Annotated in this window: 48 protein-coding genes and 1 pseudogene (1 of these 49 running past the window's edge); 34 read left to right on the top strand and 15 right to left on the bottom strand. The window is 61.7% G+C overall.

The annotated features are described in order from the left end of the window. From JQ628_RS25220 to JQ628_RS25205, 4 genes are all read left to right on the top strand, one after another. On the top strand, positions 1 to 383 hold the final stretch of the coding sequence (locus JQ628_RS25220) for an acyl-CoA dehydrogenase family protein (protein WP_249128369.1). The gene continues 790 nt to the left of window position 1, outside the view; 383 of the gene's 1,173 nt are visible here — the last part of the coding sequence; its start codon lies off the left edge, out of view; its stop codon occupies positions 381 to 383. 113 nt (positions 384 to 496) lie between these two features. Continuing rightward, positions 497 to 1,555: an LLM class flavin-dependent oxidoreductase gene (locus tag JQ628_RS25215; protein ID WP_212226554.1), complete on the top strand. Its 1,059-nt coding sequence runs from the start codon at positions 497 to 499 to the stop codon at positions 1,553 to 1,555. 132 nt (positions 1,556 to 1,687) lie between these two features. Further along, positions 1,688 to 3,157: an ABC transporter substrate-binding protein gene (locus JQ628_RS25210; protein WP_212226553.1), complete on the top strand. Its 1,470-nt coding sequence runs from the start codon at positions 1,688 to 1,690 to the stop codon at positions 3,155 to 3,157. Between the two features lie 36 nt (positions 3,158 to 3,193). Then, a complete protein-coding gene (locus tag JQ628_RS25205; protein ID WP_212226543.1) occupies positions 3,194 to 4,264 on the top strand; it encodes a YeiH family protein in 1,071 nt (356 codons plus the stop codon). On the opposite strand, the gene JQ628_RS25200 is transcribed toward JQ628_RS25205, so the two are convergent. Continuing rightward, a complete protein-coding gene (locus JQ628_RS25200) occupies positions 4,257 to 5,171 on the bottom strand; it encodes a LysR substrate-binding domain-containing protein (protein WP_212226540.1) in 915 nt (304 codons plus the stop codon). The two genes, JQ628_RS25205 and JQ628_RS25200, sit on opposite strands and share 8 nt — an antisense overlap. Before the next feature lie 224 nt (positions 5,172 to 5,395). On the opposite strand from JQ628_RS25200, the gene JQ628_RS25195 reads away from it, so the two are divergent. The 6 genes from JQ628_RS25195 (at position 5,396) to JQ628_RS25170 (ending at position 10,927) form a co-directional block, all read left to right on the top strand. Next, the gene (locus tag JQ628_RS25195; protein ID WP_212226737.1) at positions 5,396 to 6,409 is read left to right on the top strand and encodes a zinc-binding alcohol dehydrogenase family protein; all 1,014 of its coding nucleotides are present in this window, start codon (positions 5,396 to 5,398) and stop codon (positions 6,407 to 6,409) included. Positions 6,410 to 6,464: 55 nt separating this feature from the next. Next, positions 6,465 to 6,977: a cupin domain-containing protein gene (locus tag JQ628_RS25190; protein ID WP_212226535.1), complete on the top strand. Its 513-nt coding sequence runs from the start codon at positions 6,465 to 6,467 to the stop codon at positions 6,975 to 6,977. After that, a complete protein-coding gene (locus tag JQ628_RS25185) occupies positions 6,974 to 7,504 on the top strand; it encodes a GlcG/HbpS family heme-binding protein (protein ID WP_349628122.1) in 531 nt (176 codons plus the stop codon). The genes JQ628_RS25190 and JQ628_RS25185 overlap by 4 nt, the downstream gene beginning before the upstream one ends. Further along, positions 7,422 to 8,741 (top strand): major royal jelly family protein, encoded by a 1,320-nt coding sequence (locus tag JQ628_RS25180; RefSeq protein ID WP_249128367.1) that lies wholly within the window; start codon positions 7,422 to 7,424, stop codon positions 8,739 to 8,741. Before JQ628_RS25185 ends, JQ628_RS25180 begins: the two co-directional genes overlap by 83 nt. A gap of 69 nt (positions 8,742 to 8,810) precedes the next feature. Further along, positions 8,811 to 9,839: a major royal jelly family protein gene (locus tag JQ628_RS25175; protein WP_249128364.1), complete on the top strand. Its 1,029-nt coding sequence runs from the start codon at positions 8,811 to 8,813 to the stop codon at positions 9,837 to 9,839. Positions 9,840 to 9,844: 5 nt separating this feature from the next. Further along, positions 9,845 to 10,927 carry a DMT family transporter gene (locus JQ628_RS25170; RefSeq protein WP_212226533.1) on the top strand — a complete coding sequence of 361 codons (1,083 nt, stop codon included), beginning with the start codon at positions 9,845 to 9,847 and terminating at the stop codon, positions 10,925 to 10,927. Between the two features lie 33 nt (positions 10,928 to 10,960). On the opposite strand, the gene JQ628_RS25165 is transcribed toward JQ628_RS25170, so the two are convergent. Next, positions 10,961 to 11,872: a LysR family transcriptional regulator gene (locus JQ628_RS25165; RefSeq protein ID WP_212226531.1), complete on the bottom strand. Its 912-nt coding sequence runs from the start codon at positions 11,870 to 11,872 to the stop codon at positions 10,961 to 10,963. A 117-nt stretch (positions 11,873 to 11,989) separates the two neighbouring features. Between JQ628_RS25165 and JQ628_RS25160 the strand changes: the two genes are divergently transcribed. Next, positions 11,990 to 13,630, top strand: coding sequence for an FAD-dependent oxidoreductase (locus JQ628_RS25160; protein WP_212226529.1), 1,641 nt, complete (start codon positions 11,990 to 11,992; stop codon positions 13,628 to 13,630). A 67-nt stretch (positions 13,631 to 13,697) separates the two neighbouring features. After that, positions 13,698 to 14,678: a Bug family tripartite tricarboxylate transporter substrate binding protein gene (locus tag JQ628_RS25155; protein ID WP_212226527.1), complete on the top strand. Its 981-nt coding sequence runs from the start codon at positions 13,698 to 13,700 to the stop codon at positions 14,676 to 14,678. A gap of 69 nt (positions 14,679 to 14,747) precedes the next feature. Here the strand turns inward: JQ628_RS25155 and JQ628_RS25150 are convergent, their stop codons facing one another. The 3 genes from JQ628_RS25150 to JQ628_RS25140 form a co-directional block, all read right to left on the bottom strand. Continuing rightward, a complete protein-coding gene (locus JQ628_RS25150) occupies positions 14,748 to 15,677 on the bottom strand; it encodes a PDR/VanB family oxidoreductase (RefSeq protein WP_212226526.1) in 930 nt (309 codons plus the stop codon). Beyond that, positions 15,667 to 16,899, bottom strand: coding sequence for an aromatic ring-hydroxylating dioxygenase subunit alpha (locus tag JQ628_RS25145; protein ID WP_212226525.1), 1,233 nt, complete (start codon positions 16,897 to 16,899; stop codon positions 15,667 to 15,669). Before JQ628_RS25145 ends, JQ628_RS25150 begins: the two co-directional genes overlap by 11 nt. A 63-nt stretch (positions 16,900 to 16,962) precedes the next feature. Beyond that, positions 16,963 to 18,018, bottom strand: coding sequence for an ABC transporter substrate-binding protein (locus tag JQ628_RS25140; RefSeq protein WP_212226524.1), 1,056 nt, complete (start codon positions 18,016 to 18,018; stop codon positions 16,963 to 16,965). A 174-nt stretch (positions 18,019 to 18,192) separates the two neighbouring features. Here JQ628_RS25140 and JQ628_RS25135 point away from each other — a divergent pair, with 174 nt between their 5' ends. Next, positions 18,193 to 18,744 (top strand): MarR family winged helix-turn-helix transcriptional regulator, encoded by a 552-nt coding sequence (locus tag JQ628_RS25135; RefSeq protein WP_212226523.1) that lies wholly within the window; start codon positions 18,193 to 18,195, stop codon positions 18,742 to 18,744. A gap of 72 nt (positions 18,745 to 18,816) precedes the next feature. Here JQ628_RS25135 and JQ628_RS25130 read toward each other — a convergent pair whose 3' ends face one another. Then, positions 18,817 to 19,302 carry a MarR family winged helix-turn-helix transcriptional regulator gene (locus JQ628_RS25130; protein WP_212226522.1) on the bottom strand — a complete coding sequence of 162 codons (486 nt, stop codon included), beginning with the start codon at positions 19,300 to 19,302 and terminating at the stop codon, positions 18,817 to 18,819. Between the two features lie 167 nt (positions 19,303 to 19,469). Here JQ628_RS25130 and JQ628_RS25125 point away from each other — a divergent pair, with 167 nt between their 5' ends. The 9 genes from JQ628_RS25125 (at position 19,470) to JQ628_RS25085 (ending at position 29,570) form a co-directional block, all read left to right on the top strand. After that, complete coding sequence (locus JQ628_RS25125) at positions 19,470 to 20,798, top strand: Rieske 2Fe-2S domain-containing protein (protein WP_212226521.1); 1,329 nt, start codon at positions 19,470 to 19,472, stop codon at positions 20,796 to 20,798. A gap of 5 nt (positions 20,799 to 20,803) precedes the next feature. After that, positions 20,804 to 21,856: an ABC transporter substrate-binding protein gene (locus JQ628_RS25120; RefSeq protein ID WP_212226519.1), complete on the top strand. Its 1,053-nt coding sequence runs from the start codon at positions 20,804 to 20,806 to the stop codon at positions 21,854 to 21,856. A gap of 69 nt (positions 21,857 to 21,925) precedes the next feature. Next, entirely contained in the window at positions 21,926 to 23,047 is a 1,122-nt protein-coding gene (locus JQ628_RS25115) for an amidohydrolase family protein (protein WP_212226517.1), read from the top strand. Beyond that, the gene (locus JQ628_RS25110; protein WP_212226508.1) at positions 23,044 to 24,150 is read left to right on the top strand and encodes an amidohydrolase family protein; all 1,107 of its coding nucleotides are present in this window, start codon (positions 23,044 to 23,046) and stop codon (positions 24,148 to 24,150) included. The genes JQ628_RS25115 and JQ628_RS25110 overlap by 4 nt, the downstream gene beginning before the upstream one ends. Beyond that, positions 24,147 to 24,560 carry a Rieske (2Fe-2S) protein gene (locus tag JQ628_RS25105; protein WP_212226506.1) on the top strand — a complete coding sequence of 138 codons (414 nt, stop codon included), beginning with the start codon at positions 24,147 to 24,149 and terminating at the stop codon, positions 24,558 to 24,560. Before JQ628_RS25110 ends, JQ628_RS25105 begins: the two co-directional genes overlap by 4 nt. A 39-nt stretch (positions 24,561 to 24,599) precedes the next feature. Further along, positions 24,600 to 25,610, top strand: coding sequence for an ABC transporter substrate-binding protein (locus JQ628_RS25100; RefSeq protein WP_212226504.1), 1,011 nt, complete (start codon positions 24,600 to 24,602; stop codon positions 25,608 to 25,610). A 7-nt stretch (positions 25,611 to 25,617) separates the two neighbouring features. Further along, positions 25,618 to 27,390, top strand: coding sequence for an ABC transporter permease (locus JQ628_RS25095; protein WP_249128363.1), 1,773 nt, complete (start codon positions 25,618 to 25,620; stop codon positions 27,388 to 27,390). A gap of 12 nt (positions 27,391 to 27,402) precedes the next feature. Further along, the gene (locus tag JQ628_RS25090; RefSeq protein ID WP_212226502.1) at positions 27,403 to 28,518 is read left to right on the top strand and encodes an ABC transporter ATP-binding protein; all 1,116 of its coding nucleotides are present in this window, start codon (positions 27,403 to 27,405) and stop codon (positions 28,516 to 28,518) included. Positions 28,519 to 28,601: 83 nt separating this feature from the next. Continuing rightward, positions 28,602 to 29,570, top strand: coding sequence for an IS481 family transposase (locus tag JQ628_RS25085; RefSeq protein ID WP_212226729.1), 969 nt, complete (start codon positions 28,602 to 28,604; stop codon positions 29,568 to 29,570). 240 nt (positions 29,571 to 29,810) lie between these two features. Here the strand turns inward: JQ628_RS25085 and JQ628_RS25080 are convergent, their stop codons facing one another. Beyond that, positions 29,811 to 30,542, bottom strand: coding sequence for a GntR family transcriptional regulator (locus tag JQ628_RS25080; RefSeq protein ID WP_212226500.1), 732 nt, complete (start codon positions 30,540 to 30,542; stop codon positions 29,811 to 29,813). A gap of 258 nt (positions 30,543 to 30,800) precedes the next feature. Here JQ628_RS25080 and JQ628_RS25075 point away from each other — a divergent pair, with 258 nt between their 5' ends. From JQ628_RS25075 to JQ628_RS25065, 3 genes are all read left to right on the top strand, one after another. Further along, positions 30,801 to 31,454 (top strand): cysteine hydrolase family protein, encoded by a 654-nt coding sequence (locus JQ628_RS25075; protein ID WP_212226498.1) that lies wholly within the window; start codon positions 30,801 to 30,803, stop codon positions 31,452 to 31,454. Between the two features lie 90 nt (positions 31,455 to 31,544). After that, entirely contained in the window at positions 31,545 to 32,534 is a 990-nt protein-coding gene (locus tag JQ628_RS25070; protein ID WP_212226497.1) for an amidohydrolase family protein, read from the top strand. Between the two features lie 18 nt (positions 32,535 to 32,552). Next, on the top strand, positions 32,553 to 33,443 hold the full coding sequence (locus JQ628_RS25065) for a polysaccharide deacetylase family protein (protein WP_212226495.1): 891 nt from the start codon (positions 32,553 to 32,555) through the stop codon (positions 33,441 to 33,443). Between the two features lie 63 nt (positions 33,444 to 33,506). Here the strand turns inward: JQ628_RS25065 and JQ628_RS25060 are convergent, their stop codons facing one another. Further along, the gene (locus tag JQ628_RS25060) at positions 33,507 to 34,121 is read right to left on the bottom strand and encodes a cupin domain-containing protein (RefSeq protein WP_249128361.1); all 615 of its coding nucleotides are present in this window, start codon (positions 34,119 to 34,121) and stop codon (positions 33,507 to 33,509) included. Positions 34,122 to 34,374: 253 nt separating this feature from the next. Between JQ628_RS25060 and JQ628_RS25055 the strand changes: the two genes are divergently transcribed. From JQ628_RS25055 to JQ628_RS25025, 7 genes are all read left to right on the top strand, one after another. After that, a complete protein-coding gene (locus JQ628_RS25055) occupies positions 34,375 to 35,601 on the top strand; it encodes an alpha/beta hydrolase family protein (protein ID WP_212226493.1) in 1,227 nt (408 codons plus the stop codon). Between the two features lie 31 nt (positions 35,602 to 35,632). Then, positions 35,633 to 36,877 (top strand): hypothetical protein, encoded by a 1,245-nt coding sequence (locus JQ628_RS25050; protein ID WP_212226491.1) that lies wholly within the window; start codon positions 35,633 to 35,635, stop codon positions 36,875 to 36,877. 64 nt (positions 36,878 to 36,941) lie between these two features. Then, positions 36,942 to 37,931, top strand: a complete 990-nt coding sequence (locus tag JQ628_RS25045) for an ABC transporter substrate-binding protein (RefSeq protein ID WP_212226489.1) — start codon at positions 36,942 to 36,944, stop codon at positions 37,929 to 37,931. A gap of 10 nt (positions 37,932 to 37,941) precedes the next feature. After that, positions 37,942 to 38,730 carry an ABC transporter ATP-binding protein gene (locus JQ628_RS25040; protein ID WP_212226487.1) on the top strand — a complete coding sequence of 263 codons (789 nt, stop codon included), beginning with the start codon at positions 37,942 to 37,944 and terminating at the stop codon, positions 38,728 to 38,730. 2 nt (positions 38,731 to 38,732) lie between these two features. Next, positions 38,733 to 39,578, top strand: a complete 846-nt coding sequence (locus JQ628_RS25035) for an ABC transporter permease (protein WP_212226485.1) — start codon at positions 38,733 to 38,735, stop codon at positions 39,576 to 39,578. Positions 39,579 to 39,644: 66 nt separating this feature from the next. After that, positions 39,645 to 40,850 carry an alpha/beta hydrolase family protein gene (locus JQ628_RS25030; protein ID WP_212226483.1) on the top strand — a complete coding sequence of 402 codons (1,206 nt, stop codon included), beginning with the start codon at positions 39,645 to 39,647 and terminating at the stop codon, positions 40,848 to 40,850. Beyond that, positions 40,851 to 40,994, top strand: a complete 144-nt coding sequence (locus JQ628_RS25025) for a hypothetical protein (RefSeq protein WP_212226481.1) — start codon at positions 40,851 to 40,853, stop codon at positions 40,992 to 40,994. Positions 40,995 to 41,089: 95 nt separating this feature from the next. Here the strand turns inward: JQ628_RS25025 and JQ628_RS25020 are convergent, their stop codons facing one another. From JQ628_RS25020 to JQ628_RS24990, 7 genes are read right to left on the bottom strand one after another with little or no spacing between them, the layout of a single operon-like run. Beyond that, positions 41,090 to 42,421, bottom strand: coding sequence for an aminotransferase class III-fold pyridoxal phosphate-dependent enzyme (locus tag JQ628_RS25020; protein WP_212226479.1), 1,332 nt, complete (start codon positions 42,419 to 42,421; stop codon positions 41,090 to 41,092). 44 nt (positions 42,422 to 42,465) lie between these two features. After that, entirely contained in the window at positions 42,466 to 43,530 is a 1,065-nt protein-coding gene (locus tag JQ628_RS25015) for an ABC transporter substrate-binding protein (protein WP_212226477.1), read from the bottom strand. A gap of 44 nt (positions 43,531 to 43,574) precedes the next feature. Then, entirely contained in the window at positions 43,575 to 44,633 is a 1,059-nt protein-coding gene (locus tag JQ628_RS25010; RefSeq protein WP_212226474.1) for a histone deacetylase family protein, read from the bottom strand. Positions 44,634 to 44,640: 7 nt separating this feature from the next. Then, positions 44,641 to 45,504, bottom strand: a complete 864-nt coding sequence (locus JQ628_RS25005) for an ABC transporter permease (RefSeq protein ID WP_212226471.1) — start codon at positions 45,502 to 45,504, stop codon at positions 44,641 to 44,643. Then, positions 45,504 to 46,343 carry an ABC transporter ATP-binding protein gene (locus JQ628_RS25000; protein ID WP_212226469.1) on the bottom strand — a complete coding sequence of 280 codons (840 nt, stop codon included), beginning with the start codon at positions 46,341 to 46,343 and terminating at the stop codon, positions 45,504 to 45,506. Before JQ628_RS25000 ends, JQ628_RS25005 begins: the two co-directional genes overlap by 1 nt. Positions 46,344 to 46,360: 17 nt before the next feature. Continuing rightward, complete coding sequence (locus JQ628_RS24995) at positions 46,361 to 47,944, bottom strand: gamma-glutamyltransferase family protein (RefSeq protein ID WP_212226463.1); 1,584 nt, start codon at positions 47,942 to 47,944, stop codon at positions 46,361 to 46,363. Then, on the bottom strand, positions 47,937 to 48,716 hold the full coding sequence (locus tag JQ628_RS24990) for an IclR family transcriptional regulator (protein WP_212226461.1): 780 nt from the start codon (positions 48,714 to 48,716) through the stop codon (positions 47,937 to 47,939). Before JQ628_RS24990 ends, JQ628_RS24995 begins: the two co-directional genes overlap by 8 nt. Before the next feature lie 1,148 nt (positions 48,717 to 49,864). On the opposite strand from JQ628_RS24990, the gene JQ628_RS24985 reads away from it, so the two are divergent. Beyond that, positions 49,865 to 54,400, top strand: coding sequence for an Ig-like domain-containing protein (locus JQ628_RS24985; RefSeq protein ID WP_212226459.1), 4,536 nt, complete (start codon positions 49,865 to 49,867; stop codon positions 54,398 to 54,400). Between the two features lie 340 nt (positions 54,401 to 54,740). Further along, positions 54,741 to 57,671, top strand: a pseudogene (locus JQ628_RS24980) (hypothetical protein); the annotation flags it as partial.

Genomic DNA, 57,671 nt, shown 5'->3' with positions numbered 1-57,671 from the left:
ACGACTGGTACCTCGATTACGTTCGCAAGCGCGGCCGCGGCCGGGACGGCATCATCCAGATGCGAACCGGCGAAATGAAGATCCAACTCGAGGCGGCACGGGCGATCTTTCATCACGCCATCACGTGCTGGAAAACGAAATCCGTCGTTGAGGCGGAGCTCGCATCCATGGCGGCCAAGTCGACGATCGCGCATGTCGCCTTCGAACTCTCCCACAAGATTATCCACGCAGCCGGATCGACCGCTCTGTTCGACGAGTTCCCGCTCAGCCGTTACCTGCGCGATCTCGAAACCCACGTGCTGCATGCCGGCCATGACCGGACGGCGCAGATCATCGGGCAGTCGGAGCTGGGAGAAAGCTTCGATTCGACCCTGCAACGTTGATGCGCACAGCGGAGGCGGATGACGCCGCCTCCGCAACATCCGCCGCGGGTAGTGGCCTCGGTGCCGCGACGACCGAGCGGATTCACCGAGTGGTCAAAAGAAGGGGGCTTGCGATGCGAAAACTCGAACTGGGCTGGTTCATTCCCACGCAAGGCGATACGACGGCCTACGGAGATCCCGGCGCATCCGTACCGCCATCGATCGACGCTTTCGACCGCGTGTCGCTCAGTGCGGAGCGCGCTGGTTTCGAGTACCTGCTGATTCCAGTCAACGTCCACTGCTGGGAAGCCTGGATCACGGGCGCGATGATGGCGGCCCGAACCAGATCGATAAAGCCGCTTATCGCGGCCCGTCCCGGCTACATCAATCCGGTGTTGCTGGCCAAGATGATCTCGACATTCGATCAGCTCACCGGCGGACGGATCTGCATCAATCTGATCGCCGGCCTGAGCGATGAGCAATACGCCGCCGACGGGCTGCCCTACAGCAAAAACGACCGCTATCTGTTGATGGATGAGGAAGTCAGCATCCTTAAGGCCCTGTGGAAGGCCGACGCGCCGATCGACTATGACGGCAAGTTCTACAAGCTCAAGGGCGTTCAGGTCATTCCGCCGGTCCATCAGAAGCCGCATCCGAAATTCTATCTGGGCGGCGGCTCGAAGGAGGCGTGGGAGATCTCGGCCAAGCACGCCGACGTTCATCTCTTCTGGGGCGATCATCCGGATCGGGTGGCCGAGAACATGAGTCAGATTCGAAAGCTCGCGGAAAAATATGGGCGGGCTGACGAGATCGGTTTCGGCATGCGCCTGCAAATCATCTGCCGCGAGCGTGAGGAAGATGCATGGGAGGCTGCCGACAAACTCATTCGCCACGCGGATGCCGACTTCCGTAAGGATGTCGCCGGGCGTTTCCAGAATTCGGTGGCCAACCGCCGGATGCAGGAGCTTTCCAGCCAGGACCTCATCATTCCCCATCTGTGGACCGGCATCACCAAAGTGCGTCCCGGCGCGGGCATCACAATCGTTGGCGATCCCCGCCAGTGCGCCGACACGCTCCAGAAGTTCATCGACATCGGCTGCCATTCCTTCTGTCTGTCGGGCTATCTCCACGACGAGGAGGCGGAGCGCTTTGGCCGCATGGTGTTGCCGCTGCTGCGGGAGAAGAACGCATAATCATTTTGCCGGCCGAGAATTCAACCAGCGACAATATCGGGAGGAACGACGATGCGGGTGAATAAACGTGGATCGCGCGTCGCGATCGCTGCTCTTGCTTTTTTCGGTGTTCTGCTCGGCGGTGCGCCGTCCATGGCGATTAGCGGGAAACCGGCGGTCGACAAGGATACGATTGTCATCGCTATCGGCCGCGATATCGCGATGCTCGATGCGCAGGTCGACAATACCGGAAATTCCGATCGTTATGCCTGGCAGATGTTCGACAATCTCTACACGTTCGACAAGCAGGGCAAACTGATCCCTCAGGTCGCGAGCGATGTGAAGGTTTCCGCCGACGGTCTCGACTACAGGTTCACCATTCGTCAGGACGTCGTCTTTCACAACGGCGCCAAACTGACCGCCGAAGACGTGAAATTCTCCTTCGAGAGAATCCTGGACCCGGCAACCAAGAGTACGCGCCGGCCTTATTTTGCCGATTTGGTCGACCGGGTCGATGTGATCGATCCCGCGACCGTCAGCGTCAAGCTGAGGGAACGCGACGTTGTCTTCCTGAACAAGGTGGCGGCGTTCGTGGCTCTGGTGCCGAAGGCGTATGTGGAGTCGCTGCCGTCGGTCGAGGCTTTCGCCAGGGCGCCTGTCGGCGCCGGTCCCTACAAGCTTGTCTCGCACAAGATCGGACAGTCCCTCGAACTCGAGCGCCACGACGCGTATTACGGCGCCAAGCCGGCGATCAAGCATCTGGTTTTTCGGTACATCCCTGACGCATCGAGCCGGCTGAACGCGCTGCGCACCGGCGAGGTCGATGTGGCCGATATGATCGCACCGAGCGATGTGAAGCAGATCAAGAGCACGGCCGGCCTCTCGGTGGTCCTCGTCCCGGCGGGGAGCCCGCTGCACGTTCGTCTCTATTCGAACGTGCCGAACACGCCGCTCGCCGACAAGCGAGTGCGCCTTGCATTGAACTACGCGATCGATGTCGACGCCATCATCAGGCATGTGCAGCATGGCATCGGCAAACCTCTGACGTCCTTCATCTCGGCCTACTATCCGGTGGGCGTCGATCCGGATCTGAAGCCGTACCCATACGATCCGAAGCTGGCGCGAAAGCTTCTTGCCGATGCGGGCTATCCGCGCGGTTTCGAAACCGACCTTCTGAGCCCGAACTCCTACCCGAAGGATGTCACCGATGCGGTCGCCGGCTACTGGCAGGCCGTTGGCGTGCGCGCGAAGACCAGGATACTGGAATATCCGGCGTGGAATCGGCTTAACAATACGCACGCGTCCGGGCCGATGACCGTCATGCAGTACTCGAACGCGATCTATGATCCGATCACTGCGATCTTCGGCACCGCAGCCAGGAAGGGTACCTGGTCAGACTACAGTAATCCCGAAGTCGATGCGCTGATCGACCAGACGAACTCGGTTGAGAATCCCGCCGAGCGCGACAAGCTGTTCCGCAAGATCGCGCGGATCATGCGCGATGACGGGCATGCCGTTTTGATTTCGGAGCTGTTCTCCGTTTTTGCGATGGACAGCCAGATCGAATGGGTGCCTCAACAAGGCTACGCGTTCTATGATCTGCGCACGATCCATTGGAAATGATGTCATTCAGCCCAGCGCGGTGACTCAGTTCCGTTCATGAAAAAAGCGCCTCAAGATCGCCAAGCGCGCGTCGGCGATCGTCAAACCCGCCGCGCCGGCCGCGTCTCGGCGCTCATTCCCGGCATCCTCCTTTGTGTCGGCGTGGCTGGTCTGTCGGCCGCTCTCGAAGCGGCGGAACGGTTTCTGTTCGCGCACCCGTACGTCGAGGCGCTGGTCCTCGCCATCCTGCTCGGCATGACCGTGCGGAGCTTCTGGAAGCCGCCCGAGCGCTGGCAAGCCGGCATCGCCTTCAGCGCCAAGCAACTGCTTGAGGTCGCGGTGATGCTGCTCGGAGCCTCTGTCAGTTTTGCCGTGATTGCCGCGTCCGGCGCCGCACTGCTCGCCACGATTGCCGTGGTCGTCGTGGCCGCCCTGGGTTTTAGTTTTGGCATCAGCCGCATGCTCGGCCTGTCGACCAGGTTGTCGATCCTGATTGCCTGCGGCAATTCCATCTGTGGCAATTCAGCTATTGCGACCGTGGCGCCGATCATCGGCGCCGATCACGACGAGATTGCCTCCTCGATCTCGTTCACCGCGATCCTTGGCGTGATCATGGTGCTTGGGCTTCCGCTCCTGATCCCGCTCCTGCAATTGTCGGCGACGCAATATGGCATTCTGGCGGGGCTCACCGTGTATGCCGTGCCGCAAGTCCTGGCCGCCACCGTGCCTGCGGGGCTGGTCAGCACGCAGATCGGTACGCTTGTAAAGCTGGTGCGCGTACTGATGCTGGGGCCAGTCGCGATCGGGCTCTCGCTGTTCGCCGCGCGCCGGCACGGCGGGGCAGAGGGGCAGGCCAGTATCAGCTTTTTCCGCCTCGTGCCGTGGTTCATCTCTGGCTTCCTTGCGCTCGCGGCTCTGCGATCATTCAACGTCGTGCCGGCCATGGTGATCGGCCCGTTGACGAGCATTACGAGCTTTCTAACAGTCATCTCGATGGCCGCCCTCGGGCTCGGTGTGGACGTTCGTGTTCTTGCCAACGTTGGGGGCAGGGTGACTGCCGCGGTGACGCTGTCGCTGTTGCTGTTGCTCACCATCAGCTCCGGGTTGGCTTTCTTTTTCTTCAAATAGGGGCGACTTTACCCGACGTTTTCCGGGCAATCTGATTACGTTCGTCTTCGATTGCCGAGGGCATACGCATGCCCTCTACAAGGAATTCCAGCAAAGGCTGAACGAGGGATTTTTCGGCTGTGTCATCCCCGAGCACGACGATCTCCGTCATCGGTAAAGGTGGCCAGTGTTTCGGCACATCGATGATCTGCATTCCTTCCTGAACGAAGGAGCGACCCAACAGTGTGATACCTAGTCCGCCGGCAACCGCGGACTGAACACCCGTAAGGCTGCTCACGGTGCATGCTGTCACCCATGCCTGCCGCGCTGCATCGAGTGTCGTGAACATGAGCTCCCGATAACTACAAGGCGGCTGGAGAAGAACAAGTGGCAACGGCCGGTCCAGATCGAGCCGGAAGTCGGAGGCGGCAAACCATACCATCGGCTCACGCCATATGACGCGGCCGCGCTCCTTGAATTCTCGCGTCGCGATAACGAGGTCCAGATTCCCTGCTTCAAACTCCCGAAGCAGGCCGTGGGTCAGGCTCGTGTTTATGTCAAGTTGGACACCCGGGTGCAGCCGGAGAAAACGTGCAAGCAGTCTGGAGAGCTGTAGCGGAACGAAATCCTCGCAGATTCCTACCCGCAGCCGGCCTGTCGCCTGCGGGGCCCGAAGCGAACGTATGACGTCGTCATTCAAGTCGAGCAGTCGCCGCGCTCCGATCAGCAATTGGCCTCCTGCGCCCGTCAGCGCCAGCGCTCGGCTGGTCCGGTCAAAGAGGGGATATCCAACGAGGTCCTCGAGCCTCCGGATCTTCTGACTTACCGCAGATTGTGAGCGGCTGACCATGTCGGCTGCCGCGGTGAAGCTCCCGGCATCAGCGACCGCAACAAAGGCGCGCAGCAAATCAAGATCGAGGTCGCGCACATTTCACCATTAGGTTTGCTACTGGACCCATTCAAACTATGCGTTTTTCTTCTCAGCGCCAAGCGGGCATAGATCGCGTCAAGGAAATTGCGGCCCCTGCGGATGGTGGTTGACCGAGGCGTTTCTCAGCTGCGCGGCGATAGGTGTTCGCGTTTGATAGAGATCGAGAGAGATCCCACATTGCCGCGCGATACGGACGTGAGAGACCTCAAGAGGAACCTGCAATGAAGGCAGTTGGCTATCGCGTGGCGGGTCCTGTTTCGGCGGATGACTCTCTTGTCGATCTGGAGCTGCCGGTCCCGCGGCCCGGCGCGCGCGACCTGCGCGTCGCCGTCAAGGCGGTCTCGGTCAATCCCGCGGACGTGCAGATGAGGGCGAGAGTGTCGCCGCGCAACGGCGAGGTGCGGATTCTCGGTTTCGACGCTGCCGGCGTCGTCGACTCCGTCGGCTCGGACGTAACGCTCTTCGAGCCGGGAGATGAGGTGTTCTACGCCGGCGCGATGGATCGGCCGGGTAGCAACAGCGAGCTTCATCTGGTCGACGAACGCGTTGTCGGCCACAAGCCGAAGACATTGAGCTTCGGTGAAGCGGCAGCGCTCCCGCTGACCTCGATCGCGGCATGGGAACTGCTGTTTGAGCGTCTTGCCATTCCCTATGGAGTGAAGAGCCAGGCCGGTGCGCTGCTGATCATCAATGGCGCTGGCGGTGTCGGGTCTATCCTGACCCAACTTGCCAGGCGGCTGACGGGCCTGACGATCATCGCGACCGCGTCGCGCCCGGAAACCGAGGCGTGGTGCCGCACGATGGGCGCCCATTACGTCGTCAATCACCATCATCCCCTCGATCAGGGATTGAAGCAGATCGGCATCGATCAGGTTCAATATGTTGCAGGCCTTACGGCGACCGACAAGCACCTGCCGGCCATCGTGGAAGCCATCGCACCGCGCGGCCGGCTGGCGCTGATCGACGACCCCGGCGTTCTCGATATCGTCAGCCTCAAACGCAAGAGCGTGTCGGTGCACTGGGAGCTGATGTTCACGCCCACTCTGTACCAGACACGCGACATGATCATGCAGCACAATCTGCTCAATGAGGTTGCGGCTCTTGTCGACGCCGGGCTGCTACGCACAACGCTCACGGAAGAGGCCGGGCCAATCAATGCCTGCGATCTTAAGCGTGTGCACGCGCTGCTCGAAAGCCATCGAAGCATTGGTAAAATGGTTCTCTCGGGATTTTGAATTCATGTTCTGGCCGATCTCATCCACCATCGATCATCATTCATGGAAAAACCGTATGCGGTTTTGCCTCGCGGCTGTTGCCTTGCTGCTTTCGAACTCCGTGTCGGCGATGGCCCAGGAACGAGCTGCACCCTCGCTGTCGGCAGCGCCTGTCGTGACCGATGCGCCGGGCAAGGGCATCCAACCCGGCGTCAGCAGCCATTCGTCCCGCCTGCCGGATCTGTATGTGCTCGACCAACAACCGGTCGAGCAGATATCTCCGCTGGTGCAACGGCAGTATCTGGTCGGCGCGCAGTCGACATTCGTGAAATGGACGGTGAAGAAGGGCGGCGTCTTCCCCCTGCACCATCACGCCAGCGAGCAGATCACCTGGATTACCGAAGGGCGGTGCGAGGTTACCTCGCAGGGCAAGAAGTTCATCATGACGGCGGGCACGGTTATGGTCATTCCACCGAACACGCCGCATGAATTCGTTTGCACGGAAGACACGGTCGATATCGATTTCTTCGCTCCCCAGCGCCAGGACTGGATCGATGGAGTTCCTTCGATCGCGGGTAGGTCCCGGTGAGATCGACGCCCGATCAGCCAGGACACGTGGTTCCCTCGTTCGCCGAAATTTATTCAGGAGTTCACATCATGCCCAGCCAGTCTCTCACCCACAGCAATCAACAACTCACCTACGCGGCGGCTGCGATCGCGGTTGAGGCCGCCGTCGCGAAATCCAGAGAGATCGGGGCGCCGGAATGCATCGCCGTGGTGGATGCCGGCGGCAATCTCCTGGCGTTCGCGCGGATCGAAGGAGCCGCCGTTCTTGCCCGCGATCCTGCGATTGCCAAGGCTGCAACCAGTGCATCGATCGGCGCGCCAACCGGAGCGATCCCTTTCGAGTTCGGCGCGAATCTGGGACTCGCGAGTCGCGGCGGAATAGCAAATCTCGGCGGAGGTTTTCCTATCGTCTTTCGCGGCGTAATAGTCGGGGCGATCGGTGTCGGATCCGGGACTACCGAACAGGATGTCGCTGTCGCCGAAGCCGGACGTGACGCCGTATTGGCGGCGCTTGGCGCTGCCGCTTCAGATCGCGTCCGGGCGAGTTGACGTAGCGGACGATCGGATCGTGAATCTTAACAACGCAGCGATGATGGCCTGTCTCACCGTGCTCCTCGGTTTGGCGATGGTTGCGCTTGCGCCAAACGAGGAAGAAATGGCCATGGCCACGAAGGCGTCAGCGGCATCCGGGGCCGCCAAACACCTCGCCAGCGATCGTCCGATCGGGAATATCGAACCCGTTTTCGAGTTCCGCGATGCGATGCCCACCGGCGTGTCGGTTGCTTCCGACGGGCGCATCTTCGTTAACTTCCCTCGTTGGGGCGATGACGTTCCCTTCACCGTCGGTGAGATCCGCAAAGGCAAGGTCGTTCCCTATCCCGACGCGACGATCAACAGGTTCGATCCCGCGCGGCCCGGGGAAACGCTCGGCAGCGTCCAGAGCGTCGTCGTCGACGCGGCCAACCGGCTCTGGATCCTCGACACGGCGGCACCGGGCTTTTCGACGCCGGTGGCGGGTGGTGCCAAACTGGTCGCAGTAGATCTGACGACCGACAAGGTGGTGAAGACGATCGTGCTGCCTTCCTCGACTGTCTTGCCGACAACCTATGTCAACGACGTTCGTTTCGACCTGCGCCGGGGTAAGGCCGGCGTTGCCTTCATCACCGACTCTTCGATCAGCGGACCGGGCGGCATCATTGTTGTCGATCTCGATAGCGGAGAAAGCTGGAGAAAACTGACAGGGCACAAGTCGACTTCCCCGGACCCGGCATTCATCCCAGTCGTGGAAGGGCAGCGACTGGCGGTCCGCGAAAAAGGAAAACCTCCTACGCCCTTCAACGTTGCATCCGACGGCATCGCCATTTCCGCGGATGGCGCGACGCTCTATTACTGCCCGTTGTCCAGCCGGCATCTGTACTCGGTACCGACCGCGCTTCTGCTCGATCGGTCGGCGTCGGAGGCGGCCGTTGCGAACGCCGTCGCCGATCTCGGCGAAAAGGGAGCCTCGGATGGTCTTGAGGCCGATGACAAGGGCCGCATCTACGCCGGAGACTACGAACGCAACAGCGTCCGTCAGCGTGAAACCGACGGCGAATGGAAGACCATCGCGCACGATCCCAGGATATTGTGGCCAGACACCTTGTCGGTTGCGGCGGATAGCTATTTGTACTTTACGGCCAACCAGCTTCATCGGCAGGCCCAATTCCATGAAGGACAGGACCAGCGCGTGAAGCCCTACACGCTTTTCCGCGTCAGGATGGATGCTGGACCGGTCTTGCTGAAGTGATTCGCGAACAACGGGATAGGTCTCATGCGTTGCTTGCTTGCCGTTCTTGTTCTTGCGGGTTCATCTGCGATGGCGGCGCCGGTGGACAGGCTCGTCCCTGAGTTCGCGTCGGAGACGCTGATCATCAACGGAGTGACGACGACGTCCGAGGGCCGGCGCTTCGTGGTCGTCCAACCGCAAGGGCCGGATCAGCCCCAAATCGCCGAGATCTCCGGCGGATCGGCAAAGCCCTTTCCGGATGCAGAGTGGAATGGAAGGCGGCGCAGTCAGAATGGACGCAACGCGTTCGTCGGCGCGAATTCGCTGCGGGTCGGTCCGGATGGCGCGCTGTGGGTTGTCGATCGCGGAGCTGCGGGTATCGGCGCGCCGTTGGTGGAGGGTGGGCCAAAACTTGTCCGCATCGATCTCGGCGCCAATCGGGTGACCCGGGTCTACGATCTGGCATCGGTTGCGCAAGGTGCGAGCTTCGTCGATGACGTTCGATTCAATGGCGGTCTTGCCTACCTGACCGATGCAGGTCGTCCCGCCTTGATCGTCCTCGACTTGACCACCGGGAAGGCCCGTCGCGTGCTGGAGAATCATCCCTCGACGGTAGCAGCGCGGCCTCTGATGGGGGAGGGACGGCAACTCGTCGACGCAAAGGGCCGCCCGGTTGTCGTCCACGCCGACCAACTCGAAGTCTCCGGCGATGGGCGTTGGCTCTACTATCAGCCGTGCTCAGGGCCGATGTCCCGGATCGAGACGCGCTTCCTTGATGATCCGTCGCTCGACGAAGCGACACTGTCCGCTCATGTCGAGCCATTTGCCGATACGCCTTCGACCGGCGGCACGGCCATCGACGCTGCTGGAACAATCTACATCAGCGACACCGATCGTTCGCGAATTCTGCGGGTTTCCGCTGCCGGCGAGATATCGACCCTGATCGCCGATCCTCGCCTTGTGTGGGTGGACGCCATGTGGATCGACGATGACGGCAAGCTGTGGATGCCGGCCGCTCAGCTCAACCGAACTGCCGGCCTCAATCAGGGCAAGGATGCGGTGGATTGGCCCGTCAGGCTTTACTCGATCGCAATCGGGGCAAAGCCCGTCCGGCGATAGCCACGATGCAGGCGAGACCTGCCGAACTACTGCGCGCTGACAGAGCGGGTTGCCGCGTCGATATCATGAAGAAGCCGATCGAAGACGGTCCCGCGTGGGCAGGCGCAAATCACGGAGGAGCCCGTTCGCTTGCCGCAAGCGCAGCGCTGGTCTCCGCAGTTTTCTTTGGCGTCAACGCAGTGGCGCCGAAGCTGCTTTATGCTTCCGAAGCGGCCACCGGCTTCGATGCGGTCGGCCTTTTTGTTGCGCGCGGCGTATGGTCGCTGCCGCTGTTCGTGCTGCTCGCGGTCGCAACCAGGCCGCGACAGTTTCCCGCGCTGACGATCAAGAACGCGGCACTCTTCCTGTTTTGCGGCATCGCCTATGGACCCGGGACCAACGCGCTATCCGCGCTCGGCGCACACGTCACCAGTGCTTCACATGCGGTATTGTTGCTCAGCCTGTTTCCTCCGTTGGCAGCCGGACTTGCGGCCGTCTTCCTGCGCGAACGGCTTTCGACGTTGAAGATGATTGCGATCGTCGTCGGTGTCATGGGCGCGTCCACGCTGACTCTGTCGAGATCCTCCGGCGGCGCCACGACGGGCGGCGATCTCCTCATTGCAGCCTTCATACTGACCTGGGCGATCCTGACACTAGGCATTCGCCAGCTCGACAAAATCTATCCGGCGCTGTTCGTGGTCGGTGTGTTCGGCACCATCGGATGCCTTGCTCTCGGTGCAATCGGCGCTGTCGCGGGACGCTTCGACTCCGTTCTCATTCCGATGCAGCATTTCGATCTGCAAACAGTGTTGTGGTTCGATCTCGAGCTGGTGCTGTTGCTGTCGCTCGGCGGCCAGCTTCTGCAAAGCATGGCGCTTCGTGCGCTCGATGTGGCGATGGTGGTCGCATTGACGTCCTATGGCTCGATCTTCTTCGGCCTCGTGGCCTCGCTCGTGATCCTCGGCGAGCGCCTGGCCGTGCAGGACATCATCGCCGCTGCCTTCCTGGTGACGGCGCTTGGGCTTTCGCTGTGGCCCGAGCGCCGGCGCCGGAAAGACAGTAATCCTGCCCGGCCGCGACGTTCGCGGAGCACGGTCGACTGTAAGTGACTATTTGGAGAAATGGTGAGCCCGGCCGCCCTTTTACTTTTCCGCTCGCCCGGATTGCTGCGCGAGGATCGCCCGCGCTGCCGTGACGAAGGCTTGTGCGGCCGGCGACAGGGTCCGGCCCTGATGCTGTAGTAGCGACACTGGGCGCGTGATGGCCGGCCGCACCAGAGGTTTTGCGATCAGCGTCGGAAACTCGTCGGCCGGCAGCATCGTTGTGGGAAGAATGGCAAGTCCCAGTCCCTGCGCCGTCATGGCGAGCGCCGTGTTGAATAGCGTCACTTCATAGGTTGGAGCCAGGCGCTTGCCCTGCGCGCCCAGTACCTGATCGATCTGCATGCGGATCCGTGTCTCGCGTCGCATCGCGATCGTCGGCAACTGCGCCAGTTCGTCCCATGTCAGCGAACGCCGCGCCACGAAGTCGGGGGTACGGCGGCCGATCGCGCTCAGCCGCCCGCGGGTCAGCGTCTCGATCGTCATCTCGGCGATCTCGCCTTCCACGCTGCCGATCGCGAACTCCGCATCGGTTGCGATCATGCGCGGCACGAGATCGTCGGCTGCGACGTCCCGCATGTCGATTTCGATATCAGGATAAGCTGCATGGAATTTCGCGAGAACCGCCGGCAGCAGCGCCGATGCGGCGCCGGCTGAAGCGACAAACGCGACGCGGCCGGCGCGAGCCGCCGCAAGGTCGCGCATGCGCCGCGATAGTCCTGATGCGTCGCTCAGCATGCGTTCGGCGGCATGAAAAGCCTCATTGGCCGCCAGCGTCGGCTGCACCGAACGCGTGGAGCGATCGAACAGCTTTACGCCGAGCTGCACTTCGAGCTGCTGGATCAGCAGGCTTGCCGCCGATTGGGTGATCCCCAGCTCGCGTGCGGCCCGCGTGATGCTGCGCGTGCGATACACGCCGGTGAAGGCTCGTAACTGTCGCAACGTGATATTCATAGGAAAAGCTCATGAATTGATGAATTCTTTCTGGCTTATCTTATAAGCAACCCTGCAATAAAGTGCACGCTGCGGAGGCGCGATGTCAGCGGCCATGCAAGGGGATGGGGAACGAGCATGAGGACTCAGGTATTGGTCGTGGGCGCGGGCCCCGTGGGATTGACCGCGGCTATGGATCTGGCCTCGCGCGGGATCGACGTCGTCGTCGCGGAGCTCCGCCACGCCGGCGATCCGCCCAGCGTTAAGTGCAACCACGTTTCGGCGCGCTCGATGGAAATCTTCCGCCGGCTGGGCGTGGCCGCAAAGCTGCGCGAGGCAGGGTTGCCCGCGGACTTCCCGAATGATTGCTCCTATCGGACCACGGCGACCGGCATCGAGCTCTGCCGCATCGATATTCCCTCCCGCTCGCTCCGCTACAGCGCAACCGGCGGTCCCGATACCTGGTGGCCGACGCCCGAGCCGCCACACCGGATCAACCAGATCTATCTCGAGCCGATCCTGTTCAGCCACGCCGCGGCCCAGCCGCGCATCACCATTCTGGCGCGTACGGAAATCGTGGCGATCGAACAGGGTGAAGACGGCGTGATCGCATTGGCCCGCGATCTCGATAGCGGGAGCTCGCTCCGCATCGAGGCCAGCTTTGTGATCGGGTGTGACGGCAGCCGTTCTCTCGTTCGCAAATCGATCGGTGCGAGCCTGTCCGGAACGCCGGTGATTCAGCGCGTGCAATCGACCTATATCGAAGCCCCGCGACTCAAGGAGCTGATGGGGTCGCACACGCCCGCCTGGATGGTGCTCTCGCTCAACCCGCGACGCTCGGGCACGACGGTTGCGATCGACGGTCAGGACCGCTGGCTGGTCCACAATCATCTGAGGCCCGAGGAGCCGGAGTTCGACTCGGTCGATCGCGATTGGGCCATCCGCGCCATCCTCGGCGTTGATGAGACCTTCGAATATCGCGTTCTCAGCAAGGAGGACTGGGTCGGACGCCGGCTGGTGGCCGATCGCTTCCGCGACCGCAGGGTCTTCATCTGCGGCGACGCAGCGCATTTGTGGATGCCCTATGCGGGCTACGGCATGAATGCGGGCATTGCCGATGCCGTCGATCTGTGTTGGCAATTGGCGGCGCATCTGAACGGGTGGGCGCCGGCTTCGATTCTCGATGCCTACGAGGCGGAGCGTCAGCCCATCACGGAACAGGTATCGCGCTTTGCGATGGACCATGCGATGAAGATGATGGCGCAGCGTGGCGGAGTGTCTGCGGAGATCGAGGATGACACGCCGCGCGGCCACGCGGCGCGCGCAGCGCTGGCGAGGGCGGCCTACGATCTCAATGTGCAGCAATACTGCTGTGCCGGACTGAATTTTGGCTATTACTACGATGCCTCGCCGATCATTGCCTATGACGGCGAAGCCCCTCCGCCCTATACGATGGGGAGCTTCACGGCTTCCACCGTCCCTGGCGCGCGTGCGCCGCATCTGTTCCTGCGCGACGGACGATCGCTTTACGACGCGTTCGGAGCCGGCTACACATTGTTGCGGCTCGACCGAACGATCGACGTGACACGATTGCTGTCCGCCGCGGAAGAGCGCGGCATGCCGCTCGCGCTTGTCGACATCGCGCCGGACGAGGCAAATGGTGCTTATGCCGAGAAGCTCTTGCTTGCGCGGCCCGACCAGCACATCGCCTGGCGCGGACAGATCGCGCCTGAAAATCCCCAAGCCTTGCTGGCGCGCATCACTGGCGCGGCGGCATAACCGGACATCGAACCGCCGGCCTGATGGCCGTTGGCCGCAAATATAAAAACGCATTGAGGAGGAGAACGTGTTTCATATTGCAAGGCGCCGCATTCTGGCCGTGCTGACCGCCGCGACTTTTGCCGCGTGGCCGCTGAAGGCAGCCGAAGCGGCCTATCCGGAGCAGTTGATCAAAATCATCGTCACGTTCCCACCCGGCGGCAGCGCCGATACCGTCATCCGGGCCCTCGAGCCGGTGGTCACTGCCGAACTCAAGCAGAGCCTGGTGATCGAGAACCGTGCCGGGGCCGGGGGCAACATCGGTATGGCCGCAGTCGCGCAGGCGAAGCCGGACGGCTACACGCTTGGCGTCGCGCCTGCCGGCGCGCTGACGGTGAATCCGCACGTCAATCCGTCGATGCCGTTCGATCCGAAGGGGCTCGCACCCATCACCCTGCTTGCGGAAATTCCCTTTGTGCTGGTGTCGTCGGCGGACGTGCCTGCGCGCACAGCGGCGGAGACGATCGCGCTCGCCAAGGCAAAGCCGGGTGGGCTGTCGATCGGACATGGCGGCAATTCGACGGCGATGCATCTGACGGCGGCGCTGTTCACGCAGAGGGCCGGGATCACCATGGAGCTGGTCCCGTATCGCGGGACCGCACCGGCGACGGTCGACGTCCTTGCGGGGCATGTCCCCTTCGCGGTGCTGGATATCCCCGCGTCAAGACAGCTGATCCTCGAGGGCAAGCTCAATCCGATCGGCGTTTCCTCGGCGCGCCGCCTTGCATCATTGCCCGACGTACCGACTCTTGCCGAGAGCGGCCTTGCGGGCTTCGAATCCGTGGGTTGGTTCGGACTCGTTGCTCCGCCCGGGGCGCCTGCCGACATCGTCGCCAGGCTGAACGAAGCCTTCGTGAAAGCCCTGAAGGATCCATCGGTGGTCGAGAAGATCCGGACCCTCGGCGCAGAGCCCGCGCCGACGTCGCCGGAGCAGTTCGGCCGCTTCATTCAGAGCGAAAGCGCGAAATGGGGCAAGCTCATTAGCGAGGCCGGCATCAAGGCGAACTGATTCATCACGATGGAAGCGCTGTTCTGCCATCCCGACGTGATGAATTCAGGGCGGCGCGAGATCACCGGTTCAAAGGTCGAGAACAAGGCGGCCTTCTTTCGACCCCGAGCAACAAATCATCATCGTTTCGCCTGAAGCGCGCTCGTCGTCCGTCAGGATCTGATCGTGATGATCGGGCGCACCTGCCAGAACCTTGGTCTCGCATTGCCCGCAGACACCCTGCTGACACGAGAAGGGTAGATCAAGGCCCTCCGCGAGCAGCGCATCGAGAATAGTTGTCCCCGGCGGCACCGGAACCGCACGCCCGCTTCGGGCCAGCACGACCGTGAAGCCATTATGGTTGCTTTCGACGGGCATCGCACCGAACCGTTCGAAACGAACGCGCTCTTCCGGGATGGCCTGTGCAGCTTCCCGAAACGCCGCAATCATCGATTCCGGACCGCAACAATAAAAGTGGGCTGCGGGATCGGACGACCCGATCAAAGCTGCGATGTCCAGCGGCTGGCTGGCTGTTCGGCTGCCCCAGAATCGAACCCGATCGCCGTGACGGGCAAGGGCTTCCGTAAAACCGGTATGGTTCGACCGCGTTGCATAATGCAGTTCCCAGGACATGCCATTGGCTGCGGCATGGTCCACCATGGTCATGATCGGCGTGATGCCGATCCCGCCAGCGACGAACACCGAGTGAGTTGCGCCGAGGTCGAACGAAAAATGGTTTCGGGGTTCGCCCACCAACAGACGCGTGCCGACGCGGATCTCTTCGTGCAGGAAGCGTGAGCCACCACGGCTTGCGGGATCGCGCTTGACCGCAATGACGTAGCGGTCCGGCCGCAGCTCCCACAACGAGTATTGCCGTACAAGGCCGTTCGGCAGATGGACGTCGACGTGATCGCCCGGGCTCGCCGTGGGCAACGCGATGCCGGACCGGGAGACAAACTCATAGGCGTGCGTGTCTTCGGCCAGATAACGAATCGCGTCGACCCTTACTTCAAGGGGCATCAGTCTCCTCAAGGAAGAAGTTGCCGGCCTTGACCTCTATCATTTCCGCTCCATTTGTCCCCGCGCCGATCGGATCCTTGCCTTCTTCAACCGCCTTGATCTGCCGCGAGAGCAGCCGCCGCAGCATCACAATTCCCTTGTCGGTCGTGCCGAGCCGCTCTTCAGAATGGAAGGTGATGGGACCCTGACCAAACTGGGCTTCAAAATCGTCCGGGAACAGGCGGTGTTCTTCGTCCGTCATCTCGGTCCACAGCTTGCCATCGTGGTTCACGAGCCGGGATCGCCTTGTATAGAGCGGCTCAGCGCCGTTCGGCACCCGCGCGACGCCGAGCGAGCGATGCGACGTGTCGTCGGCCGGCACCAGCCAGGCCACTTCGCGCCCCTTGCCCGATGTCATCTCGATGGACGGCACGATGCGGACGTTGGGCAGCAAGACCTGCGTGATCCTTCGAAATGTCCGTCCGTTGATATCGCGGATCGAATTGGTCGCGACGCCGTGGTCGAGGTAATCCCAATCGACTTTGGGCAGCACGCCCAGCTCCTCGCGAAACTGAACGCCGCTGAAGCGTGCGTGCAGGATCACGACATGGAACGGATCCATGACGTTCTCGTAATTCTGGAGCCAGTTGTAGGGGACATTCGGATTGGCGGCGTTGCGCCCGCCGCCGACATAGAAGCTGTCGCGATCCTGTTCGAGGTGTTCGTCGTCGCCAAGATTTTCGAGCGTGTCGTAACGCGGAAGCGGCGGCTTGCGGTCGAGTGGCCCCATATAGGCGAACACGAGGCCGTAACGTTCCTCGACGGGGTACCAGGGCTGGCGCGCCTTGTCGCGGTGAAGGCCACCTTCAGGCTCGCACGGCTGTTCAAGACAGTGCCCTTCCACGTCGAAGAGCCAGCCGTGATAGCAGCAGCGAATTCCGGACTCTTCGACCTTGCCGTAATAGAGCGTGGTGCCGCGATGGCAGCAACGGGCATGCAACAGGCCGGCGCGTCCTTTGCCGTCGCGGAACAGGATGAGGTCCTCGCCCAGCACCCGCACGCGCTGGGGCACCGCCGTCACCGTGTCCGATACGCCGACCGGATGCCAGTAACGGCGCAGAAACTCGCCGCCCGGCGTGCCTGGGCCGACACGGGTGAGCGATTCATCGAACGTGCCTGGTGGCTTGCCGTATCCTCCGCCGTCGATCTGCCGCCCGGAAGGTTTCGCGGTCGTCATGCTCATGCTCATCTCCAGAAGGCTCTGCGGCCTGAGTTTGGCCGCACGAGAAATGCTTGTCTCAAGTCACTATTGATAGATCTCGCGCGCCAGGCGCAGCATCTCGTCTTGCCGATCTGCGCTCGAAGTGCCGAGAGGTTTTGAGCAAGGCGCCGCCAAACCGGCCACTTCCGGCATCGGCTTGCCGTTCACCGTTGTGTAGCCGCCGCGGGCAAAGATCTGCTGGGCCTCATCGCTGAGGTAAAAATTCATCAACAGGCGCGCCGCGTTGGGATGTGGCGCATCCTTCAGCATTGTCAGATCGAAGCGGACGTAGGGGCAGCCTTCCTCGGGCGCGACGAACCTCACGGGAAGCCCTTTGATGGCGACGTAGTAGGGGAGAACCTCGGGAACAAGCAGCGGGTATTCGCCGTGCGTTACGCGCCGCTCGGCATTGCGGATGTCCCGAACAAAGGCAGGCTTCTGCTTGGCAAACTCCCGATGAAAATCCGCCCCCAGCTTGTCGGTAAGCACGAAAAAAAGGATCGAGCCGCCGCCCAACGCACGCATGTCGTCGGCCAGGATCTTGTTCTGCCATTTCGGATCAAGAAGGTCGCGCCAGCTCTTTGGCTCGTCGCCGGGTTTGACGAGGTTGTTATTCACCAGGATGCCGTAGCTCAGCGTGTTCGAACTAAGGCGCGTCCCGTCGGCGACATACGGGGGCACGACATTCTTTGCATTCGGAATGTCGCCATAGGGCTGAAAGGCGCCCTCCGCAGCCATCCGTTCGGTCGGCGTGCTGCCGTTGTAATGCACGTCACCCACGGCCCGTCCTGCGCTCTGCTCGACGCGGATGCGTTCGAGGATTTCGCTGGCGCGTCCTTCAAGGACATCAATGCGGATTCCGTAGCGCTGCTTGAACAGGTTGTTGATCTCGGTGACTGGCGGGGCGCCCGGCGCCGCGCTGTAGATCGTGACCGAGCCTTCTTTCTTGGCATTGGCGACGACTGCATCCCAGTCAGGGGTCTGCGATTGTGCGGGCTTCGAAACGGCGGTTGCAGCGATGACCAAGACGGCGATGGACGAAGCGATCCATCTCCAACGCGCGCGAGATCTGCACGCAGTGACGTCCAACCGCTCGCCCATATGCGTCTCCCTTACGATTATTATAAACGTGATTTAGTTGCGTTTCGCAAGTTTTGAAATCGCTGTCAAGGGCGTGTATGTAGAATGGCGTCGCGCACAGTTGACGATTCCGCGTGCGTTATGCTCGCCCCTTCGTGGGGCTCTTAAAGATGCCTTTGGGGGGGACAGCTACGCGTGACAAAGGTCAGGAAACGCGAGAGAAAGGCTCACGAAAACATCGAGCCGAAAAAGATGAAGACTGAAGCAGGCTACGATCCTTCGTTGCCGCTTGAGCGATGGATATCTTATCGCTTCGGTCTGATTTTAAGTCGCGTCGGCAAGTTCACGGCCGATATGTACAGAACCAAACATCAGTTGAGCCAGCCGGCCTGGCGATCGCTTGCCGTCATTGCCCGCTATGAGCCACTCTCGGCGAAGGAGCTTGCGGGGCGCACGTCGTCTGACCCGTTCAAGGTCGCGCGCGCGCTCGAAGCGCTGACCACACAGGGGCTGATCGAGCGCGATGCCGATCCAAGCGACCGGCGCAAGGCTCGCCTCAGGCTGACCAGGAAGGGCTGGGTCGTCTATCGCGACGTCGAGCGTTTGTCACAGCGCGTCGAACTCTATTTGAGAGAAACGCTCCATCCCGACGACCTGCGACGGCTGGAAAAGACCATAGATATTCTGGACGGGCGAGTGGCGGAGCTCATGGATCGTTTCAAGTGGCAGGATTTGATGGGTGACTGAGCGCCTGGGCTAGAGCACCTTGCCTCAGATCGGATTTGATCCCGCCGATCGGCTGCCTTCGGCTTCGACAATTCAGTTGTCGATAAATTCCTTCCAGCTCCGGCTCCTGACGCGATCCTCGAGCCGGTGGTCCAGCTTGTCGAGGAGATGCCGAAGCCCGGCGAGCTCGGTCGCGCTGAGCCCATTGGTAATCTCCCGTTCGACCCGAACAGAAAATTTCTCGATATCCTTGTAAATCTTTCGGCCTTCCCGGGTGAGGCCGAGGCTTGCGCGACGGCGGTCGGCCTTGTCGACGCCACGACGGATAAGGCCGCGGCGGACAAGCAGTTCGATGGCGCGGGCAACCTTCGAGGGATCCGACGACGTTAGTGCGCCGAGCTGTGCTGCGGTGAGTGGCTGATGCCGGGCGATCACCGCAAGACTTCGCCATGCCGGCATCGTCAGATCGTGGCGGCTCACGTACATCTGCGCGATGTAATTGCCCAAATGGGCCGCGATGCGGCTGAAGCGATAGCCGATCCAGTGCTCGAGCGGCGGCGGCGAATGTTTGCTTTTCATGGAGAGAAATATCTCAGCAAAGAGTCGTCGGAACTATAGAGCTCTCCATAAGGTGACTCAACGAACGGCACGGTTGGTCGCGTTGCGCATTGACCTATCTCAATAATACTTGCATAATGAAACTAATTCTAAATTGTGCAGCGCACGATAAAAGCAGGGAGATGTTCATGTCCAAGGCAACGGATGGCCATGATCTCACACGCGTCGGTCCTGGTACGGTGATGGGCGAAATGATGCGGCAATACTGGATTCCGGCCGCAGCCTCATCCGAATTGAAGCCGGACGGCGATCCGATGCGGCTCATGCTGCTTGGCGAAGCCCTGATTGCGTTTCGCGACAGTTCTGGTCGGGTGGGGGTGCTCGACCATCGCTGTCCTCACCGCTGCGCGTCGCTGTTCCTGGGCCGGAACGAGGAAAACGGCATCCGTTGTGTTTACCACGGCTGGAAGTTCGACGTGGACGGCCGCTGCCTTGAAATGCCGAACGTGCCTCCACCGCAGGACTTCAAGGAGAAGGTTCGGGCCAAGAGCTACAAGGTGCGGGAGCAGGCCGGGCTCATCTGGGTTTACATGGGAGCCAGGGCCGAACCGCCTCCAATGCCCATGTTGGAAGCCTTGTACGTTCCCGAACAGGATCTGACCTTTACGCTGCTGCAACGGGAAGCCAATTGGCTCCAGGGGCTGGAGGGCGATATCGATACCTCGCACTTCGGCTTCCTGCACGCAGGTCACGTCAAAGCCGAAGATTTCGAGGAAGGGCATCCGGCCCGCCACACGGTGGCGAACCGCGCGCCGGAATATAAGGTCGGCGATACCGAATGGGGCACGATGTACGGAGCTTATCGGCCCGAATCGGACGGGCGCATGCATTGGCGCATGGCGCATTTCTGCCTGCCGTTCTGGACGCAGACTCCCAACGCGGATTTTGCCGACCATGTCGTGGCGAAAGCGTGGGTGCCGATGGACGACACACATACGATGCTGATCTCGATTTACGGCGGCAAGGCCAAGGGGGCGACCTATTCGTCTTCGAAGCTGAAGTCGGGCTCGGGCATCAGTGGCGCGGATCCGCTGGTCTACCTGCCCAATACGACGGACTGGTTCGGGCGCTGGAGGCCCGTGCAGAACCTCCGCAACGATTGGGAGATCGATCGCGAGGCGCAGCGCACAAATCGCGTCTATACCGGCATTCGCAACATCGTGATGCAGGATCAAGCGGTCACCGAAAGCATGGGTCCGATCGTCGACCATACGATGGAGCATCTCGCTCCGAGCGACATCATGATCTCGCGCACGAGGCGGCGTTTGTTGACGGTTGCGCGTGGGTTCGCCGAGAAAGGGATTGTGCCTCCCGGCGTTGACGATACGGAAGTGTTCTGGAATGCCCGCGCCGGATCGTTTTATGCCGACGGCAAGATTGACTGGCTGGAGGCCTACGATCAGCAACTCAAGAGCGCCATCCGCTGGCCCGCGTCGGGCCAGCAAGCCGCGGAGTAGGGGCCATGTCCTCGGATCTCCCGGTCAAGACGGCGCTTATCACGCGACGGGCCGCCCTGCTGGGGCTGGCCGCCGGAACGGCGGCGCTGTCAGCCTCGCGGTCGGCGCGCGCGGAAGACGAGTGGGGCAAGCTCGTTGCGGCGGCCAGGAAGGAGGGGCGTGTTGTTCTCTACAGCGCGTTCGTCGGCCTTGCCACGCACCAGGCCCTCAAGAAGGAATTCGAGGCATCCTACGGCATAACGGTCGATATATTGGAAGCCAGGGCAAGCGAGGTGCGGGAGCGGATCCGCATCGAGCAAGCGGCAGGGCGGTTTGCGGCAGACGTGTCCGAAAACGGGCGCACGACGACGACCCTTCAGATGGAACAGGATCGTGTCTTCGATCCCTATGGGCCGCTTCCGAGCCTTGGGCATTTCAAGCCGGAATTTCGCGGCGACGACATCCGGCTTCCGGTGTTTGCCATCGTCTACGGCATTCTCGCCAACACGCAACTCGTCAAGGCTGGCGAAGAACCGAAGAGTTGGCTTGATCTCGCCGATCCACGCTGGAAGGGCAAGATATTGAGCGACGACTTCCGTGCGCTGGGCGGCGGAGGCGTGCTGTTTTATGTACTCCAGGAGAAGTTTGGACGCGACTTCATGGAGAAGCTCGCCAAGCAGGACCTGAAGTTCAGCCGCGAGATTCCTGCAAACGAGCGGCGGCTCGCGCGTGGAGAGTATCCGCTCTATATCCCGCAGAACCTGACTTCGATACGCGATCTCAAGGGGCTTCCCGTCAAGTTCCTGACGCCGAGTGAAGGGTTGCCCTATATCGGCTACGATCTGGCGCTGCTCAAGAATGCCCCGCATCCGAATGCGGCGCGTCTGCTCATGGAATATTATCTGGGCCAGAAGATGCAAAAGAGCTTCGCGGATCTCGGCCTGCTGCCTGTGACGTCCAGGGAATTGCCTGGGGTCGATCCGGCCATGGCTGAACTTGAAAAGGGCAAGCTGCTCGGTACGACCGATGCCGCGAAAATGGACAAGATGCTCGTGCTTGCGCGCGAGATGTATCCTTAAGTTGCCGTCTGGCGTGGGTTGCCTGGGTGGCGCCCCGCACAGATGCAAGATCCGCGTGGAGAGTTCGCAATGCAAGACCCGCAAGCGGCAGGTCCGTCAATCGGATTACAGAACGCAATCGATTGCGATCTGCACCCTGCCGTGCCGTCAATGGCAGTGCTGCTTCCCTATCTGGACGAATATTGGCGCGAGATGGTTTCCGTCCGCGCGTTGGACCGTCTCAACCTGAGCCTCACGAGTTACCCGCAAAACGCTCCTCTTTCCTGCCGGCCGGACTGGATGCCGGCGGACGGGACGAAGGCCGGCGCGTCGCTCGCGATGATGCAGCGCCATGTGATCGACCGATACAAACTCCGCTTCGGCATCCTCAACTGCCTTTACGGTGCGCAGGTCTTTCACAGCGAGGATATGGCAGCTGCGTTCTGTCGCGCCACCAACGATTGGATCAGGGACGAATGGCTTGGTCGCGACGCGCGGCTGCGGGCGTCGATCGTGATTCCCGCCCACAATACGGAACTTGCGGTGCAGGAGATCGAGCGCCGCGCCAATGATTTCCGCTTTGTTCAGGTGTTGATGCTGGTGTCCGGCGAGGTGACGCTGGGCCGGCGGCAGCTTTGGCCGATCTACAGGCTGGCCGAACAGCTGAAGCTTCCCATCGGCATCCACGCCGGCAGCGCTTACCGTTACGCGCCGACCGCTGTCGGCTGGCCGTCCTATTATGTTGAAGACTACATCGCCCAATCCGCTGCCTTCGAGAACCAACTCCAGAGCATGATCTCCGAAGGCGTCTTCGCCAAATTTCCTGACCTGAAGGTTGTGGCGATCGAATCCGGTCTGACATGGCTGAGCGGATTTATCTGGCGGGCCGATAAGACCTGGAAAGGCGTTCGGGCCGAGGTCCCCTGGGTAACGAGGGCGCCGTCGGAGATATTAAGAGATCACGTTCGGCTTACGGCACAACCTATCGACGCAGCCGACGAGCGCGAAGCCATCTTGCGGCTGGTCGACCATCTCAAGTCGGACAGGTTGTTCCTGTTTTCCACCGACTATCCGCACTGGCAATTCGACGAGGATAACGCGTTGCCGGCTGGTCTGCCTGACGCCTTGGCCCGGAACATCCTATTCGACAATGCGCTGGCCACATACCCGCGGCTGTCGAAGGCAGATCAGCCCATGGAGGTTGCCCGATGAGCATCATGGATCTGGATCGGAAGAGTCCGGCGAAGCACAGACTTCAGGTCATCGACTGCGACATTCATCCCGCGATGACGTCCTGGAAGGAAATCCATCCCTACCTCGAAAAGCGCTGGATCGATCATCTTGCGGTCTACGGCAGCCATTTGCGGCATGCATTTTCCGAAGCGCTGTCGCATCCGCGCATGTCGCCGGACGCTGCCAGGGTTGATGCGTATCCGGAAGAGGGCGGGCCGCCGGGTTCGAGCCTCGATCTGATGAGGAAACAGCATCTCGATCCGAACGGTGTCGAGGTCGGGATGCTGATTCCTCTCCGCTGGAATCCCGGCAGCCAGAGAAATCTCGACTTCGGGGCCGCGCTGACGAGGGCCATGAACACCTGGCAGGTGGAACGCTGGGTGAAGCAGGACCCGCGGCTTCGCGCCTCCGTGCTCGTTGCGCAGGAAGATACTGATGCCTCGGTTGCCGAAATCGACGCGCGTGGGGGCGATCCGAATTTCACGCAGATCCTGCTGCTGCCGCGGACCGACGAGCCGCTGGGACGGCGACGTTACTGGCCGATTTTTGAAGCCGCTGTCCGCAATAATCTTCCGATCACTGTCCATGTCGGGGGCACGAACGGCCATCCTTCTACAGGCGGCGGCTGGGGCTCCTATTACATGGAGGAGCACCACATGGTCGCCCAGGCCATGCAGGCCGTGATGGCAAGCCTCGTTTTTGAGGGTGTGTTCGAACGGTTTCCGCAGTTGCGCGTCGTGATCATGGAAGGCGGCCTTGGCTGGATACCCTCACTGAGTGCCCGAATGGACAAGCATTGGAACAGGCTCCGAAGCGAGGTCCCACACGTGAAGCGGCCGCCGTCCGAATACGTGCGGCAGCATGTCTGGTTCACAACCCAGCCGATGGAGGAGCCGGGAAGTGCTGCGGCCCTGCTCGACTTGTTCGATCGGATAGGCTGGGATCGACTGCTGTTCGCAACGGACTATCCCCACTGGGATTATGATGATCCCCGCTATTCCTTCAAAGCAAATCTGACCGAGGCGCAGCGCCAGCAGATTCTGTACGGCAATGCGCGCCGTTTCTACGGGTTCGACAAGTGACCCGTCACGTCGTTGCCACCGTCGATCAGGTGCCACCCGGACAGCGGCTTCTCGTGACGGTCGCAGGCCGCGAAATCGGCATATTCAATATCGACGGCGAATTTTTTGCCGTCGGCAATCGATGTCCGCACAACGGCGCATCGCTGTGCAAGGGAAGGATCGTCGGCCTGGTCGAGGCCAGCCAGCCGGGTTCGTACCAGTTCAGCCGCAAGGGCGAGTTCCTGCGCTGTCCATGGCACGGCTGGGAGTTCGACCTGCGCACCGGAAAGTCATGGTGTGAGCCTGACCGCACGAAGGTGCGAAGCTACGAATTGAAAGTCGAGGCGGGAGAAACTTTGGTCGAGGGGGATCTGCGGGCCGAGACGTTCCCGGTATCCGTCGAAAAAGAATACGTCGTGCTCGAATTGTAGCGCGGCCAGGAAACAAGAATTTGTAGGGAGGGATTTTCGATGATCAAGGCGTTCAAGGCGCTGGCTCTGGTTTGCGCCGTATGGGTTATGAGCCCGGCGCATGCGGAAGAGCCTTGGAATGCCGTGGTCGAAGCCGCCAAGAAGGAAGGCAAGGTCGTGGTCTACAACATGACCTTGGGCGCGCCTTACTTCGTCGCGGTCATCAAGTCCTTCGAAGCCAAATATGGCATCTCGGTCGAGAGCCTCGACCTGCGGGCAAGCGAACTGGCGGAACGGATCCGGACCGAGCAATCGGCCGGGCGTTACCTCGGCGACGTCGAGATGATCGCGACGACGATGATCGAGGAGCAACTCCAGAACGGCGACTACATTCAAAAGCTGCCTCCGATCCCGAACGCGGCGAACCTTCGTCCGCCGTTTCGAGCCAGCGAATTCGCGGTGCCTGCCTTCGTGCAGCCGATGGGGATACTGATCAATACCCGGATGGTCTCCGAGAAGGACCTGCCGAAGAGCTGGAACGACCTCAACGATCCGAAGTGGAAGGGCAAAATCCTTTCCGACGACATGAGACCGCTTGGCAGCGGCAACACCATGTTCGCGATTCTACAGAAGCATATAGGTCCCGAATTCAACGAAAAGCTGGCCGAGCAGAAGCCCGTCTTCAGCCGTGACATGCGGAATGATGCCCGCCGCGTCGCGCGGGGCGAGTACCCGATCTACGTGCCGCAGATCTTTGCCTTCGCGTCCGATCTCAAGGGTCTTCCGGTCAAGGTCGTCATACCGGAAGAGGGCGCGCCTTATGCCGAGATGGATTTTGCCGTCTTGAAAAACGCGCCGCATCCCAACGCGGCTCGTCTCTTCATCCAGCATTTCCTGTCCACGGAAGCGCAGCTCATCTACGCCAATGCATGGATGCTGCCTGTCGTTAAAGGGGTGGCCGAGCAGGCAAATCCCGACGCGCAGCCGTTCGCGAATGCCAAGTTGATCGGTCCGGCCAAACTCGCCGAGAGGCCTTCAATGATGTCGCTGGCCAAGAAGCTTTATCCGTAAGCAGATCATGACCGTCTCAGCCGAAGAACGCATAGACCGATTCAACAAGGCCGGAATGCCCGTCCGCGCTTCGACGTGGCGGCGATCTCGGCCTCCGATTCTGCGCGGCCCGGCGATTGCCGTCATCGCACTCGTCGTCATCCTCGGCTTTCTTTCGGTCTATCCGCTGTCCATGCTGCTCTACGGCAGCCTGCATTCGACGCCGCCGGGCATGGCGGGTACGTTCAATCTGGACGGATATCAGGAGGTAATGACCCGGCAAAACCTGATCACGCTGCTCAATACGGTCGGAATATCGCTCGCCAAGACCATTCCGTCCGTGGTGATCGCGGTTGTGCTCGCCTGGATCCTGGCGCGGACGGACACGCCGTTTCGCGGCACGCTGGAAGTCCTGATCACGCTGCCATTCTTCATTCCTCCAATCCTGACCGCGATGGCCTGGGGTATGCTGGGCAACCCACAGGTCGGGCTGCTCAATCAGCTCTTTCAATGGGCGACCGGGTCGAGCAGCGCGCCGATCAATGTCTATTCGTACGGGGGTGTGGTCTGGCACATGATGCAGTACTCGGTGCCATTTCTCTTCCTGCTGATCGTCGATGCGTTCAGGGCGATGGACCCGAGCCTGGAAGAGGCTGCCCGGATGTGCGGCGCGGCGCGCTGGCGGACCTTCCGCACCATAACCCTCCAGCTCATGCTGCCTGCGCTGACGGGCGCAGCGATCCTCAGCTTTATCCGAGGCATCGAAAATTTCGAGTCACCACTCTTCTTTGGGTCGCCGGCCGGCATCCGGGTCATCACGACGGACATTTACGATTCGATCAATCAACGTTCGCCGCCGCAATATCAATATGCGACCGCAGCCAGCTTTGTCATCATGGTGCTGTTGTTCCTCATCGTGCTGTTGCAGTGGAAGTTGCTTCGCGGCCGCAGCTTCACGACGGTAACAGGCAAGGGATACTCTCCGGGAGTCATCAAACTCGGAAAGTGGCGCTGGGCGACCTTCGCCTTTTGCGTGAGCTTCTTCTTCCTGACGGTCGTCCTTCCCATCGGACAGCTCTTCATAGGGTCATTCTTCAAATTCTTCGGATTCTATCAGTGGGACATGCTGACGCTGGATCATTATCGCGCCGTATTCGGTAGTAGCGAGTTCTGGCGGGGGCTCGGCAACACGATGTATCTGGGTTTGGCTGGTGCGTCCCTGACGATGGTCCTGGGCGGTGTCGTCGCCTATGTGTCGGTGCGGACGAAGTGGCGCGGTCGTCTGCTGATCGATGCAATGGCGTGGTTGCCCTGGATGATGCCGGGCATCGTGCTCGGTGTCGGATTCCTGTGGGGCTTCGCGCTGCTGCCTCATGCGATTCCGATTTACGGCACGATCTGGGCTCTCCTGCTCGCCTATATCTCGCTTGGCACCCCTCTGTCCGTTCGTGTCATGTCAAGCTCTTATGCGCAGCTGTCGTACGATCTCGAGGAATGCTCTCGCGTCCACGGTGCGAACTGGCTGCAAACCATGTGGCGCGTCGTGATCGCACTGGCATGGCCGTCCTTCGCGATCGGATGGGTCCTCATCTTCTTCGGGATCATGCGAGAGCTCAGCGCCTCGGTCCTGCTCTACTCGGTCGGATCGGAAGTGCTTTCCGTGGTGTTGCTGAAGCTGTGGGCGAACGGAAACGCCGAGCAGGTGAGTGTCATCGGATTGATCATGATGGCGCTCGTGCTGATCTTCCGTTGGGTGCAATTGAAAATCATGAAATCTCAACTCGGCACGTTGAGAGCTTAAGGGGATGCCGTGATGTCCAGCGTTACCCTCGAAAACATCAGCAAGAGTTTTGGCGACTTCAACGCGGTAAGCGGCGTCGATCTTCGGGTCAGCGAAGGCGAATTCGTGACCTTGCTGGGGCCCTCGGGCTGCGGAAAGACGACCACCCTGCGTATGGTCGCCGGGCTCGAGCAGAATACGGGGGGACGCATCAGCATCGGCAGCGACGTCGTGAGCGACGCCGCTCGCGGGCTCTTTGTCCCTTCAGAGCGGCGGCAACTCGGAATGGTGTTCCAGTCCTATGCCATCTGGCCGCACCTGACGGTGTTCGAGAATGTGGCATATCCGTTGCGCGTTCGTCGCCGCCCTTCAGCGGAAATAGGAGAGCGCGTTTCGAAAGCCTTGCTGCTTGTCGAGATGGAAGGTTTTGCCCAGCGGCCTGCGCCTGCGCTGTCCGGGGGCCAGCAGCAGCGTGTGGCGATCGCGCGCGCGCTCGTTTCCGAGCCCAAGGTTTTGTTGCTCGACGAACCGTTGAGCAATCTGGACGCAAAACTCCGTCTGCAAATGGGCGAGGAGTTTCGCGCGATCCAGAAGCGGCTCGGTATGACGACGATCTACGTAACCCACGACCAGTCCGAGGCGATGGCGTTGTCGGATCGTGTGGTCGTGATGGAGCGGGGCAAGATCCAGCAGATCGGCGCTCCGGAGGAAATCTATCGATTTCCAACCAAGAGAACGGTGGCCGCGTTCTTTGGAACACCCAATCTGCTCGACGCCGAAGTCGAAGGCTGTGAGCGGCTGGACGGGAGGCGCGTGCGGCTCGATGTCGTCGGAAAGGGCTGGCGCGGGTCGTGCGAAGCGGCCGATGAGGCAAGACCTGGAGAAGTGGTCACGGTCATGGTGCGTCCTGAGGATACTCGTATCGTCATGGCCGATTCCGGCGCCGGCGAGCAGGAACTCAAATGGTCCGGACATATCGCTCACACGACCTACCGCGGAGCAATCCGATCGGTCGTGGTCCAGACGGAGAACGGCAGGCTGACCGTCGATGCAGCGGCCTCCTGTAACTATGCCATAGGCGACAATGTTAACGTGGTCGCCCACCGGCGTGCGGCATGGGCCATTAGAAAGGACGAGGCTCTTATCTAGATGTGAGCTTTCAGGAGGTTGTCCATTCGGTCCTGACCGAGGAAGCTGAGGTTGCTGAAGCTTCAGATTCCGGGGAGAACCGAATGGACACCCATAAGAATGCGCCTCTGACGCCGAAAGGTCGAGAGGCGATGGTGCGGATTGTGATCGAGAGCGGCATGACGAAGGCCGCCGCCGCCCGCCAGTTCAACACCACGGCGAAGACGGTCGCCAAATGGGTCGAACGCTTCCGCGCGGAAGGTGTGGATGGATTGCGGGATCGCTCCTCAAAACCTCATTCATTGCCGAGCCAAACCCCGCCTGCCACGTGCGCGGAGGTCGAGGCGTTGCGCCGGCAGCGCCACACCGGCAAGCATATTGCTGCTCAGGTTGGGGTGTCGGCGGCGACCGTCAGCCGGATCCTGCGGCGGTTGGGCCTCAACAAGCTGTCAGCGCTGGAGCCAGCCGAGCCGATCCGGCGGTATCAGCGCGAAAAGGCGGACGAGCTGATCCACATCGACATCAAAAAGCTCGGCAAGTTCAACCGGATCGGCCATCGCATCACCGGCGATCGAACCGGCCAGAGCAATCTGCGTTCTCGCGGCAAAGGACCGGGCTGGGAATACGTGCATGTCTGTATCGACGATGCTTCCCGCATCGCCTTCAGCCAGGTCATGAGGAACGAGAAAAGGGGATGCGCCATCGCCTTCCTCAAGGCGGCCGTTGCCTACTATGCAAGCCTCGGCGTGACGGTCGAGCGTGTCATGACCGACAACGGCTCGTGTTACAAATCCTTCGCCTTCCAGAAGGCCTGCAAGCGTCTTGGCCTCAAGCAAATCCGCACCAAGCCGTACACGCCCAAGACCAACGGCAAGGCTGAGCGCTTCATTCAGACCAGTCTGCGCGAGTGGGCCTATGCGCAGGCCTACAACACCTCAAAAGAACGCGCCGCCGAGTTGCCAAGATGGCTGCATCGCTACAATTGGCATCGCCCTCATGGCAGTCTAGATTCAAAGCCACCGATCAGCAGGCTCGGCTTGGCCGGGAACAACCTCCTGAGGCTCCACATCTAGAGCGGGATGACTTTTCTTCGAATCGTCATCCCGATCTATCTTTTTTGTTTTGAGCATGATCTTTTTCGGAAAACCGGTACCCACTTTTCCGGATCATGCTCTAGACCGCAGCTTCCTATCTGAGGCGCATCGTGGCTGACGTATATCGCCAATGAGACTCGCATTGCCGCGTTCTATCATCACTCAGCTAAAATCAAGCGCCGGCAAAGTGCGTCCATAGCGCCATTCGGGCAAGCTCAGTCAGCCGCGGCCTTGTTGGAGTTGCAGCTCTTCGTCGATCGCAGCAGGCGACGAAAGGGAGCGTACCAGGGATGATTTGACGCTGGCTACGTGATCACGCATCAGCATTTCCGCTCGCCAGGGCTCGCGGCCAAAGATCGCCTCGAAGATGCGGTGGTGATCGTCGTGACGGCGACGAACGTCGCGTTCCTCGAACGCCACGATGTACCGCGGTGACGACACTGGCACCTGCTGGCATAGATAGACCGTTTCGTTGAGGAGCCGCGATCCGGCCGATCCGTGGATCGTTTCGTGGAAGCAAGCATTGATGCGACTATATTGCGCGCGATGGTCGTCCGTGATCTGACCGTTGCGAAGCAGATCGTCGCCGTCGCGCAGCGCCTGTTGAAGGGTTGCGATCTCGCTGACGTTCAGCCCGCGCTCGGCGCTCAGCCGCGCCGCCAGCCCCTCCAGCACGGCACGAACCTCATAGGCACTGATCACCTCGCTGATCGAGAATTCCCGCAGCGTGTAGCCTCGGTTCGGCGTGTAATCGAGCAGGCCTTCGGATGCCAATTTCTGGAGGGCTGCGCGAACCGGGGTGCGCGAGACCCCCAATCGCGAGGTCAATTTCACCTCATGCAGGCGTTCGCCCGCCTGAAATTCGCCCGCAAGAACCGCCGCACGCAACCTTTCGACCACGGATTCGAACCGGGTCGAGGAGGGAGCCTCCGATAGACGCAGCTTGGTCATTTTAGCTCGGCTTCAAATAATTGTATACATCTTGGGACGGGTAAGGCCATTCCATCAGTTGTTACAGCGAGGAATATCGTCATTGTCTTTTTGTGTTCCAATAAATGTATACATTATTTTGACTCTCGCGGCAAATGTATTGCAAACTGTCGTCGACCAGCGGTCGATCGGGAACGTCGGCGGGGTAGCCCGCACCCCCGCCGACGGACCGACCTGATGGATCACCCGCACCTCCATGAGTCGAAAGGACGTGTCTGCATGAATCTCGGTGTCAATCATCCCAGGGCCGCCATCGTCGCGATCGATCTGCATCGTGGCCATCTCGACATGGAAGTCGCGACCATGCCGACCTCGCCGGAGATTGCGAGACAAGTGATCGCAGCCAACAAGCGCCTGTTCGACTGGGCGCGCGGCGTGAGCATACCGGTCATTCATCTGTTGACGCAGTATCGCGACGTCACGGAAATCGCCTCCAATCCGTTCTGGCGCACGCGCGCCGAAGACCCCACAGCCACGCGCAAGAACGTCCTGCGCCACAACATCGCGGGCATGCCGGGCGTTGCGATCATCCCGGAGCTTTATGATCGGCAACGCGACTTCGTCGTCGATACCAAGAAGCGCTATGACTGCTTCCTCGGAACCGACCTCGAGTTCACGTTGCGGGCGCACGGCGTCAACACGCTGTTGATCACCGGGGTAAACACCAATTCCTGCGTGCTCGCGACGACGGCCGCGGCCAACGTGCGCGACTACGCCGTGATTGTCGTGCAGGATTGCGTTGAGACGATGGACGGAGCGGCGCTGCACGAGGCTGGCCTGCTCTGCATCAAGACCGCGTTCGGCTTTGTTCTTAATACGGCCGAGATCATGTCGCTCGGCGTCTTCACGTCGGCAGACAAGAGCGCTGCCTAGGAAGCCGCGATGGAGTCGTGTCCGCGTCCGCCTGATCGCCCTCTTTCGATCTTGATTTCCGTAACGATGCCGATTGAGGCGTAACCGTCCATGCAGATAGACATTCATAGCCACGTCATTCCCGATCGCATTGTTGCGGCAATTGCGGCCAATCCCAAGCGCTTCCGGGCGCGCGTCGAAGGAGAGGGCTCCGCACGCAAGATCATTCACGATCAGGGATATGTTTATCCGCTGTTCGAGGAGTTTCGCCAGGTCGAAGCCAAGCTCGATTCCATGGATCGCAAGGGTATCGATATATCCGTGATCTCGCCGGCGCCGCCGATGTTCTATTACTGGGCCGACGCCGATCTGGCGCTCGAAGTCGCGGGCCTCGTCAATGACGGTGTTGCCGACATGGTCGGCGCCCGGCCCGAACGGTTGCGCGGCATGGCGACGGTGCCGATGCAGCATCCCGATGCCGCTGTGGCCGAGCTGGAACGCGTGGTCCGCAATTTTGGCTTCAAGGCGGTCGAGATCGGTACCTCCATCGAAGGCGCGCAGCTTGCCGAGGAGCGTTTTCGTCCGCTGCTCCGGCGGGCCTCCGAGCTCAACGTGTTCGTGTTCGCGCATCCGTATTACGTGGGCGCCAAGGCGGGCCTCGAAAACTATTACCTCACCAATCTGATCGGCAATCCGCTCGACACCACGGTGATGCTCGCCAACCTCATGTTTTCCGGCCGTCTCGACGAGTTGCCGGACTTGAAGATCGTGCTGGCGCATGGCGGCGGCTTCATTCCCTACCAGATCGGGCGGCTGGTCCATGGGCATGCGGTGCGCAGCGAGACCAATGCTATCAGCAAATCTTCACCGAAGGACCTGCTGAAGCGGATCTATTTCGATAGCCTCGTTTTCGAGCCCCAGGCGCTGCGCTATTTGATCGATCTCGTCGGCGCGGATCACGTCTGCATTGGGACCGATGCGCCGTTCGACATGGCCGATAATGATCCCAAGGCCACGATCGATGCTGTGCCCGGAATGACGCCGCTGGAGCGTCAATGTGTCTGCTGCGGGACCGCGCTCAAGCTGTTGTGCGAGGGTTGAACAAGGGAGGGAAAGACGATGACCGAATTGGTCGGCAAGAGTGTCCGCGGCCGGTTGCCCTACACCCCGATCCATCGCAGGCCTGCGCTCAAACTCCCCAACAATGCGCGGGTGGCGGTGTGGACCATCGTCAATGTCGAGAACTGGAGCCCGACCAGCGCGATGCCGCGCGCGGTGCTGCCACCGCCGATGGGACAGCCGCTGCTTCCGGACGTTCCGAACTGGGCCTGGCACGAATATGGAATGCGCGTCGGCTATTGGCGTTTCATAGAGACGCTCGGCAGCCGGAATCTGAAGGCGACCTTTGCTCTCAACGGTACGGTCTGTGAGCTTTATCCCGAAGCATGCGAGGCCGCCCGCGACGCCGGCTGGGATTTCATGGGCCATGGCTACGTGCAGATGCCGATGCACAGGGTCGAGGACCAGAAGGCGGCGATCGCCGATACGATTGCTGCGATCAAGACATTCACCGGCAAGTCGCCGCGCGGCTGGGAGAGTCCGGGGCTGACCGAGACCGACGAGACGCTCGACTTCCTGGCCGAGGCCGGCATCGAATATGTTGCCGACTGGGTGCTCGACGAGCAACCGGTCACCTTGAAGACGCGCCACCGCGACATTGTCTCCGTTCCCTACACAGTCGAGATCAATGATGTTGTGATCAGCGCTGTCCAACAACAGCCATCGGACGAGATCCTGCGCCGTGGCCGCGATCATTTCGACCGGCTTTACATCGATGGCGCCAAGGCGCCGCGCGTGATGGCGATTTCCATTCATCCGTACCTGACGGGCGTGCCGCACCGGATCAAATATCTCGAGATGCTGTACGACTACATTCTCGGGCACGACGGCGTCGTCATGTGGACGGGTGCAGAGATTCTCGATTGGTATCGGACGCAAGTGCCCGCATAGGCGCTGCGGAGGCTCGAAAATTCAAGTGGTTTGAATTGTAGGAAATCAGTGCCTGTATCGGATTCAGAAGCTCGGCGGTGTGTTGACGATGATCAGCTTTGCATGGCCATCGCCGCCGTTGCGATATCCGTGCGGTTGCTCGGATCGATAACAGATCGAGTCGCCGGTCTTCAGCAGGAAACGCTCGTCACCGACGATGAACTCGACCTGCCCCTCGAGAATGTAAGCGACTTCCTCGCCCTCGTGAGCGACGAGGCCGCCACCGCTGCCGCCCGGCGCGATATTGTGGATGCTGCCCTGAAGAAGGTGGGACTGATGATAGGGGATCAGCCGCTCGAGCGTCAGTCCTGGGCCATTGCGCAGCGGGTCGGCATGCACGATGGGGCGTTCACCGTGGCGCGATACCAGGCCATTCGCCTCGGCTGGCTGCGCAAACAGCTGCCCGACGGTCAGGCCCATCGCTTCGGCAATGCGGTACAGCGCCTTCAACGAGGGAACGGCACGACCGTTCTCGATCTTCGACAGCATGCTCTCGGAGCATTCCGCCTTTTCCGCGAGGTCGCGCAGACGCAATCCCTTGGTCATGCGCGTATGGCGCAGTTTTACGCCGAGATACTGATTTTGGCCGCTCGGCAGATCGACTGCCTTCTTCTCGGCGCGGTTCATCTTCTTGAGCATCTTTGGTCCATATCTGCCAGCGGCCTCTCGAACCTCACAACTCAGCGGCGCTTGGCAAGCCTTCGAGTCGCAGCGCCAGCGTCTTAGCGAACGATAGCGCGAGGCGAAAGGCCTGGTTGCCCAAAATGAAAGCAATAGTGAACAGAATTCAAGCGACTTGAATGGATGAGAAAACCTGCTAGCGTCTCCCCGGGCGCGTGCCGGCGACCCCATCGACGCGCGCGAAAAAAGAGAAAAGGGAGTTGCGGCAGTTATGGCGGAAGAGCTTCTGATCGATCAGGTCACGGACGTGACGCACGGCGTCTATCAGCCTTACGGCTGGCACCATTGGCCGAAATATCCGTGGATGAGCTACCAGTTCCGCCGCGCACTGGGTGAAACGCAGGAGGGCGGCGGCGCCGTCTCCGAATGTTTCCTCGCCGCGAGCCGGATGATCCCTGGGGACAAGGAAAGCTGGCATCGGGAATGGAAGCGGATCGCGGATTTCAACCAGGCCCGCGGTGACGAAGAGTTCGGCAAGGGTCATGTCCGCACCGCGATGAACTGCTGGCTGCGCGCGGCCAACTATTATCGCCACACCGAGTTCTGGCTTGAATATTCCGATCCGCGCCGGCTCGAAGCGTTCACCGATATGGAGGAATGCTCGCGGAAGTTCATCCAGAACCTCAAGCCCGCGGGTGAGGTGCTTCAGATCCCCTATGAGAACGGCAAGACGCTGTTCGCCTATTTCGTCCGGGCGCCGTTCGATACCGGCAAGCAGCCGGTCCTGATCTGCATGGGAGGCCTGGACTCGATCAAGGACGAGATGTGGTTCATGCAGGCGCACGGCGCGCTTCAGCGCGGCATCTCGGTGCTCATGATCGACGGACCGGGCCAGGGCGGCACGCTACGCCGTCACAAGATTCCGACCCGGCCGGACTATGAGGTGCCGATCGGGAAGTGCATCGATTATCTGCTGACGCGCAAGGATATCGATCCCGCGAAGATCGCGGTCTGCGGCTCGTCGCTCGGCGGATATTACGCGGCGCGTGCCGGCTGCTACGAGCATCGGCTCGCGGCGGCCATCTCGCACGGCGCGATCTGGTCGATCCCGGAACTGTGGGCTGGCGCGAGGGAAGATCATGGTCTTGCCGACCACATCAAGACCGTGTTCGGCGCCGGCTCGATGAAGGAGGCGATGGAGAAGGCCAAGCCTTTCGTGCTCGAAGGCCATCTCGATCACATGAAATGTCCCTATCTCATCGTCCATGGCGGTCACGACGTGCTCGGCGTCGCCTCGGCGCGCAAGGTCGCCGATTACGCCAAGTCAAAGGGCGTCGATGTCACGCTGCGCTTCGTGACCGAGGAGGAAACCGGCGCGGATCACTGCCAGCATGACAATCCAACCATCGGTCAGGAACTGATGGCTGACTGGCTCGTCGACGTGTTCGCAATCGACGAGCGCGAGCTGCGCAAGAAGGCCATGAACCCGCTGATCTGAGCTCCACAAAACCAAAAACAGGACAACGCCTATGTCTGCGATCAAGCCGTATGATGAAGCCTACTATTCGATGACGTGGATGGGGCCGAAGGGCTATCCCGAGAACGGCAATTCCGGCCGCTGTTACTTCACTGGATTGCTCGGCATGTTCCGTCTGCACGGCGAAAGCGATGTGTTGTTTGCCGACGGCACCTCGGGCGACGGCTTCTCATTCCGCTGGTCGCCGGTCTGGGGCGCACCCGCCTTCAACGGTGGAGCGGGTGCCTTCCACGAGATCTGGGAATATACGCCACGCGCGCTCGGCTACCGGGGATACTGGGAACAGGATCATGAAGGCGGCTTCGAGGAAGCTTTCGCGAAGCTTCGTGGACTCGTCGATCGCGGCATTCCGGTGCAGGTCGGCCTGCATTATTCGCTGCTGCTGCCCTACGGCGCCAAGACCTCGCCGCGGCTGAAATTCCAGCACGAAACGATGGGCAAGAGCGGGTTCGGCCATCATGTGGTGATCGCGGGCTACGATCTCGACCGCGGCACTGTCACGATTTTCGAACCGAACGACGTGATGCCGCATTCGCGCTACGAGGCGCCGATCGATGTCTTCCGCAAGGCGTGGGAGCAATCGTCACAACGCGGCCCGAACGGCTACGAACCATGGGAGCATCATCACCCGTTCGGCGGCGAATGGAGCCTTCATGACGGCTATGGCCCCTACCTCATGGTGTGGGTCGAGCCCGAGCGGGATCTCGATTGGGATATCGCCAAGTCGATCCGCCATTCGTTCCGCCGCAATCTGAAGATACTGTCCGGCGAATATCCCAGGCCATATGCTCTGTTCGGCAATCAGTGGCAGATTCCCCGCTTCGAAACGGGCGCGCCCGGCATGGCCGCGTTTGCGGCGCTGATCAAGGCCGGCAAGGTCAAGGATACGGTCAGCCCGAAGGGCGATCCGATTCCGCTGTTCGTACGCGGAAACATTCCCAATCATGGCGTGCTTGGCCGTGCCGGCGCGGCCGGCTATCTCCGCCGCGTCACAAAGGAGCTTGGCGCGCGCGGGCTCGAGATCGCGGCTGCCGCGTCCGCGGCCGAGCACATGCAGGCTTCGTCGGAGCTCTTCAAGGTGCTGCGCTACGAGGCGGATCTGGCAAAGGCCGGCACCGTGCTCGAACAGATTGCAGCGCACGAGGTGGCCGCGCTCGACGACATGACGAAGGCTTGGGCCGACGTCAAGCTCATCACCGAACGTGCTCCGATGGTGAACCCCATAGCCGCAGAATAGCGGCGCGCATCTTGCATAATCCCTTGCAGATTAGTCCGGGCAACTGTGGATCGAGGTATATCGCATGAAGATGAAGGCTCTGATCGCCGGACTATGCGCAAGCATCGCCGTGGCAAACGCGTCATTGGCGCAGCAGCCCGACAGTTACAAGGTGCGCCTGGTGGCAGGCGCCCCTGGATATGATCACATTCAGCCGTTCCTGGCCCAATACACCAAGCTGTGGGAGAAATACGGCGTCAATGTCGACTTCATGGGAGGCAATTACCAGCGATCCAACCAGATGATGTCGATCGGCGATTTCGACGTCGGCTACAATCAATACGCGTCGGCGATCCGGTATCTCTCCGCCGGCATCGACAATGTGATCGTGGCAGCATCATCTGCGAATTGTGCGATGATCGTGGCCGCTCCGAACGTCAAGTCGTGGGCCGACATCAAGGGCAAACGCATCGGCATCGTGACCAAGTTCGACGTGCAGTATTTGACCTTGACAAAGCAGATCCTGCCGCGCTTCGGGCTCTCCGAGAAGGATGTTCAGCTTGCACAGGTTCCCGTGCCGGAGGTTGCGGCCGCATTGGTGACGGGCGACATCGCAGCGGCATTTCCGTTCGAGCCTTACGGCACCAATGCCGTCGACAAGGGCGCAAAGCTCCTGCTCGCGCCGAATGACCTGATCGACAAGAGTAAGCTCAATTCGGACATGCTGCGCAACGGAATGGTCATGAGCCGCAAGTTCATGAAGGCGCATCCGGAGCTCGCCAAGCGGCTCGTTTGGGCGCATCTCGACGCGGTTCATCTGATGAAGACCGACAAGAAGGCCGGGCTGGAGGTGCTGAAGCACTACACTCCGAATATCGATACGTCCCTTCTGGAGAAGTCATACGACAACTGCGGCTGGCAGTACGACAAGCCGCCGCGTCCCTGGATCGATGCCCTGATCGGCTGGATGAAAGAGGACGGTCTGCTTCAGAAGCCGGTGGCCTACGAAGACGCCGTCGATACGAGTCTGGCGGACGGCTATCCCGGCTATCCCGGCTATGAAAAGCTGAAGTGAGCGGCAGCCGATGTTGACGGTCGAGAATCTCAACAAGACGTACATTTCGCATGGCTCGGAGACGCCGGCGCTCGTCGACATCAACCTGCGGATCGAGGAGGGCGAGTTCGTCTGCCTGCTCGGTCCATCGGGCTGCGGGAAGTCGACCCTGCTCAAGATCATTGCCGGCCTGATCCCGGCGACCTCGGGCCGGATTGCGATCAATGGCCAGCCGGTGAGCGGACCCGGTCCGGAACGCGCGGTGGTGTTCCAGGATTATGCGCTGTTTCCATGGATGACCGTGCGCGACAACGTCGAATTCGGACTTGAAGCGCGCAGGCTTCCGGTGACCGAACGGCGTGAGGTATCGAGCCGGCTCCTGAAGGTGGTTGGGCTGTCCGACTTCGCCGAACGCTTTCCGCATCAGCTTTCGGGCGGAATGAAGCAGCGTGTATCGATCGCCCGGGCGCTCGCGGTCGATCCGTCCTTGCTTCTGATGGACGAGCCGTTCGGAGCGCTCGATGCGCAGACCCGTCAGTTGCTGCAGGACGAGCTGCTGCGCATCTGGCGACAATATCGCAAGACGGTGATCTTCGTGACGCATTCGATCGAGGAGGCGATCTATCTGTCGGACCGCGTCGTCGTGATGACGGCGCGTCCGGGCCGCGTCAAGCAGATCATGATGGTGCCGGAGGCGCGTCCACGCGACATGGCGAGCATCGACATGAACCAGCGTCAACGCGAGGTGCGGGCAGTGCTGGCTGAGGAGATCGCGCGCGCGGCGGCCCTCGAAGAAGCCGACCTGATGGCGGGAGCCTGATCATGGCGGATGTGTCCTATTCGAAGAATGTCGTCGAGGAAGGTGCTGCAAGGGAAGCGGCAGTCAGATCGTCTCGGCGATGGATGCCCGGCCGCGAACGTTGGCTTGGCATCGCGACTATCGTTGCGTTCATTGCCATTTGGGAAATCGTCTATCGGCTCGGGCTGATGCCGACTTGGGCCTTCCCGTCGCCGTGGAAGGTGGTTCTCGCCTTTCAGGAGTTGATTGCGAACGGCAAACTCTTCACCAACACGGCCGCCAGCGTCGGCCGTCAGATCACCGGCGTGTTTCTCGCCGCGCTGGTCGGTATCCCGGCGGGCCTTGCGCTCGGCGCGTCGCCAACCGCGCGCGCCGCGTTCCTGCCGCTCTGCCGGCTGCTCTATCCGATCCCCGGCATTGCCTGGATTCCATTGGCGATCCTGTGGTTCGGCGTGGGCTTCACCTCGACCGTGTTCGTGATCTTCTTCTCCGGAATCTGGTCGATCATGTTCAACACGATGACGGGCGTGCAGACCCTCTCCGGGCAATACACCGACGTGGCCAAGGTCTATCTCGCATCCCGCAGTCTCTACACCCGCCGTATCCTGATTCCGGGCTCGCTGCCCTACATCATCACCGGCATGCGGCTGACCTACGGAGTCGGCTGGCGTGTCATCGTCGGCGCGGAGATGATTTCGTCGATCACCGGCCTCGGCTTTCTCATCGACGATGCCCGCTGGCAGCTGCGTCCCGACATCATGATCTGTGGCATGATCACGATCGCGATGATCGGTTGGGTATCGGAGAACTGGTTCTTTGATTGGGTGGAAGAGAAGACCCTTGTGCGTTGGGGTATGCGGACCGCCTGATCCACCTCACCATCCTGACATCATCGGAAAGCCCGCGGCAGCGGGCTCGAACGGGAAGGAGCCGCCATGACTGTGGGCGAGAAGAAGCTCATCGACGCCGAAGTTGTCGACACCCATCCACATTACGAGCCCTATGGCTGGCATCATTGGCCGGATTTCGCATGGCCGTCCTACCAGTTCCGTCGGGCGCTGGGAGAGACGCAGGAAGGAGGGGGGACGGTATCCGAGAGTTTCCTGGCCGCCAGCAGGATGATCCCCGGCGACTACGACAGTTGGCACCAGGAGTGGATGGTCGTTGCCGACAATAATATGCGGCGCGGCGAGGCCGAGGAGGCCAAGGGGCATATCCAGACGGCCATGAATTGCTATCTGCGCGCGGCCGACATGTACCGCTCGGCCGAGTTCTGGCTCGAGCCGGATGATCCGCGGCGGATACCGACGTTCGACAAATGCGAGAAAGCCACGCACAGCTTTTTGCGCTGGACGTGTCCGCAGGGCGAGGTCGTGCAAATCCCCTACGAGTCCGGCAAGCCGATGGCTGGCTATTTCATCCGTTCTCCGTTCGGCCGCGGCAAGCAGCCGGTTCTGATCTCCTTCGGCGGGCTCGATTCATTCAAGGACGAGCTGTGGTTCATGACCGGACGCGGTGCCCTGCAGCGCGGTCTTTCCGTCCTGCTGATGGACGGGCCCGGGCAGGGCGCGACCTTGCGCCGGCACGGCCTGACCACGCGGTTCGACTACGAGGTGCCCGTCGGCAAATGTATCGACTGGCTTGCCACCCGCAGCGACGTCGACATGAGCCGGATCGCCGTGTCGGGCTCGTCGCTCGGCGGCTACTACGCCGCACGCGCCGGCGCGATGGAGCCGCGCCTGGCGGCGGCGATTTCGCATGGCGGCGTGCTCAGCCTTTATGACCGATACAAGGACCGGCCGGAGAATCATGGTCTCGCCAGCCACATGAAGTGGGTGTTCGGCGCGGGCTCGATGAAGGGCGTTGCGGAGAAGACCATGCCGTTCGACATGCGCGGCGTCTTCGAGAACATGAAATGCCCTTACCTGATCCTGCATGGCGGACATGACGTGCTCGGTGTCCAGGCGGCCCGCGAAGGCTATGAATACGCCAGAAAGGCCGGCGTCGATGTCACCTTCATGCTTGTCGAAGCGGACATGACCGGGGCGGAGCACTGTCAGCACGACAACCCGACGCTCGGGCAGGAATTGATGATCGACTGGCTTGCCGACAAGTTCGGCATTGACCAGAGAAATCTGTGAATGACGAGATTTGCGCCCCGCTATCTGCGGCTTCAGAACCTCGTCATCGTATCCCTCCAGCGCATCGGGTCGCGCGCCAGCGTGATCGCTGCAAAGGCCGCAGAACGTCAGGAGGCGGAGCGCCTTCAGGCCGCCGTCCCATGAATTGGTGCACATCCGACGTCTGGCGAAGCTGAAGTATTTGTCAGGCGACCCCAAAGGATCGCCTCAGAGTCTTGCGACGTCCGCCCCGCGGTATCTCACAATGTCCGAACGCCGTTCTTGATGCCCTCGGCGATCTGATCGATCTGCTGCTCGTTGATGATGAGAGGCGGCGACAGGATCAGGGTATCGCCAAGGGCGCGAACGAAGATGCCGTTTTCGAGACAATGGTTCGCCACGGCTCGCGCCCGTTGACCGGGAGCGTTCGGCGCAGCTTCGATCTCTACAGCTCCAAGCAGGCCAAGGTTACGAATATCGCGGACCACGCCGCCGGAGCTCCTGATGTCGTGAATGGCGGCTTGCCATTTTCCGGCGATGCGCGCGACTTTCTCGAAGATGCCTTCCTCCTGATAGACATCGAGGGTGGCCAGCGCGGCGGCGCAGGCAAGCGGGTGGCCGGAGTAGGTGTAGCCATGGGCGAACTCGACCGTAGCCTCCGGTCCTTGTGACATGGCGTCATGCACATGGTGATGGACCAGCACGCCGCCCATGGGAACGGCGCCGTTGGTCATTCCCTTGGCGCAGGTGATGAGATCCGGCGTGACGTCCAGAGCCTGCGCGGCAAAGGGCGCTCCCAGTCTGCCGAAGCCGGTAACAACCTCGTCGAAGATCAGCAGGATGCCGTACTTGCTGGTGATCTCGCGCAGTCGCTTGAGATAGCCTTTGGGCGGCGGCAGCACGCCGCCGGCTCCGGCGACGGGCTCGACGATGACGGCTGCGACCGTCGAGGGATCCATCGCGGTTAGCAAGCCTTCCAGCGCATCCGCAAAGTCGACACCGTGCTCGGGCTCTCCCTTGCTGAACGCATTGCGGGTGAGATCATGTGTGTGTGGAAGGTGTGACACGCCCGGAAGCATGACGCCGAACTGCGCCCGCTGCCATCCGATGCCTGAGACCGAGAGCCCGCCGAATCCCATTCCGTGGTAACTGCGCTGCCGCCCGATCAGGCGCTGGCGATGACCTTCACCGCGCGCCCGGTGATAGGCCAGCGCCATCTTCAGGGCGGTATCGACCGCCTCGGAGCCGGATCCGGCAAGGAAGATGTGGTCAAATCCCTTCGGCGCGATCTCCATCACGCGATTGGTGTAGTGGAACGCGAGCGGATGGCCGAGCGAGAAGCTTGATGCGTAATCGAGCTTGCCCGCCTGGTGGCGAATGGCCTCGATGATCTTGGGATGGCAATGCCCGGCGTTGACGCACCAGAGGCCGGCGATGGCATCGAGCACCTGCCGGCCGTCAGGGGTCCTGTAGTGCATCCCCTTGGCCTCGACAAAGAACTCCGGTGCCGACTTGAAGCGCCGGTTCGGGGTCATTGGCATCCAGTAGGCGCCAAGGTCGTTCGGAGGAATGTCGAGGTTCGCTTGCTGCATTTGCGTTACTCCAGTCCTTGTTTGCCGTGGACGGTGACCCGGCGTCAGCGCGCCGAAGCTTGCTCGGCCGACTTGATGTCGAGGTTCCTGTTGATGTCTCCGACCAGGTCGTTCGTCGCGATCTCCTTCGCATCCATGGGCTGCTTGAGTATCTTCGCCCGCACCAGCCAGTCGACGTAGCTTTGGTAGATCTTGAGATCGCTCTCACCCCACTGCTCGCCTGGCTTGTCGAGCGTCCACTTCTCGGAGACGGTCTTGAGCAAGGTCGTGGTCCTGTCGAGTGCAGCGTCCGGAGTCAGTCCTGTCGGCACGACCTGCGGATAGACCTCCTGGAAGATGGCGGCGGCCTGGCGCGTATTTTTCAGAGTATATGCCACGCCCAGCGTGTATGCGCGCGCCAGGCGTACCAGCAGATCGCGCTTGTTCTTGACCGAGTCAGCGCTCGCCACGAGGCTGTTGGCCGGAAAAGAGTCGATCAGTGGATCCTTGAGCATGCGCATGGGAACGCCGGCAAGGCCCATCAGCGTGTACTGCGTGTCCCACTGGCTGACGGCATCGATCTCCTTGCGCTGGAGCAGGACAACGCTTTGTGCCGGCTGCCCCGATACGACGATGCGGATGTCGCGATCGGCGTCGAGACCGGCATCGGTGGCTGCCGACCGGGCCAGCACGACGCCTGCCGAGGCCATCGAGGTCACCCCGATTTTCTTGTCCTTTAGATCCGCATATTTCTTGATGGGGCTGTCCATCGGCACTGCGACGCCAAAAATGTTGCGGCGGTAGGCGGTGTAGAAGACCTGCGTCTTCACGCCAGTCTGCTGTAGGATCGCGACCGGTTCCGGGGTGGCGACGGCGGCCAGCACCTCGCCTGTCGCAACGTTGCGGACGCAGTCCGAAGATCCCGGAAAATTCACCAGTTCGACTTCGATGTCCTGCTGTTTGAACCAGCCAAGCTTCGTGGCAACGGCGATCGGAGCGACCCCGTGCGTTATCACGCTCGTGCACCAGCCAATGCGCACTTTATCCAGTGCGAGTGCGGGCGAGGTCGTGCCTGCAACGGCGATCACCGAGCAAAGGGCGAGGCTGGCACCCAGGTAGGTATGACGCATGTTACTCTCCAGTTCTGTTGCACGTGGGTTGAAGTGACATCCAGTCAGGTCCGTTTGTGCCGTGAGCAGAACCCACCGACGAAAGCTGCCGCGGCGTTCTCGGAGGCCTCCAGCGAATAGCCGCCCTCCTGCACGATGAGTGTCGGAAGCTGTAGATCGGCCAGCAATTCGCCGACTCGTGCAAAGGCATCCGTCGAGACATCGAGCAGGGATAGCGGGTCGTCACGGTGGGCGTCCCAGCCGGCCGACACCACGAGCACCTCGCTCTTGTGCGCGCGCACGGCTTCGACGAGATTTCGGCAGGCGTCGAGAAAGGTCTGGTCGCCGCTGCCGGGAGCAAGCGGCACGTTGACGTTGGCGCCGTATCCCTCTCCCTCGCCGTGTTCGTCGGCGTAACCGGAGAAGTAGGGATAGTAGGTTGTCGGGTCGGTGTGCACGGATGCGAACAGCACGTCCTTGCGATCATAAAAGATCGCCTGCGTGCCGTCTCCGTGATGCGTGTCGAAATCAAGGATGGCCACTTGGCCTACCCGTTTGCCGATGAGATCGGCGGCAATCGCAGCGTTATTGAGGAAGCAGAAGCCGGAGGCGCGCTCGGCGAATGCATGATGTCCCGGTGGGCGGCAAAGCGCGAATGCAGAGGCAGCACCATCGATAACTGCGTGCGCCGCCGAAAGCGCAGCCTGCGCCGATTCGTAGACCGCGCTCCAGGTGCCGGCGCCGATCGCGCAATTGAGGTCGCCGATGTACCAGCCTGCCTGCGCGTTGACCACGCTGCAGGGCGGTCCGGACGAAGGGCGCCGCACCGATCCCTTCCCGCGATACGGATGCGTGTTCGGCAGGACCTCCGGTCCCGCCTTGGGATTGGCTGCCCAACGCGCGTAGCTGGAGGCGAGAAAGTCCACATAGTCGCTGCTGTGCACGGCTTCGATGGAGTCGCGGCCATGGTCGGCAGGTGCTACTTCCTTCAGGCCGGCCTTGGTTAGCCTGCGGGCCAGTGCTTCCAGCCGATCGGGGTTCTCGACGGGCGGGGTGAGCTTGCCGAGTAGCATGATCTGCTGGGGACGATGCTCAAGCTGACGATTCGAATAATAGACGTTCATGGCAAGTTCACTGCTGCGACGCCGGGAGCGCGCCGTCGGCCTGGCGCGTCTTCGGCTCGGCGGCGGTCGTCTCGGCGGCGGCTTCGGGGTCAACCCGCCCGAGACGTTCCCAGAACAGCACGCGGTGGCGGATCATGATCAGGGTTTGGTTGAGTACGAGCCCGACGACCGCCAGGATGATCAGGACGGAAAACGATCCGGCGACGTCCATCATGAAATTCATGCTTTGCATCAGCATGCCGAGCCCGGCGTCCGCGCCGAGGAACTCGGTGACAACGGTGCCGATCAGCGACAGGGCCATGGCGATCTCGAGGCCCGCCATGATGAAGGGCAGCGCGCTCGGAAACCGCAGCATGGTGAATACCTGTCGTTCGCTGCCGCCGAGCGAGAGGATGAGATCGATGCGGTCCTTGTCGGCCGAGTTCAGTCCGGAGATCGTGTTGATCATCACCGGAAAGAAGGCCACCAGCGCCGCTGTCACGATCTTCGAAGTTACGCCGAGCCCGAACCAGAGAACGAACAACGGCGCGAGCGCGACCTTCGGCATCGACTGGAACATGATGATGTATGGGTAGATGAAGTAGGCGAAACGCCGGTTGAGTGCGACGGCTACTCCAAGTGCGAGGCCGAGCGATCCGCCAAGCGCAAAACCGGCAAGCACCTCGAACAACGTCACCGCGCCATGATAGAGATAGAGCCCGCCGGTCAAGCCGCGCCACAGCCCTTCGGCGACCGCGGATGCGGTCGGCAGGATGAACGCGGGAATTTTGAAGAGAGCCGGGCTTACTTGCCAGATGACGAGCACGAGGCACAGCAGCAGGATACTCAGAATTCGATTCCTGGGGGTGTCGAGGGAGGAGAGGTCGGGCATCAGTCCATGACTCCAGCTGTGCCGAAATGGGCGCGGACGCGGCGGACGTACTCGCCAAATGGCGGCGTGGCCATCATGTCGAGCGTCCGTTCCCGGGGAAGGTCGATGTCGAGCACCTCCGCGATGCGGCCCGGCCGAGGCGTCATCACAACGACCCTGTCGGCGAGAAACACGGCCTCGGAGATCGAATGGGTGATGAACAGGATGGTCTTGCTCTGGGCCAGCCAGAAGCGCTGCAATTCGACGTTCATGTGCTCGCGCGTCATGGCGTCGAGCGCCCCGAACGGCTCGTCCATGAGCAGCATCGCCGGATCATGCACCAGGGCGCGCGCAATGCCGACGCGCTGCTGCATGCCGCCGGAGAGCTCGGCGGGATAGCGCTGTTCGAATTCACTCAATCCAACGAGCTCGATGAGCTCACGCGCCCGCGACAGATACTTCTTTCGATCAAGCTTCTGGACGTCGATTGGGACCAGCACGTTGTCGAGAACGGTGCGCCAGGGAAACAGCACGGGCGACTGGAACACGACGCCGATGTCGTGCCGCGGCCCCTCCAGCTTGCGGTTGCCGAACCAGACAGTTCCCGTGCTGGTCGGGATCAATCCTGCGAGAATACGAAGCAACGTCGATTTCCCGCAGCCTGACGGGCCCACAACCGCGACGAATTCGCCGAGGCCGATGTCGAGCTTGATATCCTGAAGCGCGGTTACGACCGGCCCGCGCCCGCCGAACAGCTTGCCGACCTCGTTGATGCGGATGAAGTCGCGCGTGCTCGATGCGACGGGCGCGCGATGCTTGGGATACGCTTCCGCAGTGGATGCACCTTTCAACAGCGTCATTGCTGACTTCCTTCCAACTAAAGAGCCAAGGACATTCCATCCTTGCGATGGTCGGACGCTCCGAACATGATTCCGCGGTGGTGATCGACCCAGATTGCCTGCGCGCCCCCGATCGGAAGATCGGACCAGACAACCGCGTGTCCGCGGCGGGCAAGTTCGTCGAAGGTAGCCTGCGGGATTGTCCTCTCGAGCGATAGCTTTCCGTCGAAGGCAAATGAACGCGGCTCGTCGCTGGCTGCCTGAATGTCGAGCCCGCGATCGAAAATCTGCGAGAGAAAGTGCGCATGGCCCGCGGCCTGGTAGTGGCCTCCCATCACCCCAAACGGCATGATCGGCTTGCCGTCGCGGAAAACCAGCCCGGGAATGATCGTGTGCAGCGGCCGCTTATGGGGCGCGATGACGCAGGGGTGCTTGGGGTCCGTCCGAAATCCGCTTCCCCGATTGTGCAGGAGAACGCCCGTCGTCGGTTCGAAAATGCCGCTTCCGAAAGGCGCGAACAGCGAATTGATCAGCGATACCGCGTTGAGGTCGCGATCAACAGCGCAAACATATACGGTGTCCTTGTGTTCGGTCAGGTCCCAGTGTTCGGGCAGCGAGGCCTTGCCGGGGTCGATGCCATCTGTGGTCCGGGCGGTAAAAGCATCCGAAAGAAACCGCGCAACTGGCACGTCGCCTTGCGTCGGGTCGCAGAAGTAGGAATCGCGGACGCGATACGCCGCCTTGGTGGCCTCGGCAAGAAGATGGATACGATCCGCCTCGCTATGCCGGTCGTTCCCAAACGACAGGTTTTCGACGACGCGCAGGATCATGAGGGCGGCCAGACCCTGTCCGGGCGGCGGACACTCGTAGACCTCGTATCCGCGATAGCGGGTCTCGACCGGCTCCACGTAATCGCAACGATGCCGGGCGAAATCTTCCTCCTGATGCAGCCCGCCAGCCTCGCGCAGTTTGGCGGTCAGGGCCTTGGCCACTTTGCCGGAGTAGAATCCGGCGGCACCCTCGCGACCGACGCACCGCAGCGTCTCGGCAAGCGCACGGTTGCGGAAGAGGTCGCCGATGTCCGGCGCGCGACCGCCGGGGAGATAGGCGGCGCGGGTTGCCGGATCCACCGAGAGCTTCTCGGTTTGCCGGCCCCAATCCCAGGCGACGCGAGGCGTCACGCGCATGCCTTCCTCGGCGAGGCGGACCGCGGGCGCAAGAACCTCTGAAAGAGGTTTTGATCCGTGGTCACGGTTCAGCGTGCACCACGCCGAGATCGCACCGGGTATCGTCACTGCATGCGCGGAAGTCGGAGGAATTTCACGGATGTCACGATCGACATACCATTCGGCCCTTGCCGCGCCAGGCGCACGCCCCGAGCCGTCAAGCGCAATCGGTGCCGCGCCACCCATGGAGAACAGTGCGAAGCAATCGCCGCCTATGCCGGTCATATGCGGCTCGACGACGCCCAGCACGGCGATGGCGGCGAGGGCCGCGTCGACGGCGTTGCCGCCGGATCGCAGCATATCGAGGCCGGCCATGGAGGCAGCCGGATGCGACGTGCAGATCATGCCGTTCTCGCCAACCGCCATCGATCGGCCTTGCTTTGTGAAGTCACGCACGGCTTGAAACCTCCGCCGAAATTTGCCGGGCGGCGCGCGCAAGGCGCGGCCCGATCTCGTTCTCGAGCTGCGCGGCGGTGACCTCAGACGGCATTCCACCGCAATTGAACGCCAGAACCGCACCGTCCGCGGTCACGACCGGAGCGCCGACCGCATAGACATCTGGCTGGCGGTCACCGAGAGACACACAAAAGCCGCGCTTGGCGATCGACTCGAAGGCCGCGTCGACGCGCGCGCGCACGCCGCGCCATTCGCTGCGCGGCCACTGTAGCCGGATCCGCTGCAACAATGCCTCGCGCTCGCCCTCTGCCAGGGCGAAGAGATAGGCGCGGCCCATGGCCGAAGTCTCGATCGGAAGTCGCGAGCCCAGGTCGAACCTTGCCGGACGCATTTGCGGATGATGCGCCGTCTCGATGGTGAGCATGACCAATTGGTCGCGCATGCCGACCGATGCAGGCAGGCGCGAGAAATCCGCGATTTCCTGAAGGACGGGACGGGCGGCGATGCGGTGAGGCATGCCGGCGAGCAGCGAATGGCATAAGGCAACGATTCCGGCCCCTAGCTGGTAGTGCCCGGTGCGTGGAACAATCGTCAGGTAGCCAAGCGCGGCAAGCGTCTGGCTCAACCGCGAGATAGTCGGCTTCGACAGGCCTGTGCGCTCCGCCAACTCACTGTTGCTCAGGGAACTTTCGCCGGGCTTGAAAGCCCGAAGCACCGACAGGCCGCGCGCCACGGCCTGGACGAGTCGCACGTCGTCGGAGGACGCCTCCAACGTGGCCGTACTGGTCTTTCGCTCGACGGCGGTAAGTCTGGCCATGGAGCCTCCATTTCAGAATTTAATTTCACTATTCGAAATTAATAGTGTCAAGGGTCGACGTGCCAAAACAAGGGGCAACGGCCGATCAGATCACAGGCACGGTGTCTTCAAATCGGGCGCGCGGAGGCTGTGGCTGTGGGGCTGTTTGCTCACCGCCGCGAGACGAAACTCGATCGGCGGAAGCGTGCCACATGCGGTCAGGCGAAGACGAAGCCAGGCAAGTTTGGTGCAGCGAGCAGAATGCGGCCAGCGATGCGTACGGCGGATCGATTGTAGGAACTCATGACTCGCGCCGTCTCACGTCGATCAATATGCGAACGTACGTCGCTGTTGGCTTAGGCGAACGCAGGTCGGGCTTGGGCAAATGCACGCATGCGAGCCAAGGCTAACAACAGCCCGTGCGTTCGGTGTTAGTAGCTTCGCTAAGCTGAGGCCGAACCTGCATCCAGCGCGTCGGCCATCCGACGGATGCCTGCTCTTTCATGGTCGCGGCCTCTTGATGGGTGTAGAGACCGCCTTTAGCGCAAGGCGCGTGCCATAAAACGCCCATTGAAAATTCTACGGAATTTGATGTGACGTGAGGCGCCGCGTCGTTGTTCCGAACAACGTGTCGTGAATCCCGACAGCCTCTGATCTGTTCGGCGAGCCTAACCCCCGTGTCACGATCGCAGTGAAGTCTTGAAAACTCCCGCTGCTCGACGATTGCGATTTTGTCGTAGGTGATTGGACCAATGCGTGCCGTGACTGTCACGGTGGGTGGGGACTGTTATTCAGCGTCAGGGCGAAGAATGCCTGACACTCTCGGTGAGAACCGACATCGTGTCGGGTGACATCCTGGTTGTGCAATGACTCGCAGGGCGATGCTTGGATGCATCTTGCTTGTCATCAAAAGAACTCTGACGCGCAACAGGGTTTCGCGTTGGACACGCCGGCTCGTTTTGCATTGTAGTGGCGGCGTCAACTGGGAGGCGATCTACGGCACGTCGCATCGCAGCATTTGGCATCTCGATCCATTCAGGCGTCTTGCAAATGTGCCGCGCCGCGTGACGCGGTGTCGCGGGACCATAGCTGCGGCGCGATGATCAGTTTGAGGATTCACGCCCATGCCGACAACGATTGGGAACCGGATCACGCTCGACGGCGATTTCAGCGACTGGTCATCGGCCGATCTGGTTGAGCGACCGCTCAACAGCGTGACGGACTATCAGGTCTACGGTGCGCTCCTCGACGATGCATCAGGCAAGACCTATGTGATCGGCATCGAGGCGGCCGTCGCGACCGATCCGGCCCTCGCCGCCAGTACGTACATCTTTCTCAATACGGATCAAAACACCGCAACCGGCACCCAGGTGTTCGGCAGCAGCGTGGGCGCCGAGTATTCCGTGCAGTTCATCCTCGATACGGACAGCGTGCTTCGGCCCTATCTGTATGACAGCGCAGGGACCCTGCTCAACAACGGCGCGCCGCTCGACTTCGGCGTTTCCGGCGATGGCGACAGTGTCGAAGTCGCGATCCCCCAGGCCCTGCTGACGCCCGCCGGCGGTGCCGCGCCCACCTCGATCGATTTCGGCGCGCTGATCAACAACAGCGTGACGCTGCCGGGCTTTTTCGCCAATCCGATCTACAGCATCACCGATCCGTCAACGCTGGTCCCGGTGGATCACACGGTCAAGAAGGTCGCCATCGTCTATTCGGCGACGACGGCCGCCCTGTATTTCGGCGGCGGAGCGGCAGGCGAGACCGCCTATGCCGACCTGTTCATGGCGGCGCAGCATCAGGCGGCGGCAGCCGGTGTTTCCTATGATCTCCTGACCGAGGCCGACCTGACCGACGTCGCCAAGCTCTCGCAGTACAGCGCGCTGATCTTCCCGAGCATGGAGAATGTGCAGTCGAGCGAGGTGTCCGCGATCGTCAGCGCGCTGCGAGAGGTGGTCTACGACTATCACGTGCCGATCATCACCGCCGGCAATTTCCTGACCAACGACCAGACCGGCGCGCCGCTGCCCGGCAACTCCTACGCCAACATGCAGGAGTTGCTGAACGTCACGCTGAACACGTTCGGCACGGCCACCTATTCCGTGACGGCGGATCCGGCCGCGCTCGCCGCCGGCAATCCGGTCATTTCGGGCTACGCGCCGGGCGAACTGATCGGCGGCGCCAGCGGCGAGTTCGCCGGGCAACCGGCCGGCCTTTACACCAACACCGGCTACCTCAGCTTTTCCGGCGTGACCCAACCCGCCACGGTGCTGGCGGACATCAATATCCAGGGCGGAGGCACGGTGGCCGGCGTGGTGCAGACAACCACGGGCGGCACGAACACCGTATTTTCGACCACGGGCCTGCTCGGCGACAGCAACCTGCTGCAACACGCCATCCAGAACGCCGTCTTCGGCACGACGCCGAGCCTGACGCTGGACGTCTCGCGCATGGAGGGCGTGTTCGTCTCGCGCACCGATCTGGATCAGTCGCAGTTCCCGGCCGACGTCTCGCCCGAGAACGGCGCGCCGGGCATCTACGATCAGATGATCCCGATCCTGCAGCAGTGGAAGCAGCAGTACAATTTCGTCGGCAGTTACTACGTCAATATCGGCGACAACGCCAATCCGGCCAACGAGAACTTCACCAACTGGGCCGTGTCCGCCGCCTATTACAACGCGCTCATGGCGATGGGCAACGAGATCGGCAGCCACTCCTATACCCATCTGATCGATCCGCCAGACCCCGCCTGGGCCGAGAACACCAACACGCTCTTTGTCACGCCGCCTGGCAATGCGCCGAACTGGACGTTCGCCTACGAGTTCGGGCTGTCGAACGCGATCCTGGAGCAGCAGCTTGGCATCACGCTGGCCGGCGCGGCGGTGCCGGGCGCCAACGACTCGATCACGACCTCGCAGCAGATCCTGCAATATTACCAGTCCGCCGGCGGGCTCACCGGCTACGTCACCGGCGGCTGGACCGGTGTGGGGGCGGGCTATCCCAACGCTTTCGGCTACATCGATCCGAACAACACCGGCTCGGTCTATATCGCGCCGAACGTCACGTTCGATTTCACCGAGATCGGTTTTCAGCAAAAGACCCCCGAACAGGCGCTGGCCGACTGGCAGACGCTGTTCGGCCAGCTTTCGGCGAATTCGGAGGCGCCGATCATCGTCTGGCCGTGGCACGACTATGGCGTGACGAACTGGGACACCAGCGGCACGGGCGCAGATCAGGGCTACACCACGCAGATGTTCACGGACTTCATCGCCTATGCCTACGCTCAAGGCTATGAATTCGTGACCATGGCGGATCTCGCCGAGCGCATCGCCGCGCAGCAGAAGGCGACGCTCACCGAGACCACCAGCGGTAACGTGATCACCGCGACGATCACGCCGGATGTCACAGCGCCAAATCTCGGCGGGATGGCGCTGAACGTGACCAACGCCGCCACCGGTGAGGTGATCCGGAACGCGGGCACCTGGTACGCCTACGACACCGACAGCATCTTTTTACCCTCTGGTGGCGGCACGTTCGCTGTCACCCTCGGCACCACCCAGGACGACCTCACCCATATCGACGAGCTGCCGATGCGCGCCGATCTGTTGTCCGTGACCGGCGACGGGTCGAATTTGTCCTTTGCGATGCGTGGCGACGGCGTCGTCGGCGTCGACCTCAAGGCACCGGGCGCGAACGTCGTGTCTGTCCAGGGCGCGCCGACCGCTACGTTGAGCGGCGACGATCTCTCCCTGATCTTCAACGATGGCGCCCTGGCGATCGATCCCAACGGCCCGCAGGGGCTGGCCGTCCAGCACAATGTGGTGATCTCGCACGGCGCAACCGCAGTCACCTCCGCCGGCAATGACTGGATCTTTGGCGGGACTTCCAACGACGAAATGGCTGGAGGCGCCGGCAACGACGCCCTCAATGGCGGCGGCGGCACCAATACCGCGGTCTATTCGGGAACGACAGGCAATTACAGCTTCGTGCAAAACCCCGACGGCAGCCTCACCGTGACCGACTTGCGTGCCGGCTCTCCCGACGGCACCGATACCGACCTCAACATCCAGTTCTATCGGTTCGGCAACGGGGTGACATTCACTCAGGCCCAGTTGCTGAACGGCGCCAACAATCCGCCGGTGGCGCAGGCCGGGACCGGTTCGGGTAACGAGGACGCCGACATCACCGGACAACTGGTGGCGACGGACGTCGATGCCGGCAATGTCCTGACCTACAGCGTCGTGGACGGTGCCGCCCATGGCACGGTGGTGGTCAACCCGGATGGCAGCTACACCTATACGCCGGCCGCGGATTACAACGGCAGCGACAGCTTTACCTTCAAGGCCAACGACGGCACGGCGGATGGCAATGTTGCAACCGTCAGCCTCACCATCAATGCGGTGAACGACGCGCCGGTAAATACCGTCCCCGCGGGGTCGTTGACAACGCCCGGCAACACCAACCTCTCGATATCCGGATTGGCCCTCAGCGACGTCGATGCGACAGCCTTGACGACCATACTGCGCGTCGATCATGGCACGCTGACGGTTGCCACCGGAAATGCCGCCGTCTCCGGCAATGGCACTGGAACGGTGACGCTCACCGGCACTGCGGCCCAGATCAATGCAACGCTCGCCGCGGCGAACCACGTTGTCTATCACGGCGCGGTGGGTTTTGCCGGAGCCGATACCTTGACGATCACCAGCAGTGATGGCGGTGGTACCGGAAGCGGCGGCACGATGAGCGACGTTGATGTCGTTTCGATCACTAACCTCACCAGCCCCCCGCGCGCGCCCAACGACTTCAACGGCGACGGCATGAGCGACATCGTGTGGCGCCACGATTCCGGCTTCGTGCAGATCTGGGATATGGGCGGCGCCACGCTTCTCAGCGCCAACTCGGTGGGCGCAGTGCCTGCCGCCTGGAGTATCGCCGGCACCGGCGACTTCGGCGGCGACGGCAAGGCAGATTTGCTCTGGCGCCACGACTCCGGCGCCGCGCAGATCTGGGACATGGACAACGGCGCCATTGCCGGCACGCATGCGCTGGGATCGACCCCCACAGCCTGGCAACTCGCGGACACCGGCGACTTCAACGGTGACGGCAAGACGGATTTGCTCTGGCGCCACGACTCCGGCTTCACGCAGATCTGGGACATGAACGACGGCGCCATTGTCGCCACCCATTCGCTCGGCGTGATCCCGGCGGCCTGGAACCTTGCCGGCTCCGGAGACTTCAACGGCGATGGCACCACGGACTTGCTCTGGCGCCACGATTCCGGCGCCACCCAGATATGGGACATGCACGACGGCGCCATGCAGGCGGTTCACAACCTGGGCGTGGTCCCAACCAATTGGGAGGTCGCCGGCACGGGCGATTTTAACGGCGACAGTAACGCCGACATCCTCTGGCACAACAATGCTACGGGCGTCGTCGCGCTCTGGGACCTCGACAACAGCAGTCTGGTCGCCAGCAAGCCTGTGGCAGCCCTGCCGAGCAACTGGCATATCGAAAATACCGGCGACTACAACGGCGACAGCAAGAGCGATATCCTGTTGCGCAACGATGCCGGTGTGGCCACGATCTGGGAAATGAACGACAACACGATTGTTGGCAGCGGTTCGCTAGGCCTGGTGCCGCAGACCTGGCATATCATCGCCTAGACATTCCCGGTACCGAGGGGAGCAGAACTGGAGTGGCGGATTACGCAGACGCTAATCCGCCCACGAACTGCCTGAGCCCGCAGGGCGGTTGGCGACTGCCTGGAAGCGTCTCGCTGTCATCAAAAGAACTCTGACGCGCAACAGGGTTTCGCGTTGGACAGGCCGGCTCCTCTTGCATTGTAGTGACGCCGTTAGCCGGGAGACGGACTGCCGGACCGTCAGCATCGCAGCATTTCGCATTTTCGATCCATTCAGGCGTCTTGCAAATGCGTCGCGCCGCGTGACGCGGTGTCGCGGGACCATAGCTGCGGCGCGATGATCAGTTTGAGGATTCACGCCCATGCCGACAACGATTGGGAACCGGATCACGCTCGACGGCGATTTCAGCGACTGGTCATCGGCCGATCTGGTTGAGCGACCGCTCAACAGCGTGACGGACTATCAGGTCTACGGTGCGCTCCTCGACGATGCATCAGGCAAGACCTATGTGATCGGCATCGAGGCGGCCGTCGCGACCGATCCGGCCCTCGCCGCCAGTACGTACATCTTTCTCAATACGGATCAAAACACCGCAACCGGCACCCAGGTGTTCGGCAGCAGCGTGGGCGCCGAGTATTCCGTGCAGTTCATCCTCGATACGGACAGCGTGCTTCGGCCCTATCTGTATGACAGCGCAGGGACCCTGCTCAACAACGGCGCGCCGCTCGACTTCGGCGTTTCCGGCGATGGCGACAGTGTCGAAGTCGCGATCCCCCAGGCCCTGCTGACGCCCGCCGGCGGTGCCGCGCCCACCTCGATCGATTTCGGCGCGCTGATCAACAACAGCGTGACGCTGCCGGGCTTTTTCGCCAATCCGATCTACAGCATCACCGATCCGTCAACGCTGGTCCCGGTGGATCACACGGTCAAGAAGGTCGCCATCGTCTATTCGGCGACGACGGCCGCCCTGTATTTCGGCGGCGGAGCGGCAGGCGAGACCGCCTATGCCGACCTGTTCATGGCGGCGCAGCATCAGGCGGCGGCAGCCGGTGTTTCCTATGATCTCCTGACCGAGGCCGACCTGACCGACGTCGCCAAGCTCTCGCAGTACAGCGCGCTGATCTTCCCGAGCATGGAGAATGTGCAGTCGAGCGAGGTGTCCGCGATCGTCAGCGCGCTGCGAGAGGTGGTCTACGACTATCACGTGCCGATCATCACCGCCGGCAATTTCCTGACCAACGACCAGACCGGCGCGCCGCTGCCCGGCAACTCCTACGCCAACATGCAGGAGTTGCTGAACGTCACGCTGAACACGTTCGGCACGGCCACCTATTCCGTGACGGCGGATCCGGCCGCGCTCGCCGCCGGCAATCCGGTCATTTCGGGCTACGCGCCGGGCGAACTGATCGGCGGCGCCAGCGGCGAGTTCGCCGGGCAACCGGCCGGCCTTTACACCAACACCGGCTACCTCAGCTTTTCCGGCGTGACCCAACCCGCCACGGTGCTGGCGGACATCAATATCCAGGGCGGAGGCACGGTGGCCGGCGTGGTGCAGACAACCACGGGCGGCACGAACACCGTATTTTCGACCACGGGCCTGCTCGGCGACAGCAACCTGCTGCAACACGCCATCCAGAACGCCGTCTTCGGCACGACGCCGAGCCTGACGCTGGACGTCTCGCGCATGGAGGGCGTGTTCGTCTCGCGCACCGATCTGGATCAGTCGCAGTTCCCGGCCGACGTCTCGCCCGAGAACGGCGCGCCGGGCATCTACGATCAGATGATCCCGATCCTGCAGCAGTGGAAGCAGCAGTACAATTTCGTCGGCAGTTACTACGTCAATATCGGCGACAACGCCAATCCGGCCAACGAGAACTTCACCAACTGGGCCGTGTCCGCCGCCTATTACAACGCGCTCATGGCGATGGGCAACGAGATCGGCAGCCACTCCTATACCCATCTGATCGATCCGCCAGACCCCGCCTGGGCCGAGAACACCAACACGCTCTTTGTCACGCCGCCTGGCAATGCGCCGAACTGGACGTTCGCCTACGAGTTCGGGCTGTCGAACGCGATCCTGGAGCAGCAGCTTGGCATCACGCTGGCCGGCGCGGCGGTGCCGGGCGCCAACGACTCGATCACGACCTCGCAGCAGATCCTGCAATATTACCAGTCCGCCGGCGGGCTCACCGGCTACGTCACCGGCGGCTGGACCGGTGTGGGGGCGGGCTATCCCAACGCTTTCGGCTACATCGATCCGAACAACACCGGCTCGGTCTATATCGCGCCGAACGTCACGTTCGATTTCACCGAGATCGGTTTTCAGCAAAAGACCCCCGAACAGGCGCTGGCCGACTGGCAGACGCTGTTCGGCCAGCTTTCGGCGAATTCGGAGGCGCCGATCATCGTCTGGCCGTGGCACGACTATGGCGTGACGAACTGGGACACCAGCGGCACGGGCGCAGATCAGGGCTACACCACGCAGATGTTCACGGACTTCATCGCCTATGCCTACGCTCAAGGCTATGAATTCGTGACCATGGCGGATCTCGCCGAGCGCATCGCCGCGCAGCAGAAGGCGACGCTCACCGAGACCACCAGCGGTAACGTGATCACCGCGACGATCACGCCGGATGTCACAGCGCCAAATCTCGGCGGGATGGCGCTGAACGTGACCAACGCCGCCACCGGTGAGGTGATCCGGAACGCGGGCACCTGGTACGCCTACGACACCGACAGCATCTTTTTACCCTCTGGTGGCGGCACGTTCGCTGTCACCCTCGGCACCACCCAGGACGACCTCACCCATATCGACGAGCTGCCGATGCGCGCCGATCTGTTGTCCGTGACCGGCGACGGGTCGAATTTGTCCTTTGCGATGCGTGGCGACGGCGTCGTCGGCGTCGACCTCAAGGCACCGGGCGCGAACGTCGTGTCTGTCCAGGGCGCGCCGACCGCTACGTTGAGCGGCGACGATCTCTCCCTGATCTTCAACGATGGCGCCCTGGCGATCGATCCCAACGGCCCGCAGGGGCTGGCCGTCCAGCACAATGTGGTGATCTCGCACGGCGCAACCGCAGTCACCTCCGCCGGCAATGACTGGATCTTTGGCGGGACTTCCAACGACGAAATGGCTGGAGGCGCCGGCAACGACGCCCTCAATGGCGGCGGCGGCACCAATACCGCGGTCTATTCGGGAACGACAGGCAATTACAGCTTCGTGCAAAACCCCGACGGCAGCCTCACCGTGACCGACTTGCGTGCCGGCTCTCCCGACGGCACCGATACCGAC

The sequence above is a fragment of the Bradyrhizobium lablabi genome (assembly GCF_018129385.1).
GTDB classification, from domain to species: Bacteria; Pseudomonadota; Alphaproteobacteria; order Rhizobiales; family Xanthobacteraceae; genus Bradyrhizobium; species Bradyrhizobium lablabi_C.
Note: the sequence above shows the minus strand (reverse complement) of the source record. Positions and strands in the feature narration are given on the sequence as shown.

Excerpts from the sequence above, each read along its gene's own strand:
- JQ628_RS25165 (WP_212226531.1), bottom strand. The coding sequence starts at position 11,872 with ATGAATATCACGTTGCGACAGTTACGAGCCTTCACCGGCGTGTATCGC.
- JQ628_RS25140 (WP_212226524.1), bottom strand. The coding sequence starts at position 18,018 with ATGGGCGAGCGGTTGGACGTCACTGCGTGCAGATCTCGCGCGCGTTGG.
- JQ628_RS25080 (WP_212226500.1), bottom strand. The coding sequence starts at position 30,542 with ATGACCAAGCTGCGTCTATCGGAGGCTCCCTCCTCGACCCGGTTCGAA.
- JQ628_RS25170 (WP_212226533.1), top strand. The coding sequence starts at position 9,845 with ATGCAGGCGAGACCTGCCGAACTACTGCGCGCTGACAGAGCGGGTTGC.
- JQ628_RS25150 (WP_212226526.1), bottom strand. The coding sequence starts at position 15,677 with ATGCCCCTTGAAGTAAGGGTCGACGCGATTCGTTATCTGGCCGAAGAC.
- JQ628_RS25085 (WP_212226729.1), top strand. The coding sequence starts at position 28,602 with ATGGACACCCATAAGAATGCGCCTCTGACGCCGAAAGGTCGAGAGGCG.
- JQ628_RS25115 (WP_212226517.1), top strand. The coding sequence starts at position 21,926 with ATGCAAGACCCGCAAGCGGCAGGTCCGTCAATCGGATTACAGAACGCA.
- JQ628_RS25040 (WP_212226487.1), top strand. The coding sequence starts at position 37,942 with ATGTTGACGGTCGAGAATCTCAACAAGACGTACATTTCGCATGGCTCG.
- JQ628_RS25010 (WP_212226474.1), bottom strand. The coding sequence starts at position 44,633 with ATGAACGTCTATTATTCGAATCGTCAGCTTGAGCATCGTCCCCAGCAG.
- JQ628_RS25205 (WP_212226543.1), top strand. The coding sequence starts at position 3,194 with ATGAAAAAAGCGCCTCAAGATCGCCAAGCGCGCGTCGGCGATCGTCAA.
- JQ628_RS25000 (WP_212226469.1), bottom strand. The coding sequence starts at position 46,343 with ATGACGCTGTTGAAAGGTGCATCCACTGCGGAAGCGTATCCCAAGCAT.
- JQ628_RS25145 (WP_212226525.1), bottom strand. The coding sequence starts at position 16,899 with ATGAGCATGACGACCGCGAAACCTTCCGGGCGGCAGATCGACGGCGGA.
- JQ628_RS25025 (WP_212226481.1), top strand. The coding sequence starts at position 40,851 with ATGACGAGATTTGCGCCCCGCTATCTGCGGCTTCAGAACCTCGTCATC.
- JQ628_RS25020 (WP_212226479.1), bottom strand. The coding sequence starts at position 42,421 with ATGCAGCAAGCGAACCTCGACATTCCTCCGAACGACCTTGGCGCCTAC.
- JQ628_RS25075 (WP_212226498.1), top strand. The coding sequence starts at position 30,801 with ATGAATCTCGGTGTCAATCATCCCAGGGCCGCCATCGTCGCGATCGAT.
- JQ628_RS25070 (WP_212226497.1), top strand. The coding sequence starts at position 31,545 with ATGCAGATAGACATTCATAGCCACGTCATTCCCGATCGCATTGTTGCG.
- JQ628_RS25045 (WP_212226489.1), top strand. The coding sequence starts at position 36,942 with ATGAAGATGAAGGCTCTGATCGCCGGACTATGCGCAAGCATCGCCGTG.
- JQ628_RS25030 (WP_212226483.1), top strand. The coding sequence starts at position 39,645 with ATGACTGTGGGCGAGAAGAAGCTCATCGACGCCGAAGTTGTCGACACC.
- JQ628_RS25120 (WP_212226519.1), top strand. The coding sequence starts at position 20,804 with ATGTCCTCGGATCTCCCGGTCAAGACGGCGCTTATCACGCGACGGGCC.
- JQ628_RS25215 (WP_212226554.1), top strand. The coding sequence starts at position 497 with ATGCGAAAACTCGAACTGGGCTGGTTCATTCCCACGCAAGGCGATACG.
- JQ628_RS25175 (WP_249128364.1), top strand. The coding sequence starts at position 8,811 with ATGGCGGCGCCGGTGGACAGGCTCGTCCCTGAGTTCGCGTCGGAGACG.
- JQ628_RS25065 (WP_212226495.1), top strand. The coding sequence starts at position 32,553 with ATGACCGAATTGGTCGGCAAGAGTGTCCGCGGCCGGTTGCCCTACACC.
- JQ628_RS25110 (WP_212226508.1), top strand. The coding sequence starts at position 23,044 with ATGAGCATCATGGATCTGGATCGGAAGAGTCCGGCGAAGCACAGACTT.
- JQ628_RS25160 (WP_212226529.1), top strand. The coding sequence starts at position 11,990 with ATGAGGACTCAGGTATTGGTCGTGGGCGCGGGCCCCGTGGGATTGACC.
- JQ628_RS25195 (WP_212226737.1), top strand. The coding sequence starts at position 5,396 with ATGAAGGCAGTTGGCTATCGCGTGGCGGGTCCTGTTTCGGCGGATGAC.
- JQ628_RS25035 (WP_212226485.1), top strand. The coding sequence starts at position 38,733 with ATGGCGGATGTGTCCTATTCGAAGAATGTCGTCGAGGAAGGTGCTGCA.
- JQ628_RS25130 (WP_212226522.1), bottom strand. The coding sequence starts at position 19,302 with ATGAAAAGCAAACATTCGCCGCCGCCGCTCGAGCACTGGATCGGCTAT.
- JQ628_RS25055 (WP_212226493.1), top strand. The coding sequence starts at position 34,375 with ATGGCGGAAGAGCTTCTGATCGATCAGGTCACGGACGTGACGCACGGC.
- JQ628_RS25090 (WP_212226502.1), top strand. The coding sequence starts at position 27,403 with ATGTCCAGCGTTACCCTCGAAAACATCAGCAAGAGTTTTGGCGACTTC.
- JQ628_RS25050 (WP_212226491.1), top strand. The coding sequence starts at position 35,633 with ATGTCTGCGATCAAGCCGTATGATGAAGCCTACTATTCGATGACGTGG.
- JQ628_RS25005 (WP_212226471.1), bottom strand. The coding sequence starts at position 45,504 with ATGCCCGACCTCTCCTCCCTCGACACCCCCAGGAATCGAATTCTGAGT.
- JQ628_RS25125 (WP_212226521.1), top strand. The coding sequence starts at position 19,470 with ATGTCCAAGGCAACGGATGGCCATGATCTCACACGCGTCGGTCCTGGT.
- JQ628_RS25190 (WP_212226535.1), top strand. The coding sequence starts at position 6,465 with ATGCGGTTTTGCCTCGCGGCTGTTGCCTTGCTGCTTTCGAACTCCGTG.
- JQ628_RS25100 (WP_212226504.1), top strand. The coding sequence starts at position 24,600 with ATGATCAAGGCGTTCAAGGCGCTGGCTCTGGTTTGCGCCGTATGGGTT.
- JQ628_RS25180 (WP_249128367.1), top strand. The coding sequence starts at position 7,422 with ATGTCGCTGTCGCCGAAGCCGGACGTGACGCCGTATTGGCGGCGCTTG.
- JQ628_RS25060 (WP_249128361.1), bottom strand. The coding sequence starts at position 34,121 with ATGCTCAAGAAGATGAACCGCGCCGAGAAGAAGGCAGTCGATCTGCCG.
- JQ628_RS25015 (WP_212226477.1), bottom strand. The coding sequence starts at position 43,530 with ATGCGTCATACCTACCTGGGTGCCAGCCTCGCCCTTTGCTCGGTGATC.
- JQ628_RS25210 (WP_212226553.1), top strand. The coding sequence starts at position 1,688 with ATGGCGATTAGCGGGAAACCGGCGGTCGACAAGGATACGATTGTCATC.
- JQ628_RS24985 (WP_212226459.1), top strand. The coding sequence starts at position 49,865 with ATGCCGACAACGATTGGGAACCGGATCACGCTCGACGGCGATTTCAGC.
- JQ628_RS25095 (WP_249128363.1), top strand. The coding sequence starts at position 25,618 with ATGACCGTCTCAGCCGAAGAACGCATAGACCGATTCAACAAGGCCGGA.